This window comes from Gracilibacillus dipsosauri (assembly GCF_003176895.1).
In the GTDB taxonomy this organism is placed as follows: domain Bacteria; phylum Bacillota; class Bacilli; order Bacillales; family Amphibacillaceae; genus Gracilibacillus; species Gracilibacillus dipsosauri.
In genome coordinates, this window is the sequence record NZ_QGTD01000008.1 from 633410 (window position 1) to 691080 (window position 57671).

62 protein-coding genes and 1 pseudogene (2 of these 63 running past the window's edge) are annotated in these 57671 nt (G+C 35.8%); 8 read left to right on the forward strand and 55 right to left on the reverse strand.

Annotated elements, in window-relative coordinates; translation table 11 throughout:
- The 3 genes from tkt to DLJ74_RS10165 form a co-directional block, all read right to left on the reverse strand.
- Positions 1-781: the 5' end (the start) of a transketolase gene (gene tkt / locus DLJ74_RS10155; protein ID WP_109984372.1), read on the reverse strand. Its footprint begins 1220 nt before the window's first position; the window shows 781 of its 2001 coding nt (coding positions 1-781); it begins with the start codon at positions 779-781; the stop codon falls past the left edge of the window.
- Positions 782-931: 150 nt separating this feature from the next.
- Positions 932-1156 (reverse strand): DUF896 domain-containing protein, encoded by a 225-nt coding sequence (locus tag DLJ74_RS10160; RefSeq protein WP_054859451.1) that lies wholly within the window; start codon positions 1154-1156, stop codon positions 932-934.
- 82 nt (positions 1157-1238) lie between these two features.
- The gene (locus DLJ74_RS10165; RefSeq protein ID WP_109984373.1) at positions 1239-1904 is read right to left on the reverse strand and encodes a YneB family resolvase-like protein; all 666 of its coding nucleotides are present in this window, start codon (positions 1902-1904) and stop codon (positions 1239-1241) included.
- A gap of 257 nt (positions 1905-2161) precedes the next feature.
- On the opposite strand from DLJ74_RS10165, the gene lexA reads away from it, so the two are divergent.
- Positions 2162-2782 carry a transcriptional repressor LexA gene (lexA, locus tag DLJ74_RS10170; protein WP_054789277.1) on the forward strand — a complete coding sequence of 207 codons (621 nt, stop codon included), beginning with the start codon at positions 2162-2164 and terminating at the stop codon, positions 2780-2782.
- Positions 2783-2841: 59 nt separating this feature from the next.
- Here the strand turns inward: lexA and DLJ74_RS20920 are convergent, their stop codons facing one another.
- Complete coding sequence (locus tag DLJ74_RS20920) at positions 2842-2973, reverse strand: hypothetical protein (protein WP_277677881.1); 132 nt, start codon at positions 2971-2973, stop codon at positions 2842-2844.
- Between the two features lie 162 nt (positions 2974-3135).
- Here DLJ74_RS20920 and DLJ74_RS10175 point away from each other — a divergent pair, with 162 nt between their 5' ends.
- Positions 3136-3516, forward strand: coding sequence for a YhjD family protein (locus DLJ74_RS10175; RefSeq protein WP_054789303.1), 381 nt, complete (start codon positions 3136-3138; stop codon positions 3514-3516).
- 17 nt (positions 3517-3533) lie between these two features.
- Here DLJ74_RS10175 and DLJ74_RS10180 read toward each other — a convergent pair whose 3' ends face one another.
- The 5 genes from DLJ74_RS10180 to DLJ74_RS10200 form a co-directional block, all read right to left on the reverse strand.
- Positions 3534-3878: an ABC transporter gene (locus DLJ74_RS10180; protein WP_109984374.1), complete on the reverse strand. Its 345-nt coding sequence runs from the start codon at positions 3876-3878 to the stop codon at positions 3534-3536.
- Between the two features lie 120 nt (positions 3879-3998).
- A complete protein-coding gene (gene ilvD / locus DLJ74_RS10185) occupies positions 3999-5672 on the reverse strand; it encodes a dihydroxy-acid dehydratase (protein WP_109984375.1) in 1674 nt (557 codons plus the stop codon).
- A gap of 159 nt (positions 5673-5831) precedes the next feature.
- The gene (locus tag DLJ74_RS10190; RefSeq protein WP_054859456.1) at positions 5832-6506 is read right to left on the reverse strand and encodes a FadR/GntR family transcriptional regulator; all 675 of its coding nucleotides are present in this window, start codon (positions 6504-6506) and stop codon (positions 5832-5834) included.
- A 5-nt stretch (positions 6507-6511) separates the two neighbouring features.
- Positions 6512-6958, reverse strand: coding sequence for a hypothetical protein (locus tag DLJ74_RS10195; RefSeq protein WP_054789305.1), 447 nt, complete (start codon positions 6956-6958; stop codon positions 6512-6514).
- A gap of 189 nt (positions 6959-7147) precedes the next feature.
- Entirely contained in the window at positions 7148-7330 is a 183-nt protein-coding gene (locus tag DLJ74_RS10200; protein ID WP_054789306.1) for a YjzC family protein, read from the reverse strand.
- A 230-nt stretch (positions 7331-7560) separates the two neighbouring features.
- Here DLJ74_RS10200 and DLJ74_RS10205 point away from each other — a divergent pair, with 230 nt between their 5' ends.
- Positions 7561-7845 (forward strand): YrhK family protein, encoded by a 285-nt coding sequence (locus tag DLJ74_RS10205; protein ID WP_109984376.1) that lies wholly within the window; start codon positions 7561-7563, stop codon positions 7843-7845.
- Between the two features lie 168 nt (positions 7846-8013).
- The gene (locus tag DLJ74_RS10210) at positions 8014-8508 is read left to right on the forward strand and encodes a hypothetical protein (protein WP_109984377.1); all 495 of its coding nucleotides are present in this window, start codon (positions 8014-8016) and stop codon (positions 8506-8508) included.
- A 132-nt stretch (positions 8509-8640) separates the two neighbouring features.
- Here DLJ74_RS10210 and DLJ74_RS10215 read toward each other — a convergent pair whose 3' ends face one another.
- Positions 8641-9141 carry a DUF3231 family protein gene (locus DLJ74_RS10215; RefSeq protein WP_054789308.1) on the reverse strand — a complete coding sequence of 167 codons (501 nt, stop codon included), beginning with the start codon at positions 9139-9141 and terminating at the stop codon, positions 8641-8643.
- Between the two features lie 344 nt (positions 9142-9485).
- Here DLJ74_RS10215 and DLJ74_RS10220 point away from each other — a divergent pair, with 344 nt between their 5' ends.
- The 3 genes from DLJ74_RS10220 to DLJ74_RS10230 all read left to right on the forward strand — a co-directional run bounded on the left by DLJ74_RS10220 (position 9486) and on the right by DLJ74_RS10230 (position 11236).
- Positions 9486-10490 (forward strand): DUF3231 family protein, encoded by a 1005-nt coding sequence (locus DLJ74_RS10220; protein WP_109984378.1) that lies wholly within the window; start codon positions 9486-9488, stop codon positions 10488-10490.
- A gap of 34 nt (positions 10491-10524) precedes the next feature.
- On the forward strand, positions 10525-10995 hold the full coding sequence (locus DLJ74_RS10225; protein ID WP_109984379.1) for a hypothetical protein: 471 nt from the start codon (positions 10525-10527) through the stop codon (positions 10993-10995).
- 130 nt (positions 10996-11125) lie between these two features.
- Positions 11126-11236 (forward strand): YjcZ family sporulation protein, encoded by a 111-nt coding sequence (locus DLJ74_RS10230; RefSeq protein WP_109984380.1) that lies wholly within the window; start codon positions 11126-11128, stop codon positions 11234-11236.
- Positions 11237-11729: 493 nt separating this feature from the next.
- Here DLJ74_RS10230 and DLJ74_RS21025 read toward each other — a convergent pair.
- The 13 genes and pseudogenes from DLJ74_RS21025 to mutS all read right to left on the reverse strand — a co-directional run.
- Positions 11730-11972 (reverse strand): annotated as a pseudogene (locus DLJ74_RS21025) (terminase small subunit); the annotation flags it as partial.
- Between the two features lie 233 nt (positions 11973-12205).
- A complete protein-coding gene (locus DLJ74_RS10235; RefSeq protein WP_109984381.1) occupies positions 12206-12724 on the reverse strand; it encodes a hypothetical protein in 519 nt (172 codons plus the stop codon).
- A 17-nt stretch (positions 12725-12741) separates the two neighbouring features.
- Complete coding sequence (locus DLJ74_RS10240; RefSeq protein WP_109984382.1) at positions 12742-13431, reverse strand: hypothetical protein; 690 nt, start codon at positions 13429-13431, stop codon at positions 12742-12744.
- Positions 13432-13601: 170 nt separating this feature from the next.
- The gene (locus tag DLJ74_RS10245; RefSeq protein WP_109984383.1) at positions 13602-14039 is read right to left on the reverse strand and encodes a hypothetical protein; all 438 of its coding nucleotides are present in this window, start codon (positions 14037-14039) and stop codon (positions 13602-13604) included.
- A gap of 118 nt (positions 14040-14157) precedes the next feature.
- Positions 14158-14235 (reverse strand): hypothetical protein, encoded by a 78-nt coding sequence (locus DLJ74_RS21030; RefSeq protein WP_425454579.1) that lies wholly within the window; start codon positions 14233-14235, stop codon positions 14158-14160.
- A 146-nt stretch (positions 14236-14381) separates the two neighbouring features.
- Entirely contained in the window at positions 14382-15713 is a 1332-nt protein-coding gene (glnA, locus tag DLJ74_RS10250) for a type I glutamate--ammonia ligase (RefSeq protein WP_109984384.1), read from the reverse strand.
- A gap of 23 nt (positions 15714-15736) precedes the next feature.
- On the reverse strand, positions 15737-16126 hold the full coding sequence (locus tag DLJ74_RS10255; protein WP_109984385.1) for a MerR family transcriptional regulator: 390 nt from the start codon (positions 16124-16126) through the stop codon (positions 15737-15739).
- A gap of 80 nt (positions 16127-16206) precedes the next feature.
- Positions 16207-17448 (reverse strand): methionine gamma-lyase family protein, encoded by a 1242-nt coding sequence (locus DLJ74_RS10260; RefSeq protein WP_054788849.1) that lies wholly within the window; start codon positions 17446-17448, stop codon positions 16207-16209.
- Positions 17445-18698 (reverse strand): GTPase HflX, encoded by a 1254-nt coding sequence (gene hflX / locus DLJ74_RS10265; protein WP_342767738.1) that lies wholly within the window; start codon positions 18696-18698, stop codon positions 17445-17447. The genes DLJ74_RS10260 and hflX overlap by 4 nt, the downstream gene beginning before the upstream one ends.
- 52 nt (positions 18699-18750) lie before the next feature.
- Positions 18751-18975 carry an RNA chaperone Hfq gene (gene hfq, locus DLJ74_RS10270; protein ID WP_054788850.1) on the reverse strand — a complete coding sequence of 75 codons (225 nt, stop codon included), beginning with the start codon at positions 18973-18975 and terminating at the stop codon, positions 18751-18753.
- Positions 18976-19013: 38 nt separating this feature from the next.
- The gene (gene miaA, locus DLJ74_RS10275) at positions 19014-19946 is read right to left on the reverse strand and encodes a tRNA (adenosine(37)-N6)-dimethylallyltransferase MiaA (protein WP_109984386.1); all 933 of its coding nucleotides are present in this window, start codon (positions 19944-19946) and stop codon (positions 19014-19016) included.
- Positions 19947-20018: 72 nt separating this feature from the next.
- Positions 20019-21860 (reverse strand): DNA mismatch repair endonuclease MutL, encoded by a 1842-nt coding sequence (mutL, locus tag DLJ74_RS10280; RefSeq protein ID WP_109984612.1) that lies wholly within the window; start codon positions 21858-21860, stop codon positions 20019-20021.
- 7 nt (positions 21861-21867) lie between these two features.
- Complete coding sequence (mutS, locus tag DLJ74_RS10285) at positions 21868-24453, reverse strand: DNA mismatch repair protein MutS (RefSeq protein WP_109984387.1); 2586 nt, start codon at positions 24451-24453, stop codon at positions 21868-21870.
- A 148-nt stretch (positions 24454-24601) separates the two neighbouring features.
- Between mutS and DLJ74_RS10290 the strand changes: the two genes are divergently transcribed.
- On the forward strand, positions 24602-25075 hold the full coding sequence (locus tag DLJ74_RS10290) for a DinB family protein (protein ID WP_109984388.1): 474 nt from the start codon (positions 24602-24604) through the stop codon (positions 25073-25075).
- A gap of 214 nt (positions 25076-25289) precedes the next feature.
- Here DLJ74_RS10290 and DLJ74_RS10295 read toward each other — a convergent pair whose 3' ends face one another.
- From DLJ74_RS10295 to rbfA, 32 genes are all read right to left on the reverse strand, one after another.
- On the reverse strand, positions 25290-25853 hold the full coding sequence (locus DLJ74_RS10295) for an outer spore coat protein CotE (RefSeq protein WP_054788851.1): 564 nt from the start codon (positions 25851-25853) through the stop codon (positions 25290-25292).
- A 218-nt stretch (positions 25854-26071) separates the two neighbouring features.
- A complete protein-coding gene (locus DLJ74_RS10300) occupies positions 26072-26488 on the reverse strand; it encodes a YlbF/YmcA family competence regulator (protein ID WP_054859462.1) in 417 nt (138 codons plus the stop codon).
- 1 nt (position 26489) lies between these two features.
- On the reverse strand, positions 26490-28067 hold the full coding sequence (gene miaB, locus DLJ74_RS10305) for a tRNA (N6-isopentenyl adenosine(37)-C2)-methylthiotransferase MiaB (protein WP_109984389.1): 1578 nt from the start codon (positions 28065-28067) through the stop codon (positions 26490-26492).
- 85 nt (positions 28068-28152) lie between these two features.
- Positions 28153-29067 carry a dipeptidase gene (locus DLJ74_RS10310; RefSeq protein WP_109984390.1) on the reverse strand — a complete coding sequence of 305 codons (915 nt, stop codon included), beginning with the start codon at positions 29065-29067 and terminating at the stop codon, positions 28153-28155.
- A 69-nt stretch (positions 29068-29136) separates the two neighbouring features.
- The gene (locus DLJ74_RS10315) at positions 29137-29397 is read right to left on the reverse strand and encodes a stage V sporulation protein S (protein ID WP_003468886.1); all 261 of its coding nucleotides are present in this window, start codon (positions 29395-29397) and stop codon (positions 29137-29139) included.
- Between the two features lie 142 nt (positions 29398-29539).
- Positions 29540-30337 carry a TIGR00282 family metallophosphoesterase gene (locus tag DLJ74_RS10320; RefSeq protein WP_109984391.1) on the reverse strand — a complete coding sequence of 266 codons (798 nt, stop codon included), beginning with the start codon at positions 30335-30337 and terminating at the stop codon, positions 29540-29542.
- A 99-nt stretch (positions 30338-30436) separates the two neighbouring features.
- The gene (locus DLJ74_RS10325; RefSeq protein ID WP_109984392.1) at positions 30437-31255 is read right to left on the reverse strand and encodes an alpha/beta fold hydrolase; all 819 of its coding nucleotides are present in this window, start codon (positions 31253-31255) and stop codon (positions 30437-30439) included.
- Positions 31256-31434: 179 nt separating this feature from the next.
- A complete protein-coding gene (gene rny, locus DLJ74_RS10330) occupies positions 31435-32994 on the reverse strand; it encodes a ribonuclease Y (RefSeq protein ID WP_109984393.1) in 1560 nt (519 codons plus the stop codon).
- Between the two features lie 346 nt (positions 32995-33340).
- Positions 33341-34384 (reverse strand): recombinase RecA, encoded by a 1044-nt coding sequence (gene recA, locus DLJ74_RS10335; protein WP_109984394.1) that lies wholly within the window; start codon positions 34382-34384, stop codon positions 33341-33343.
- 203 nt (positions 34385-34587) lie between these two features.
- A complete protein-coding gene (locus DLJ74_RS10340) occupies positions 34588-35838 on the reverse strand; it encodes a competence/damage-inducible protein A (RefSeq protein WP_342767739.1) in 1251 nt (416 codons plus the stop codon).
- Positions 35835-36413, reverse strand: coding sequence for a CDP-diacylglycerol--glycerol-3-phosphate 3-phosphatidyltransferase (gene pgsA / locus DLJ74_RS10345; RefSeq protein WP_054788856.1), 579 nt, complete (start codon positions 36411-36413; stop codon positions 35835-35837). Before pgsA ends, DLJ74_RS10340 begins: the two co-directional genes overlap by 4 nt.
- An 84-nt stretch (positions 36414-36497) precedes the next feature.
- On the reverse strand, positions 36498-37418 hold the full coding sequence (locus DLJ74_RS10350; RefSeq protein ID WP_109984395.1) for a helix-turn-helix domain-containing protein: 921 nt from the start codon (positions 37416-37418) through the stop codon (positions 36498-36500).
- A gap of 315 nt (positions 37419-37733) precedes the next feature.
- The gene (locus DLJ74_RS10355) at positions 37734-37991 is read right to left on the reverse strand and encodes a DUF3243 domain-containing protein (protein ID WP_054859467.1); all 258 of its coding nucleotides are present in this window, start codon (positions 37989-37991) and stop codon (positions 37734-37736) included.
- An 87-nt stretch (positions 37992-38078) separates the two neighbouring features.
- On the reverse strand, positions 38079-38798 hold the full coding sequence (ymfI, locus tag DLJ74_RS10360; protein ID WP_109984396.1) for an elongation factor P 5-aminopentanone reductase: 720 nt from the start codon (positions 38796-38798) through the stop codon (positions 38079-38081).
- Between the two features lie 11 nt (positions 38799-38809).
- Entirely contained in the window at positions 38810-40093 is a 1284-nt protein-coding gene (gene yfmH, locus DLJ74_RS10365) for an EF-P 5-aminopentanol modification-associated protein YfmH (RefSeq protein WP_054859693.1), read from the reverse strand.
- The gene (gene yfmF, locus DLJ74_RS10370) at positions 40083-41357 is read right to left on the reverse strand and encodes an EF-P 5-aminopentanol modification-associated protein YfmF (protein ID WP_109984397.1); all 1275 of its coding nucleotides are present in this window, start codon (positions 41355-41357) and stop codon (positions 40083-40085) included. Before yfmF ends, yfmH begins: the two co-directional genes overlap by 11 nt.
- 261 nt (positions 41358-41618) lie before the next feature.
- Positions 41619-42341 (reverse strand): GntR family transcriptional regulator, encoded by a 723-nt coding sequence (locus DLJ74_RS10375; protein ID WP_109984398.1) that lies wholly within the window; start codon positions 42339-42341, stop codon positions 41619-41621.
- A gap of 89 nt (positions 42342-42430) precedes the next feature.
- Positions 42431-44719 (reverse strand): FtsK/SpoIIIE family DNA translocase, encoded by a 2289-nt coding sequence (locus DLJ74_RS10380; RefSeq protein ID WP_109984399.1) that lies wholly within the window; start codon positions 44717-44719, stop codon positions 42431-42433.
- Between the two features lie 155 nt (positions 44720-44874).
- Positions 44875-45096, reverse strand: a complete 222-nt coding sequence (locus DLJ74_RS10385; protein WP_245902311.1) for a YlzJ-like family protein — start codon at positions 45094-45096, stop codon at positions 44875-44877.
- A complete protein-coding gene (locus DLJ74_RS10390) occupies positions 45096-45815 on the reverse strand; it encodes a ClpP family protease (protein WP_054788859.1) in 720 nt (239 codons plus the stop codon). The genes DLJ74_RS10385 and DLJ74_RS10390 overlap by 1 nt, the downstream gene beginning before the upstream one ends.
- Before the next feature lie 111 nt (positions 45816-45926).
- Complete coding sequence (dapA, locus tag DLJ74_RS10395; RefSeq protein WP_109984400.1) at positions 45927-46799, reverse strand: 4-hydroxy-tetrahydrodipicolinate synthase; 873 nt, start codon at positions 46797-46799, stop codon at positions 45927-45929.
- A 102-nt stretch (positions 46800-46901) separates the two neighbouring features.
- A complete protein-coding gene (dapG, locus tag DLJ74_RS10400; protein WP_342767745.1) occupies positions 46902-48116 on the reverse strand; it encodes an aspartate kinase in 1215 nt (404 codons plus the stop codon).
- 27 nt (positions 48117-48143) lie between these two features.
- Positions 48144-49187, reverse strand: coding sequence for an aspartate-semialdehyde dehydrogenase (gene asd, locus DLJ74_RS10405; protein WP_181397498.1), 1044 nt, complete (start codon positions 49185-49187; stop codon positions 48144-48146).
- A 94-nt stretch (positions 49188-49281) separates the two neighbouring features.
- Positions 49282-49872 carry a dipicolinate synthase subunit B gene (locus tag DLJ74_RS10410; RefSeq protein WP_054859694.1) on the reverse strand — a complete coding sequence of 197 codons (591 nt, stop codon included), beginning with the start codon at positions 49870-49872 and terminating at the stop codon, positions 49282-49284.
- A 154-nt stretch (positions 49873-50026) separates the two neighbouring features.
- The gene (dpaA, locus tag DLJ74_RS10415) at positions 50027-50902 is read right to left on the reverse strand and encodes a dipicolinic acid synthetase subunit A (protein ID WP_109984403.1); all 876 of its coding nucleotides are present in this window, start codon (positions 50900-50902) and stop codon (positions 50027-50029) included.
- A 195-nt stretch (positions 50903-51097) separates the two neighbouring features.
- Positions 51098-51331, reverse strand: a complete 234-nt coding sequence (locus DLJ74_RS10420) for a YlmC/YmxH family sporulation protein (RefSeq protein ID WP_109984404.1) — start codon at positions 51329-51331, stop codon at positions 51098-51100.
- Between the two features lie 27 nt (positions 51332-51358).
- On the reverse strand, positions 51359-52573 hold the full coding sequence (locus DLJ74_RS10425; protein WP_109984405.1) for a M16 family metallopeptidase: 1215 nt from the start codon (positions 52571-52573) through the stop codon (positions 51359-51361).
- Positions 52574-52720: 147 nt separating this feature from the next.
- Complete coding sequence (pnp, locus tag DLJ74_RS10430; protein WP_109984406.1) at positions 52721-54829, reverse strand: polyribonucleotide nucleotidyltransferase; 2109 nt, start codon at positions 54827-54829, stop codon at positions 52721-52723.
- Positions 54830-55170: 341 nt separating this feature from the next.
- Complete coding sequence (rpsO, locus tag DLJ74_RS10435) at positions 55171-55440, reverse strand: 30S ribosomal protein S15 (protein WP_054788862.1); 270 nt, start codon at positions 55438-55440, stop codon at positions 55171-55173.
- Positions 55441-55563: 123 nt separating this feature from the next.
- Positions 55564-56508 carry a riboflavin biosynthesis protein RibF gene (ribF, locus tag DLJ74_RS10440; protein ID WP_109984407.1) on the reverse strand — a complete coding sequence of 315 codons (945 nt, stop codon included), beginning with the start codon at positions 56506-56508 and terminating at the stop codon, positions 55564-55566.
- Positions 56509-56636: 128 nt separating this feature from the next.
- The gene (gene truB, locus DLJ74_RS10445) at positions 56637-57530 is read right to left on the reverse strand and encodes a tRNA pseudouridine(55) synthase TruB (RefSeq protein ID WP_109984408.1); all 894 of its coding nucleotides are present in this window, start codon (positions 57528-57530) and stop codon (positions 56637-56639) included.
- A 132-nt stretch (positions 57531-57662) separates the two neighbouring features.
- A protein-coding gene (gene rbfA, locus DLJ74_RS10450; RefSeq protein WP_054788996.1) for a 30S ribosome-binding factor RbfA crosses the window boundary here: on the reverse strand, positions 57663-57671 show its 3' portion. Its footprint extends 345 nt past the window's final position; 9 of the gene's 354 nt are visible here — the last part of the coding sequence; its start codon lies off the right edge, out of view — the gene reads right to left on this strand; its stop codon occupies positions 57663-57665.

Genomic DNA, 57671 nt, shown 5'->3' on the forward strand with positions numbered 1-57671 from the left:
CAGAAGAGGCAGATTTGTTAGGTGAACCATAACCAATAACGGTTTTTACCTCAATTAACGTTGGTTGATCCGTATTTTCTTTGGCTTTCGCAATAGCTTCTGATATGGCCTTCGTATCATTACCATCTTCTACTAAGATTACTTGCCAGCCATATGCTTTAAAACGATCTGCTACATTTTCGGAGAAGGATTTATTTAATTCACCATCCAAAGAAATATCATTGGAATCATAAAGTGCAATTAATTTGCCTAGCTTTAAGTGAGCGGCTAATGATGCCGCTTCGTGAGAAATACCTTCCATTAAATCCCCATCACTTACAAGGGCATAAGTGTAATGATCTACTACATTATAATTGTCTTTGTTATATTTAGCTTCCAAGTGTTTCTCAGCCATTGCCATTCCAACACTCATAGCAATTCCTTGTCCAAGCGGACCAGTTGTCGCTTCAACCCCATCCGTATGATGCACTTCTGGATGTCCAGGAGTTTTGGAATCCCATTGACGGAAATTTTTTAAGTCCTCAATAGTAACTTGATAACCGGAAAGGTGTAACAGGCTGTATAAAAGCATGGAACCATGACCTGCTGACAATACAAAGCGATCACGATTAAACCATTTTGAGCTTTTCGGATTATGTGTCATATGTTCTGTCCATAGAGTGTAAGCCATTGGTGCTGCACCCATAGGTAAACCTGGATGACCAGAGTTAGCCTTTTCAATTGCGTCTATTGACAAAGTTCGAATCGTATTTATCGACATTTGTTCAACTTGATTTGACATGTAATTATCCCCTTTCAATAAGCAAAATATGTACGCACATCTATAATCCTATAACGAAATGCCAAATAAGACAAGTATATATACGAAAAAAGGTGTTTTTTTCTCGTAACTATTTGAAATGATGTACTTAAATCCGAGAAATAGTGTACACTATTTCTTGGATTTAAGTTTTTTAAGCTTCTCTGGTGTCACATCATTTCCATTTGGGTCAACGACTGTCATCCCTTTCATATGATTTTTAAATGATTTTCTCACATTTTGCAAATACTCTTGACGTAGCTGTTGTTGTTCCTCTTTTTCTTTATCAGATAAGCGGACTTTTTTTGCTTTATTGGCCAACTCATTAATTCGAGCAATTTTTTCCTTTGAAAGCATTTTTAAGCTCCTTTTTTTGATTACTAGGGTATAACCTTTTTCAAAATTAGAAAAAGAGCATACTCACAATTGTATACTCTCTTCATTGTAATTTATTTTTTTTATTTTTTTCAAGCATAATGTATTCTTGATAGCGTCTATGGATCGTGGCCTTAGAAACTTCATAGCCCATCCCTTTTAAGATCGAGGCAATCTCTTGAAAGGTTAGCTTATTTCCTTTTAACCGAACTACTTCATCGATTGGAAATTCCTTTCGTTCTCTTCCCTTAGCGAGATGTTGATTAGTTAGGTTGTCTGCTGGGTTATAACCATTTTGGACTGCCTTTTTCATCCCTCTTTTTATTTTAGCGTTATGTAGCTTTCGTTGGTATTCCTCTACAATAGATACTATTTGTAAGACCATGGAATCCCCTTCAGAAAGCTCTAACTTACCACCTTGCGATAATGAATAGATGTCTACCTCTAGCTTAGCTATTTGATGTAATAAGGCAATTTTTGCATTTCCCCTACCTAATCTTGTTTCGTCTTGGATAAGTAGAAGGTTTGCCTGCTTTCTTTGAAATGCTTCGAGCATATCAAAAATCCCTTCTCTTTCTACCTCATAGCCACTTTGCTTTTCTTTGATTATTTTTACTACATTTATATTGCTTTTTTTAGCAAACTCTATTAACTCCTCTGTTTGCCTTTTTAATGACGTTGACTGAGTATCCTTTTCTGTACTAACTCTACTGTATATAATGGCATGCACGGACTACGACTCCTTAAATACTAAAGATAATAGAACTATACAAGAAAATAAGCACTATAACAAAAGAAAATAAATAAAATAAGTCAATTTTCGATAACTTTTTTAACATTTTTACCCCTCCATAGAACTTTTGTTCGTACTTTTATTATATACGAACAGAAGTTCCTGTCAAGTGTTTTTTCGAACGAATGTTTGTGAATTTAGAAATGGTATGATATACTATTTTTAATAAATCATACGCAAAAGGAGTTTCATAAATGACAAATTTATCAAAACGACAAGAGCAAATCCTTGCCTATATCAAGGAACAGGTCGATTTAAAAGGTTATCCTCCTTCTGTTAGAGAAATTGGCCAAGCCGTTGGGTTAGCTTCTAGTTCTACTGTTCATGGCCACCTTGCTAGACTTGAGAAAAAAGGATATATTCGCCGAGATCCAACAAAGCCTCGTGCTATAGAAGTACTAACTCAAGAAGGGGAAGCAGATATTCCTCAAATGGAAGCAATGTTTGCTCCTGTCATTGGTAAAGTTACGGCAGGTCTTCCTATTACCGCTGTTGAAAATATTGAAGAATATATTCCGATTCCAAGCACTGACACACATGACAGTGACCAATTATTTGTATTAGTAATTGAAGGAAACAGTATGATCGAGGCTGGAATATTAGATGGTGATAAAGTGATTGTTAAACAACAAAACACTGCACAAAATGGGGAAATTGTGGTAGCTATGACTGAAGATAGTGAAGCAACTGTAAAAAGATTCTTCAAAGAAAAGGATCATATTAGATTACAGCCCGAAAATGCTACAATGGATGCACTTATTTACGATAATGTGAGCATCTTAGGTAAAGTGGTTGGGTTGTATCGTCATTTATAAAAAGGAAAAACGAAGATCATAGGTCTATGATCTTCGTTTTTTTATACAATATATACGTTTTAATCTCGTTCTAACTTATGTTCCGTTTCCTCAAATAATATGTCTAATTCCTCTATTTTTCGGTCTATATCTTCTTTTGTAATCACATGCGGGAGACCTTCTTGTTCATGCTTTCGAATACTTAAACTCATACATATTCCTCCTGATATGATTTCTAGATATTATATTATTCGCCATTTATTCTCAGAATCCTTGTTAAGATTTGTAAAATTAACTATTTATTTTACATTGCATAAAATATAGAGATTCGACTATAATAGGAACATATGTTTGTTACCTGAGGAGTGAGTGTAATGAGATACATTGGTGAACAAGAATTTAAAACAGCAACACGATTCTTATTTCTCACGATGACCATTCAAGTCATCCAATCTGACATTAAGCGATTGGAAAAATTATCCCCTTTTAAAATTAATGAGCCCTATTTGGCACTACTGCATCGATTAGAGATCAAAGCTACCGCCGAAAGACGATTGTTAAAACAAGAAATGTACAAGGAAAATATACAAGTTATCTTATCTGACAAAGATGGCACGTTTACCGAATATACATTTATTTGCAAAGGAAAGGAAGAGAAACGAAGATACTTCAACCCCGCTATTCGTAGTAAGGTGAGGAATATGATAGAGGAACTAATTAGTGGTGAGGAAAACAAAACAGAAACCTGTCAATAAATGGTAGGTTCTTTAGGTCATGCGTAAGTGCGTCGCTTTAATGCACCATATACCTCTTGGGCATGTTGATCACCATGTTTAGAAAGATGATGTTCTATATCCACCCTTTTTTCTTCAAAAAAGGGGTGAACTTGGGTGGTGTCTGCTATATGATAGATCCCTATTAAAATCTCCACGCCTTCACTTAATAAGAAGCAGTCTACTGTCTTCAGTAAAATATGGATAATAGCTGGAATCTGAAGAAATGCCTCTTCAGAAGTTAATCCCTCGACCAGATTCTCATAGGCATTTTGAAAATACCATTCATCATTTTCTAACTTTTTCTCCCAATCCTCAAAAATATTTAAGATAGCATTCTCCATCCTTTTTCTGTACTTTCTCCAATTAGACTTTTGTTATATTTCTGCTGTGTAAAAATTAACATATAAAATAAACGTTTGGAGAAATGTCCAAACGTTTATTCGTTAATTAAGATAATGATATTAGATGCTCATAACGCCACCTTTGGAAGCATTTGTTACGAGTTTAGAATATCTACCCAACCAGCCATTTTTAATTTTAGGCTCAAAAGGTTTTAGTGATTTTTTACGTTCTGCTAACTCTTCATCGGATAAGTCTACATTTAATGTACGGTTAGGTAAGTCGATCTTGATAATATCTCCATTTTCAATTAACGCAATTGGACCACCTTCTGCCGCCTCTGGAGATATATGACCAATTGAAATACCACGTGATGCTCCCGAAAAGCGTCCATCTGTTAGAAGTGCCACTGTTTTCCCTAAGCCACGCCCCATGATAGCCGATGTAGGTGCTAGCATTTCTGGCATTCCCGGCCCACCTTTTGGTCCTTCATAACGAATGATCACAACATGCCCTTCCTTCACAGTGCCATCATCAATTGCAGCCTGTGCTTCATCTTGAGAGTTAAATACAATAGCTTCACCTTCGAACACTTTGATAGAAGGATCTACAGCACCTACTTTAATTACAGCACCTTCTGGAGCGATATTTCCGAATAGGATCGATAAACCACCAACAGGGCTATATGGATTGTCAATTGGACGAATAACTTCTTTATTTGTAATTTCATAGTCGCTGACAAGATCACCCATTGTTTTGCCGGTAATCGTTAAGCGTTCTGGATGAATGGCACTAGGTATCTTTGTTAACTCGTTAATGATCGAGCTTACACCACCGGCCCTATTAATATCATCCATCGAAATGTCGGATGCTGGCATAATTTTTGCAAGATATGGTACACGTTCAGCGACTTTATTAATGTCTTCAAGATCATATTCAATACCTGCTTCACGAGCAATGGCTAGTGTGTGCAATACCGTGTTGGTGGAACCGCCCATTGCCATATCTAGTGCAAATGCATCGTCAATTGCTTCTTTTGTAATAATATCACGAGGCTTTACATCCTCTTCAATCATACGAACTAAATGTTTTGCTGCTTCGTAGATTAGTTCTTTACGTTTTTCACTAGTAGCGACAATCGAACCATTTCCTGGAAGGGCTAAGCCTAGCATTTCCATTAAACAGTTCATGGAGTTTGCTGTAAACATACCAGAGCAAGATCCACAAGTCGGACAAGCATTCGCTTCAATATCGTTAAATTCTTCTTCCGTCATTTTACCAGCTTTATATGCACCGACACCTTCAAAAACAGATGTCAAGGAGAGTTGTTTTCCACTTGAACTCATACCAGCTTCCATCGGCCCACCTGAGACGAAAACAGAAGGTACATTTGTACGAGCAGCTGCCATTAACATACCTGGTGTAATTTTGTCACAGTTCGGAATGTAAAATACACCATCAAACCAGTGAGCATTAATTACTGTCTCTGCACTATCTGCAATTAATTCACGACTTGGCAAGGAATAACGCATACCAATATGCCCCATCGCAATACCATCATCTACACCAATTGTGTTGAATTCAAATGGAATACCACCTGCTTCAATAATGGCTTCTTTTACTACTTTCGCAAATTCTTGTAAATGAACATGACCAGGTATAATATCAATATAAGAGTTACAAACACCAATAAATGGTTTCCCCAAATCCTTTGCTTTTACTTTTCCTGTAGCATACAAAAGACTACGATGAGGGGCACGATCTACCCCAATCTTAATCGTATCACTTCTTCTCATCTGCACACACCCCTGTATTTTTTATATGTAATATGTATTTTATATCGACAGTTGTCTGCTGTCAATAGTGTTGTATGAGGTCTTAAAAAATTTCTATCATTATAGGCTTTACTTTTGCCACAAAAAAACATCCTGTGCTTAACAAGATGCCATATATCCTTATTCAATTCCTAATTCCTTCATAGCGTGTAGAATATGTATTTTCATGGCGCTTTTTGCACCTTCTGGATTACGATTTTTCATGAATTCCATAATCATTTTATGATCATTAATTGTCTCTTTAATCGCTAGCTCTTTTTTCTTAGAAAGAATAACTCCTTTGTCAATCGCTTGATAAATAACAGGCATAAGCTTTTCCATAAATTCATTATGGGTAGCTTTAACAATTGATTTATGGAAATTTTGTTCAACTGCTGTCCTATCCTCATTCCGGTTAATTCTCTCTTCAATTTGGAGTCCATATTCTAGAATTCGCTTTAACTCAACATCCGTCGCTCGAATCGTAGCATAATAAGCAGCTTCTGGCTCAAATATTAGGCGCATTTCATATAAATCCTTCGCGTTAATTTTAGCATCTGTCAAAAAACTTAAGGATTCTATGTTATTTACATCAATATCTTCTTTGATATAAGTACCTTTCCCTCTTTTAATCTCTACAATACCATTTGTCACTAAGATTCTAATCGCTTCGCGAAGGGTTGTCCTGCTAATATTAAGCTCCTCGGAAAATTCATTCTCGTTTGGAAGCTTATCGCCCGGGTGAAATCTTTTTTCAATTGCAATCATGGACATAATATCATCCGCTACGCTATCTGATAATCTTTTTTGCTCCATATAATTTATTCCACCTTATTGTCTTTTAGAAAAGACATTTCCAAATCTGTTATCCATTTCAAAAGTTCTTGCTGTGTTGTTAACAATTTAATGGCTGGTCCGCTGTCGGTTCCTATTTGATGATTTATTTGACCACTATCTAAAGTGATAAACAAGATTAATTCATTGTTTGCCAAATCGTTGGATCGAATATAGATGAAGCTTAAGTCAGGCTCTAAACCATTCAAATAATCTACCGAATCACCGATTAAAGGAATGGATTGGATTTGCTCCTTTAATAGTTGAATATCCTGCTCCGTCCAAATGATATTCGTTTCAATTGTAGAAAATCCGAAAGATAAATACGTGTCTAAACTTAATCGAATAGTGGCACCTACTTTTACTTTTTCCTTTAATTCCATTTTAAGCTCTACCCTACTATAATCATAGTGTAAATCTTTTAAAGAAACCAATATTAGCGCTCCTATTCTATTTTGAATTTATTCGTTTTCTATAGCCTTTTTTAGGTATAGTTGTATTATATACCCAAGCAATAGTTTCTGTACATACTATATTTAAATAAGCAGATACTTCTATTTTTCATAAATAAAATGATCTAAAATCAAGAAAGAGCCGCACCACGGCTCTTTCTGTTCATCTCATTATGCTTTTACCCAATTCACAGCTTTATTACTTGATGGAGAAGGAGGAAACTGTTCGCCTTCTTCCAATCTAATTTCTGTATCACCCTCGTTAGTGGATCCTTCGTTAACTAAACTGTCAATCTTGAATAAACCACTTTCCGGGGCCTTTTCTCCTGTTTTGTAAGTTTGCTTGTTTGCCATGATTCTCCACCTCCTAATAAATTCAAAAGCTAATTATTAGCTTTTCTATAAAAATGTATACCACTGATTTACGTATATAAACATTAAAAGGCTTTAAAATAGAAATGTAATATTTATGTAATATTTATGTAATTTTAATTGAACCTACGCTTATCTTTAATGTGTAGCTTTTTCTAAACATGGGTAATGTAGAGTGAAAATTCAATTTATGGAAGGAGCGGACTTAGTATATGCGAATACCAAAAATTAAAAATTATACAAATGGGGATACAAAGGACATAAGCATAGCGGGTCAGTCATTAGAAATTTATTTTAAAGAAAAATATGCTTCCTTACAATTACTTGGGGATATATTAGTTGGTATATTTTTTGTAAGCGGTAGTATATTAAATTTCTTCCAAAGTGTAAGCTTATACGGGAATATCCTTTACTTATTAGGAAGTATTTCTTTGACTATCCGCCCTTTATTAAAAATAACCAAAAGAATTTGGATTTACAAACAGAATCCTAATTAATTCTAGTTCACGATCTAATTGTGATTTGAGCATTAAGATTATACTGTATAATTACTTATACAAAGGTTAGCGGCACCTACCTTTTAAGTGGGTGCTTTAGTACTTTATTCTGGTAGTAAAAAAATCGAGTACTAATAATGACTTAAAAAGAATAGGAGCTTAAGCAAATTGGTTAAATTAAAGGATAGTAATATTGATTTCGATTGTAATAAAGAAACCCCCTATTTTCAAGTTACGTCAAAGCAAAGAATTAGATTGGCTATAGAAGATTTAAATATTAGCTTAATCCAAACAATTATTGGGGATATATTTAAAGAGGAGGATAAAATAAGTCTTATATTTTTATCCGAATACTATTTAAATAACATTCGTCGTTCTACAAGGTCCAGAATCGGGAAAATAATTAACATTACCAACTGGCATGAGACTGTAGTTAGAGAGGAAGCTAGTGGTAATGGGGAAGTATACGTTACGATAAAGAATTTAAATCGTGAGGATATATCGAAATATTGCTCAGCATTTTATAAAGGTCATACGGAAGCTTATATTTCTTTTTTTAACGATGAATTTCTGTTATATGTTAGCAGTGATGTTAGAAAAATAGAAAACTTAAAGCAAAATTATTCTGGTTTATTTAATAAATATCATGAAAACGGTTATTAAAATAACTAATTCCAAAATTTTGGATATGTAAGGTATAGTCCCTATCCACTGGCACTACAAGGAGCTGTGGCTAAGGATAAGGACTGAACATAAAGGGGACGACTTAAAATACTGAAACACTGTTAGTTTATTTTAGATTTTCTTGTGCAACGGTGGAACGATTAACCATCCTTTTTCTTTATTTAGTCGAAGGGCTTTTGCTCCAACTTGGACTTTGCTCATATGGAACTGTCCAAATAACATGGCAATGTCTTCACGTATAGATTGTCCAATGGCTTGACTACATGCAACAAGACCTTGAGAAATGTTCAAAGAGATGGCTGAACTGATTTCTGGATCGTTCAATCTTGCACCAACCGGAATATCTTCTAAATCGGCAACAGATTTATCTGGTGGAGCAGGTGGAAGAGCAACCCCATTGACCTTAAGTATTTCCTCTATTTCTTGAGTCTCCTGTTTACTTCCTTGTACAAGTTCTTCTAACAAACGTTTTAAGTCTTTATCTCCAGCATGGTTATACATGGTCTGATAACTGGAAGAATTTCCTTTAGCTACTGCTAGGAAACTCCAAAGACTAAAAACTTCACCATAGTGTAGAGGTTCTTTTTGTTGATATCCACTTAAAATACCCAAATAACTCACTCCTTCGTTTAATTACATATGTATTTTGAGTAGTTTTGAGCCAGTATATTCATAAAAATACAAAATCCCACCACTTTTTTGGTGATTGGCGTTGAAAAATAGCAGTATTCATCATCGCATTGCTTTTATAGTTTGGATAAAATTATAAAAGATATATATTTCGAATTATATATTAAATGATGATTAATTTTTGTGGGTGTTGTTGTGAGCGCCTTAAATCCCAGGAGTGTTTGTATGAATTTAGACAACTCAATAAATTTGTCCAACATAAATATTTCTTATTTGTCAATAATATAACTAAATAATTCGTTTAACATAGTATAAGAGGTGATCATTTGGATAAAGAGGATTTAAGGCTCACATCAGCTGAAATTGGAACATTGTGGGGAGAATATGTAAATGGAACAGTCGTTGATATTGTAAACAAATATATGTTATCTATCATAGAAGACGAACAAATAAAAACTCTTTTTGAAGATGCTATAGAAACTTTTGGTAGCCAAAAGAAACAGATTTCAACCTTTATCGAAAATGAAGGATTCCCTGTACCGATTGGATTTACAGAAGCAGATCTTAATAAAGAGGCAAAAAGGTTATTCTCGGACATTTTCTGTCTACATTATTTGCACATTATGACATTGCATGGGTTAATAGGGCATACGACTTCATTCAGTACTTCAGTGAGAAAAGATTTAAGAGATTTTTATGATTTATGCATCGATAGTGGTAAAAAAATGTACCATCAAACAATTGAATTACTATTAGAAAAGGGACATTTCCAAAGAGATCCGTATTTTTATCCTGAAATAAACCCAGATTTTATTTCGGGACAACAATTTTTGGATGGGTATTTTGGGGATCAACGTCCTTTGGCTGCAACAGAAATAATTAGCATCTCTTTTAACATTAAGAAAAAGATAATGGAAAAATCCCTTTCCATTGGATTCAGTCAAGTAGCACAATCAAAAGAAGTTAGAAAATTTTTAAAGTTAGCACAGAAAACATCTGATAAGCAAATTCAGTCATTTGGGGAAATATTGCATCAAGATAATTTACCTGTACCAATGTCATGGGAATCAGAGATCACAACCTCCCAAGATTCACCTTTCTCAGATAAATTGATGGTATATCATATAGGTTTTCTATTACAAACCGCACAAGCCTTCCATGGGGCTGGACTTGCAACAGCAATGCGAACAGACCTAGTTCTGAATTATGAACAAACCATCTTAAAAAGTTTAATGGTTACGAAAGAATGGTTTAATATTATGACGAAAAATAAATGGTTAGAACAACCACCACTCGCTCCAAATAGAAAAGAGATTGCAAAAGATAAATAAAATAATAAGAACATTTTTAAGAAGGTCTGTACCAATGAATAAGAGTGTTGTTGAAAAACTAATGTGGAGTATCGCTTTTCCGGGGTTTGGACAGTATTTAAACGGTAAGTTATTTAAAGGAACATTTCTTTTGATAATTGAAATTCTGATTAATGTACAAGCTAATTTTAATCAAATCATACTTTTTAGTTTCCATGGCGAGATCGGGAATGCCATAAACCATGCAAACTATCAGTGGTTGATGTTTTACCCATGTCTATATTTTTTTTCTATGTGGGATGCAGTGAAAGATGCAGGTGGGGGAAAAAGTCATTATTCTTTTCTCCCATATGTGTTTTCTGCATTTTTTGTAACAGTTGGGTTGATTCTTTCTTCAAACTTAACTATATTCGGGGTGTTATTGGGGCCAGTATGGCTTCCGATATTGTTTGTTTTGCCTGGATTAATAACAGGTATAATTATTAAAAAAATCATAACAATACTCAATAAACCTTCCAGATCATAATCATCCATCTTTTTCAATTCTCTTTTCACCAAGCTCCATTTATTTTAGAGTTTAGGTGACACCTGCCCGTTACAACTTTTAAAAATAAACATACAATACACTATCTGAGCTCAAGGAGGTGTTTCTTACTATGAGCGGTGGTACTGGTTATGGCTACGGTGGTGGCTTTGCATTGATTGTCGTATTGTTTATTCTACTAATTATTATTGGCGCATCCTTCTATGGTGGTTATGGTTATTAATATAATAATGATCTCGCACCCATAAAACCTCTTATTATGGGGAATACAGATAGGAAGTAACCTCCTTTCTGTATCTCCATTACATAGTCCATCACTCTTTTTCATCACTTACGACAAAAGAGACAATATTAGTTAGTTTCGGTATGAATGATTGTATAAAAAGCAAAATATACAACAGGATTTCCAAAATACAAAAAGGATGCCTTGGAAGAATCACGAAAACACAAAGCATCAATAAATTTTATGAGGCGAATTTGGGGTAAAGCATATGGGGACATAATATCCAAATATGTCCATAACCAAACAAAAACCCCTCAACACCAGAAGTGTCAAGGAGTTTCCTTCCTTAAAATGCGGAAATGTATTGTTCTCTTTCCCAAGGGTGAACTTGTTCTATTCACTACCATAAGAAAGTAGATATACTTTTTTACCATAACAAAAGGAAAAACTCTATAGAAGGATATGTGGTTAAGATATTACCCGATCAGATCAATTAGATACAGCTGAGCTTATCGGTCCACATGACATAACGCATTCCAAGCAATTCAATGCTTTTACTCTGTCCTTTAAGTAAGGATCCTTATCCTCTAATTGCTGGGCACCTTCCGCCAATACCCACTGTAATCTATTCCGTATGTTCTCCACGCATCACAGAAGTGAGAAATTGCAGGTTATCATCTTGTTCGGAAATAGATTCTTTTTTCAATTCTTCCAAACGCTTGTCAATATAGGTTTTTTACGTTAGCATTTGTTAGCAATCTACTTCCACAAGATCTTGTTGCTGAATCCTTCTTTACATTTGGATAAGCGACCTTATAAGATGCTGCCACATTTCCTGTTCTGATATACTTGTCTGCAACCGTCTTTGTTTCTCTGTTAAATTAGTCATTTTACATAGCTCCTCACTCCTTTTTAGTTCATAAATAAAAACACTCGTTTCGGAGTGCTTAAATCTTTTTTCAATTCTATTTATTTAACGAGTCTCTTCTTTATATTCTCTATTTGAGCAAGTTCATGTTGGTAGTTTTTTAATTTTAATTGATTTGCCAAAATACCAAAAAAATTTTGTGAGTTATTAATGAAGGATTCTAAAAATATTTGTTCGTTAACTACCAAAGAATCTTCATCTATGTTTATCTTTGCTTTTCTAGCATTTTGTTTTTCTATTCTTACTTCAATCGGTTGACTAGGATAGTAAAAATTGGCTACTCCATGTTCCATATATTCTTCAATTGCATTCAAGTAGTAGGAATAAATGGTAGGTAAGTCATCAAAAAGAGGAATTTGACCAATTTCTTTATTATTAGATGAAAATATAACACTTCCTTCTAATAGCAAAATTCCATTTTCTACGTATTTATTTCTATTCTTCTCAATAAATTCAACCAAAAAGTTATTATTAAAACCACCAATATATTCTTCTGGTTCTCTTTTCAAAGCCTCTAAATCATAGATTTCTTTTACAAGATAGAAATTTTTTATGTCCATTTAAACAACCTCGCTTTTTACTTTGGATATAGTTGTTTTATATGTCCTCTAGTTATTCCTAAAACATACTTAACACCATTTACTTTTCCTTGTACTTGGAACGTTGAATTTGTCCCTTTTGATCTTAATGTTTTGCTGTTTTGCTTCGCAATGCTTAAAGCAATATTTTTCACTTGATTAACTGATAAATTTGGATTATAAAAAGTTTGGTTTTTCTTTACCGTACCATTCCAATACTTTGGATGGTGTCTTTCTAACATATGTTTCATATCTGTTTTGGTTAGTTTAAATGTATAACTTCCTGTTTTATAAGTTGCTGTTTTAAAGGATTTTAAAGCGTTTGTGACTTTTGATTTAGGTGCTTTTTTAAATACTTTAGAACCCCATTTGATTACATATTTTCCACCACTAATAACTAGTCGTGCTACCAAACCCCAAAAAAATGGTCGTACAATAGATCCAGATTCAATCTCTTCATCAATATTTTCAAGTGATTGCTCATCATCACTCTTAATATTCTTCCAATCTAGCTCTTGTAGACTATCGAATAGCTCAGGATTTTCTTCGTATGTAATAGAATTGTCTTCTTCTACAATATCAACCCAATTCTTAACTTCTTCCTTAGCTAATAAAACTGTAGGCAATAAAAACGAAAGCAGTAACATAAATGAAGTTAAAGCACTTAAATAAACAAAACTCTTTTTCAAAATTTTACATTTAATAGAAATATTATAATCTACACCTAATATTTTGTAAATATTTCTATATATTGTTTTTTAAGTTGAGAATGAGTTATTACCATATAACACGTTTATTTAATATCCATTAACATCCCCTTTCACTAAGTAAGCCCTTCACGACTTTAAAATTCGTAAATTCATTTAATTTTCATTCCTCGTACTTTCTCTTCTTTAACTTGTTGCAGTATACTTTTCAGGTAGATCGCTGAGGCTCTTCTATCTACTCCTTTTTTTATACTTTTTATAAAAAGTAAAAAAAAGATACCGAATCCAATTAAATTAATCAAAGGCATTAATAAATTAATTTCAAACTCAATACTGTTAAATATCCCAATATAAATTGCTAATAAAGCTATTAAAAATGGCATATATTTTGAATAATCCAGCTCTTGTTCAATCTTTTCCATTCTAGCAATCCCTAATGTAATAGTAGATAAACTCAATTTTCGTATTTCATTTAAATGTATAATTGAATTTGAACTTCCATTCTTCAATCCAAAAATTGTTTGAAAGTTAGTTACTATGTCTTTCTCACTACTATTTAATAAAATATCTCTAATATCTTCTGAATTCATAGAAACACCTCCTATTTTACTTATCGGTAAAATTTAGCTTTATATAAAAAGTAATAGATCAAGAGATTAGCAAGTTTTTTGAATTGATATTTAATTTATTCTTAACTCTTTCAATATATTATTGTACAGTACTTTTACCAATTTCTAATTCTTCAGCAATCTCTGCATAACTCATTAAATAAGCTTTATGCAGTATAAAACACTATGAAGCTCATTTTAATCAAATTACATTATCAAATGATGATTAATTTTTGAGGGTGTTTCGTGGGTGCTTAAAATAAGACAATTTTAAACACAAAACAAAAACCCCTCAACACCAGAAGTGTCAAGGAGTTTCCTTCCTTAAAATGCGGAAATGTATTGTTCTCTTTCCCAAGGGTGAACCTGTGTACGGAACATGTCCCACTCAATTTCTTTTGATTCGATAAAGTGTTCAAATAGGTGTTCACCTAATGCTTCAATGATTACTTCGTCTTTTTTCAATTCTTCTAAAGCATCAGCTAATGTTGCAGGTAAATCTTGAATACCATTAGCTTCTCTTTCTTCTTTGTCCATAATATAAATATTGCGATCAATTGCTTTTGGTGCTTCTAGATTATTTTTAATACCATCTAAACCAGAAGCTAATAGCACAGATAAAGCTAAGTAAGGGTTCGCCGCAGGGTCTACACTACGAACTTCCACTCTTGTACTTGCACCACGGGAAGAAGGAACACGAATTAATGGACTACGATTTGATCCAGACCATGCCACATAACAAGGTGCTTCATAGCCCGGTACTAAACGTTTATAAGAGTTTACTGTTGGGTTTGTAACCGCAGTAAAGGAAAGGGCATGCTTAATCGTACCAGCAATAAATTGATAAGCCGTTTCACTTAATTGTAATGGACCATTCTCATCTAAGAATGTATTCGTTTTTCCTTTAAACAAAGACATATTACAGTGCATACCAGATCCATTGACACCGAATAATGGTTTTGGCATAAATGTTGCATGCAAACCGTGCTTACGTGCAATGGTTTTTACTACTAACTTGAATGTTTGAATATCATCGGCATGTTTAAGAGCATCGGAATATTTAAAGTCAATTTCATGTTGACCTGGAGCTACTTCGTGGTGAGAAGCCTCTATTTCAAATCCCATTTCTTCTAATTCTAATACAATATCACGTCGGCAATTTTCACCTAAATCTGTTGGAGCAAGGTCAAAATAGCCACCTTTATCATTTAATTCAAGAGTAGGATCCCCTTTTTCGTCAAGCTTAAATAAGAAAAATTCAGGCTCCGTACCAATATTAAATGCGGTAAAACCTAAGTCTTCTGCAATTTTTAAATTGCGTTTCAAGTTATAACGCGGGCAGCCAGAGAAAGGAGTACCATCAGTATTGTAAATATCACAAATAAAACGTGCTACTTTACCTTTTTCTGATGTCCAAGGGAATACAACAAATGTGTCTAAATCTGGATATAGCTTCATATCAGATTCTTCAATTCGAACAAATCCTTCAATAGAAGATCCGTCAAAGACCATTTGATTATCCAAAGCTTTGTCTAATTGGCTTAGAGGAATTTCTACATTCTTAATTGTTCCAAGTAAATCTGTAAACTGTAAACGAATAAACTTGACATTTTCTTCTGCAATTTTGCGTTTGATCTCTTCTTTAGTTAATCCCATTCATTTATTCTCTCCTTTATTGTTTAATGGAAGAACCTAGATAGTTCTCCCTGTCTTAACGAAGTTTTGCCCAATCTGCCCGCATCCATTAATTCTTTTTGCAGGATTTTGCGAAGTTCTTTTTCCGATAATTCTTCTTCGCTTACTTTCTTTTCTTCCGTTTTTGGCATTTCCTTGATCAACAATACTTGTTTAATGCCAGCCAAATTAATTCCTTTTTCAATCAACTCTTTAATCTCCAATAGACGATCTACATCATTAAACGAAAAAAGACGTTGATTACCTTCTGTGCGAGAAGGATGAATTAATTGGTGTTGCTCATAATAACGGATTTGTCTTGCTGTTAGCCCTGTCAAGGACTTTACAATTCCGATAGAAAATAAGGGCATAGAACGTCGATCGATTTCGCTCATTACATAAACCCCTTTCTATAAAATTATGATATACTTATTATACATTATGCAGGTTATCTGTCAAGGGATGTTAGAAAACCTTACATATAAAATGGTGAATCATTCTTGATGCTATAAATTGCACTTGTGACGGCTAATTTAACATGAGCATAAGTTAAGCCACCCTGAACAAAAGCAATATAAGGTGGACGAATCGGACCATCGGCAGTTAATTCCAAGCTTGCACCTTGCATAAATGTACCTGCCGCCATAATTACCTCATCTTCGTATCCAGGCATTGGTGCAGGATATGGTACTACATGTGAATTAATCGGAGACTGAGTTTGAATGGTCTGACAAAATTGAATCATCTGTTCTGCTGTATCAAACTCTACCGATTGAATGAGATCTGTTCTTTTCTCATGATAACTAGGAGAAGTACGAAAACCGTGTGAATTCAATACATAAGAAGAAAAGACAGCACCGCGAAGTGCCTCACTCACGGTATGTGGTGCTAAGAATAATCCTTGATACATTTCTTGAAGCATGCCAAGGCTTGCACCAATTTCTTTCCCGATTCCAGGTGCAGTTAAACGAAATGCAGCCATTTCCACTAATTCTTTTTTTCCTGCTACATAGCCTCCCGTTCTCGCGATCCCTCCACCTGGGTTTTTGATTAAAGAACCTGCGATGATATCTGCACCAACTTCTAGGGGTTCCTTCGTCTCTACAAATTCGCCATAGCAATTATCTACGAAAATGATCAGATCTTTTTTTATTCTCCTAAGCTCTTCGATTGCTTTTTCTATTTTTTCAATAGAAAGTGATGGTCTACTATCATATCCTTTAGAGCGTTGAATGGCGACAACCTTTGTATTTGACTGGATAGATTTTTCTACTTCCTTCATATTAATGTCCCCATCAAGCAGTGGAACATAATCATACTCAATGCCAAAGTCTTCTAACGCCCCTCCCTTTCTATCATCTGATTTAATTACTTGTTCTAACGTATCATAGGGCTTACCTGTTATGTAAAGCAGTTGATCATTTGGGCGAAGCACACCAAATAGCGCTAATGTTATGGCATGGGTACCGGAGGAGATTTGTGGGCGAACAAGGGCATCCTCGGCTTTGAACACCGAGGAATATACCGCTTCTAGCTTATCTCTTCCATAGTCGTCATAACCGTAGCCAGTAGTTGGATTAAAATCACTGTCACTTACCGCTAGCTTTTGGAACGCTTCTAACACCTTCTTCTGGTTATATAATTCGTTTGCTTGTATTCTTTGCAAATATGGCTCAATTTGTTTCTCTATTTTTTTAATTTCTTCTGAAATCGTCATTGTTGCTGGAACTCCTTTATTTCACGCATAATGGGATGGCTTTGGTCGACAAAGCCTTTCACTAAATAGCCCTCTGTTACTTCCTGATAAACCAATTCATCTATAATAGAATGCTTTTTTAAACGATTAAGTGTTCGACTTTCACTTTCAGGAATAAGACATTGATATGGCTGCATTTGTTCGGAAAGAAATGCTTCGATTTTTTCCTTTAATTGTAATAAATCTGCCTCATTCCTCGCACTCATTAAATAATATGGATGGCTATGTGGGATAAAATCATCCGAATCGATCAAATCTTTTTTATTATAGATGGTCAATACCGGTATTTCACTAGCTTCTAGTTCCTTTAATTGCTGTAATACCGTTTCTTCATGATCCTCTTTATCTGGTGCTGCTACATCGATAACATGTAAGATTACATCAGCTTCTTTTACCTCTTCTAAAGTCGACCGAAATGCTGCGATTAGTGATGTTGGTAAATCCTGAATAAAACCAACTGTATCTGTTAAGATTAGTTCCAATCCTTTTGGAAGTCGTAGCTTTCTTGTCAACGGATCAAGTGTTGCAAATAACTTATCTTCCTGTAATGACTCACTTCGAGTCAAGGCATTAAAAATGGTTGATTTCCCTGCGTTCGTATAACCGACAATAGCAATTTGCAACAAGTGATTTTTCCTTCTTTTACTACGATACTGTTCCCTTTGATTGACAACTGACTTTAATTGATACTTAAGCTCATCCATTCTCCTTTGGATATGTCTGCGATCTGTTTCTAACTTTGTTTCACCTGGACCTCTTGTTCCAATTCCAGCCCCTAGTCTCGAGAGATCGGTACCCTGACCACGTAATCTTGGAAGCATGTACGCATATTGCGCTAATTCAACTTGCAATTTTCCTTCCCTTGTTTGCGCTCTTGCGGCGAATATATCTAGAATAAGCTGACTTCTGTCAATAATTCGAACTTCAAGGTAATCCTGAAGATTCCGAATTTGCCCCCCAGATAACTCATGATTGGCAATCACCACATCGATTTCTTCTTCTACACATATAGCTTTAATTTCTTCAAGCTTTCCTTCGCCGACATATGTAGCAGGATGTGGATTGATTCGTTTTTGTGTAAGGGTATGGACAACCATACCATCAGCTGTTTTTGCTAAAGCCTTTAATTCCTCTAGTGAATAGATAAATCGGTCATTCTCGTCTTTCTCTGTCATAATTGCGATTAACAAAACTCGTTCTATTCTGATCACCTACTTTTTATCACTCAAATCAAATGGCGCTATTCATCATAGCGCCACTTTTTTATTCCTTATCTAGTGTTACATTTTTAGCTGGAGAAAATGTAGAAATAGCATGCTTAAAAATTAACTGCTGCTTACCTTCTGTTTCAAGCAGAACAGTAAAGTTATCAAAAGCTTTTACTACTCCTCTTAATTGGAAACCATTTGTTAAGAAGACCGTAACGGGAATGCGTTCTTTTCGTAATTGATTTAAGTATTGGTCTTGAATATTGACTGATTGAGACATTGCAAATCCTCCTCATTTTTCTCTATACTTTACTAATTCTATTTTTTTATTAGGAATCCTTCTAAATCACTTAAAATAATTCGAAAAACTTTCTCCTTCGTCTCAGGAAGTATGGAATACCATTGTACCGGCATTTTATTTTTGAACCAAGTATATTGTCTTTTGGCAAACCTTCTAGAATTTCTTTTCAAAAGATCCAAGGCACCTTCTAGTGATATCTCGCCTTTATAATATGGTATCAATTCCTTATATCCGATCCCACGCATAGACTGTGTGTGTTCATATCCATTATCAAGCAATTTCTTCACTTCTTCTAAAAGGCCATCTTCTACCATCTGATCCACTCTTGCATTAATTCGATCATACAATACAGCTCGGTCCATATCTAATCCAACAATATAAGCATCATAGAGCATCTCATTCTGATCCTGTTGGTATTCTGTCATCGTCTTGCCTGTCCGATCATATACTTCTAATGCTCTTATTAATCTTCGCTTATTATTGGGATGTATTTTCTCTGCTTGTTCAGGATCGATTTGCTTTAATCTCTCATAAACTGCTTCTATACCTTTTGTTTCGATTTCTGATTCAATTCTTTGCTGATAAATAGCATTACGTTCTTCCTCTGCGAACTGATAGTCATAAAGTACGGATTGGATATATAAACCCGTGCCACCGGCAATAATCACGGTTTTATTACGCGCAGCAATTTCTCGAATGGATTCTCTAACTCTTTTTTGAAAATCAGCAACTGAAAAAGAGTCTGCTGGATCTAAAATGTCAATAAGATGGTGAGGAATACCAGCCATTTCCTGTTCCGTTACTTTTGCCGTACCAATATCCATTTCACGGTATACCTGCATGGAATCTCCGCTAATTATTTCTCCATTAAATTCTTTGGCAACTTTAATACTTAAAGCTGTCTTACCAACAGCAGTTGGTCCTACTACTACGATTATTTTCTGCTTCATACTTGCTCCCTTTCATGGGTGAACACTTCTATCATCACTAGTATACACGATAACGATCATTTCTTCATCTTTTTACATAACTCGTTTAAACATTTTCTCCATTTCATATTTTGTAAATTGAATAATAATCGGTCGTCCATGAGGACAAGTAAAAGGCTCCTCGCAAGCTCTTAAATCATCTAGTAATCTTCGCATATCTTCCAAGTTTAAATAATGATTCGCCTTTATCGATCTTTTACACGACATGAGGATCGCTGCTTCTTCTCTTAACTTAGGAATATTTACTCTCTGATCTCGTATTAATTGATCGATAATCTCACGAATAATTTCCTCTTCTTCCCCTTTCGGAAACCAGCTAGGATAAGAACGGATAAGATACGAATGGTGGCCAAATGATTCAAAGAATAAACCTATTCTCTTTAACTCTTCCGAATATTGTTCAATAAACAGTGCTTCTTGCTGTGTAAATTCAAATGTGATTGGAACAAGTAAATCCTGCAGTTCTCGTTCTACCTCCCCAATTTTTTCACGGAAAAACTCATACTTTATCCGCTCTTGGGCTGCATGCTGATCAATGATATATAACCCTTCATCATTTTGAGCTAGAATATAGGTTCCATGATGCTGTCCGATTGGATAGAGTGTCGGTACTCGTTCCTCTATAGATTCGTTTTCTATCTCTTGTTTTTCGTCCTGTTCCAGCCAATTTTCATGAAGCAATATCTCCTCGGAAGATGTTGCGATATTGTCATCATGTTGTTGCTCGATGTTTGGCTCTACTAAAGGACCTTCATTAATCTGAAAATTAGATGCACTATCCTCCTGAAGAGTTGGCTGTTCCTCTGTTGGCTGAGAGGATTCTTCGAAATAAAACTGTGGCTGGACCGTTTTTTCTTTTTCTACAGACTTAGGTGCACCACTTGGTATTAAGGTTTCTTGATGAAAAGCATCCTTAATCATTTGTTCAACAGCTGCAAATAGCTCTTTTTCTTTACTAAAACGCACCTCTAGTTTGGTTGGATGGACATTTACATCAATTAAGATTGGATCCATTTCGATTTGTAATACAACGATAGGCTGACGACCAATCGGAAGAAAGGTATGATATCCATTGGCAATCGCTTTTGCTAAACCAATACTACGAACATATCTCCCATTAATTACCGTTGTAATATAATTCCTCGACGCTCGTGTTATCTCTGGTTTTGCAATATACCCTTTCACTTCATAATCCATTGTCCGCGCTCTAACTGGAATCATTTTTTTCGCTACTGAAAAACCATAAATGGCTGCAATAATTTGTAATGTGTCCCCTTTTCCGGAAGTTTGAAAAATTCTTTTACCATTGTGTGTTAGTTCAAAACGAATATCCGGGTGGGAAAGTGCCATCCGATTAATAATATCAGTAATGTGCCCTAATTCAGTATGGACGGTTTTTAAATATTTTAACCGTGCAGGAGTATTAAAAAACAAGTCTTTTACCGTAATCTCTGTTCCTCTTCTCGCATCACTATGTCCTTCTGATTGTAGCTCTCCACCTTCCAGCTCCAGCACGGTTCCTGCCTCTTCACCTGTCGAAGTCTGAATTCGCAATCTACTAACAGCGGCAATACTTGCTAATGCTTCACCTCTAAAGCCTAATGTCTTCACATGAAAAAGGTCATTTTCATTCGTAATCTTACTTGTTGCATGTCGTAGAAAAGCATTCTTACATTGATCAGCCGGGATTCCCACTCCATCATCTGTTACTTTAATGGTTTGAAGTCCTGCTTCTTCTATATCTACTTTTATCCAGTTACTTTTGGCATCTACACTGTTCTCTACCAGTTCCTTTACGACAGAAGCTGGGCGTTCTACTACTTCTCCTGCCGCAATTTTATTGGCTAGAAAATCTGGTAGTTCCATAATTTTCATCATAGAATCAACCCTTTTTTACCTGTTTTTGCAATTGATATAATTGATTCATTGCTTCCATTGGTGTCATTTCTAAAATGTTTAACTTTTTTAACTTATTGACAAGTTCTGACTCTGCTTGTTTTTCTTTTTGCTTCATTGGTTTCTCTTCCACAAAGAAGCTCATCTGCTCTATATCAGATGCTTCAGAGTCTATGGAACGATGAGTCATACTGCTGTCGTTATGTTCCAATTGCTCTAAAATGACGTTGGCTCGATTGATCAAAGAATCGGGTAAACCAGCAAGCTTAGCGACATGGATTCCATAGCTCTCATCCGCAGCACCTTGATGAATTTGATGTAGAAATACGACTTCCTCGTTAATTTCTTCTGCACGAACGTGAATATTTCTTAACCCATTGAGCTTTTCTTCTAAACTAGTTAACTCATGATAGTGTGTAGAAAATAGGGTCTTGGCATGGATATACTCATGAATATGCTCAATAATCGCTTGAGCAATGGCCATTCCATCATACGTGCTCGTGCCTCGACCAATTTCATCCAGTAGAATAAGACTATTGTTCGTTGCGTGTTGAACAGCATGCTTTGCCTCTAGCATCTCCACCATAAATGTACTTTGTCCAGATACAAGATCATCTGCAGCACCAATTCTAGTGAAGATCTGATCAAATATAGTAAGCTGTGCTGATTTTGCTGGAACAAAACAGCCAACCTGTGCCATGATGATAGTGAGCGCTAATTGTCTCATATACGTACTTTTACCAGACATATTTGGCCCAGTAATTAGTAACATAAACTTATCTTCATCTAATTGAATATCATTTGGGACAAATGCCTCTTCTTTCATGACTTTTTCTACTACAGGATGACGGCTTTCCACAAGCTTAACACTATTAGTATTTGTGAAGGTTGGGCGAACATAATTATTCTCTTCACTAACCGTTGCAAAGCATTGTAGAACATCGATTTCACTAATTCGTTCCGCTAGCTTTTGTAAGGCAGGGATATACTGTTTTACCTTCTCGCGAATTTCCAAAAATAGTTGATATTCTAGCTCAACGCTTTTTTCTTCTGCTTCTAGTATCAGTTTTTCCTTCTCTTTTAAATCATTCGTAATAAATCTTTCTGCATTTGTTAAAGTTTGTTTTCTTTCATATCTACCTTCTGGAATAAGGTGAAGATTGGCCTTTGTTACTTCGATATAGTACCCAAATACTTTATTAAAGCCAACCTTTAATGACTTTATATTCGTTGCTAGCTTCTCTTTTCTTTCTAGCTCTGCTATCCAGTCCTTTCCATTACGAGAGGCATCTCTATACTGATCTAGTGTAGCATGAAATCCGTCCTTTAGGATATTGCCATCTGTAATCGATAATGGTGGCTCCTCGATAATACTTTCTTCTAATAAGTTGGTTAGTTGTGGTAAGGAATCTAACTCTTCTGCTAATTGATTTAGTGCTTTATTATCAAAATGATGTAGTAATTGTTGTATCAACGGAACATTTTTTAATGATTTTTTTAATTGAATGAGATCACGTGCATTAACATTTCCAAAGGAAACCCTCCCTGATAGGCGCTCTAAATCATAAATAGATCTTAATGCTTCCCGTAAACCTTCTCGTTCCATAAATTGATCATAAATACCTTCTACCATATCTAAACGGGCTTCAATCAACGTGCTTGTGAGCAATGGCCTTTCTAGCCATTTTTTTAATTTTCTTGCCCCCATTGCCGTTACTGTGCGATCAATGACCCATAACAAACTCCCGAATTTTTCTTTTCTCATCATAGAAGCGGTAATTTCCAAATTGCGTTTGGAATACATATCCAAGGTCATGTATGCTTCTAATTCAATTTCTTGTGCCTTCTTCAAATGTTCAAACGAACGTTTTTGAGTTTGAAAGAGATAATTGTATAGTGTCATACAAATATCGTGTAGCTCTCTATTCCTTACATCCTCAATTAATATCTGCATATTATCAGGAAATTTCTCGTGACGAGGGGTAGAAAGCGTCAATTGCATTTTTTCGATTAATTCGCGTTGATAATCCTCCTCTAGCTCCTTCTCTACAATAACCTCCTTTATCGGGCGATTAAATAATTCACTTAATACTGCTTGCCAGCCTCTGGTTATTTTCATTACGAAGGTTTCCCCTGTTGTCATGTCAGAATAAGCAAAAGCAAACGTAGATGGACCTATTTTTTCTATAGCTGCTAAATAATTATTCTCTCGGTCATTTAGCATTTTTCCTTCCATCACCGTACCAGGTGTGATCAATTGGACCACTTCCCGTTTTACTACACCTTTTGCCACTTTTGGATCCTCCACTTGCTCACAAATGGCTACCTTATAACCTTTTTCTATTAATGTTTTTATGTAATTTTCGGCAGAGTGGTACGGTACCCCACACATCGGAATTCTGTCTGCTGTTCCTCCATCTCTACTTGTTAACGTAATTTCTAGTTCTTGTGCAGCTTTCTTAGCATCTTCAAAAAACATTTCATAAAAATCGCCTAAACGAAAAAATAGAAAACTATCTTTATAGTCAGATTTTATTTTTAAATATTGCTGTATCATCGGCGTATAACCCATTATTTTTCCTCCAACATTGCTATCATTCATTCCACATTATAACACAGAATAAGAAGAGTTGAGAAAGGTTGAAGTCAAAAGCTATTACATGAAAGAAAAAGGAAGATTTGATATAGTTAAACTAGATGTTATAAAAGGAGTTGATAGAATGTATCGCAAGGTAGAAGATTTTTTAGTAGATTGGAAAAATGAAGCTGATGGAACAAGTAGGGTTCTTGCAGCGATGACAGATGATAAGCTCGAACAAGCTATTGTACAGGGGCATAACACATTAGGATGGCTAGGCTGGCATTTAGCAACATCTCCTGCTTTATTTGCAGGGTTAGTAGGACTTGATGTGAAAGCCAATTCTCAACAGGAAATACCAGATAAAGTACAAACAATTTTAGATGCCTATAAGAAAATAGTAAACGATATACAGGAAGCCGTCGAACAACAGTTAACAAATGAGTTACTAAATGAAGAAGTAGAAAGCTTTGGTTTGATGGTTCCACGTGGTGCCTTACTCAAGAAATTAGTGGATCATCAAACACATCATCGCGGACAAATGACCGTTCTCCTTCGTCAAGCTGGACTAACTGTTCCAGGTGTTTTGGGGCCTACTAAAGAAGAAAGTAATTAAGAGAATCCCATGTAGCAAACATCCATCGTATGGTTTGAGACATTGCTTAGCTTCTGGTGGTTCAAGTTACATATGCCAATTTGTATAGGAAGCCAAGCACTTAAACGTTCTGTATAAGTGCTTGTTTCTTATACATGAGTCTTCCATTAGTAGGAGCTTACGGACGATTTTGCAAAAAAAAAAATACAGTGTGGAAATTGCCACACTGTAAGTATTACTCTTCCTCATCATTTGCAAGAAAATCTGGATCGATCGAGTCTAGTTCATCATCTGAGATGGCTAAATCCCATTCTTCATCATCGTAAACTTTTCCTTCTGGATCAACTTTTACGCAAACTTTCGTTTCTCCAACCACTTCCACAAGAAACTCACGTTCTACATCAACTTTGATCTTATTTCCTTTTGTTTCAATCGTACATTCTAAACAATTAGGCTGCTGAATGACCTTTGCAATTACTTCACATTCATCCCCTAGATGATGTTTGTCACGAATGGATAAAGGTATTTTATCGCAATATTCAACTCGTTCAGAAACTACCTCAGTCTTCGTATTATCATTGAAAGCATACCATACATTAGCATCATAGCTTCCTTTAATTTCAACTGTTTCGTCGTTGATAAGTTTTGCATGATAGTGATGATTTATAATCCAACAGCCAAGTATACTTGAAGGTCGATGAGTTGGTGTAATATAATTCGTATCTTGTTTGAACTTTCTACCTTTGCCAATTACCGCTTTCGTAATAATTTCTCGGTATTGTTGGTCAAGAAAAGACATGTAATGTTAACCTCCCTCTTAATTCATTTCCATCATATGCGAGATATTCACCTATAGTGCCTAAATCTTTTTAAGGAGTGTAGGCCATAGATTCTACTCCATCCTATGCAAATGCCTAGAAATGTGTACATAAAAGAGAGGATTTTTTCATTGAAAGCAATATCTAGAAGCTAATAAAAGCATCACTATAGAAATTCTATAATGATGCTCCATTTTTACTAACAATGTTCATTTTTACTGGAACCAGTAGTACCTGCAAGTACGTCCCCACCAGTTGAACGAATGACTTCATTGGTAATTTCACGAGCAATGGTGTTGGTTACTAATTGTAAAATATCATTAATAACAACCTGTGTATCCTTAAATTCTTGTACGATAGGAATTTCGTCAATTTCTGCTTGTAATCGGTCGATTTCTTTTTCTACCTTTTTCAAGGCTTCTTCCTTACCATATGCTTGAAAGTTAACTGCTTGCTTTTGCAATGCTTTGATTTTTTTAATCGTACTTTGAATTTTAGTACTTTCATTAAGTTTTGCTTCTAACTGCTTGAATCGCTCAATTTCTTCCATACTGGCCATCTTCCTAGCCAAATCATGCGCTTCTTCTAATACCTCTTTTTTTGTATATTTTGCCATATTAATTCACCTCAACTGCTGACTCAACTAATTCTCCATCTAATGTCCACGTTTTGGTATTCGTGATTTTCACTTCGACGATTTCCCCAATAATAGATTTTGGTCCTTTGAAATTAACTAATTTATTACGTTCTGTATATCCTGAAAGAACGTCTGGATCCTTTTTACTTTCGCCTTCCACAAGAACCTTGACCGTTTTACCTTCATAATGTTTCATAGCCTCTGCAGATTGTTTATTTACTAATGCATTCAGACGTTGCAATCTTTCTTTTTTCACTTCCATTGGAATATTATCTTCCCATTTAGCTGCTGGTGTACCTTCTCTCGGTGAATAGATAAAGGTATAAGCACTCTCAAAGCCTACCTCTTCGACTAATGACATCGTTTGCTCAAATTGTTCATCTGTTTCGTTAGGGAATCCTACAATAATATCTGTTGTTAATGTAGCATTCGGCATAGCTTCTCGAATCTTGCGGACAAGCTCTAAGTAATCCTCTCTTGTATAGCGTCGTGCCATAACTCGTAAAACCTCTGAACTACCTGATTGTACTGGAAGATGAATATGATCTAATAAGTTTCCACCTTTTGCGAGTACTTCAATTAAATGATCATCAAAGTCTCTAGGATGGGATGTCGTGAAACGAACTCTAGGAATATCAATCTTTCGGATTTCATCCATTAAGTCCCCTAAACCATAGTCTATGTCCAAATCCTTGCCATAAGCATTGACGTTTTGTCCAAGTAAAGTAATTTCTTTATAACCTTGGGCAGCTAAATGGCGAACTTCCTGAATAATATCCTCTGGACGACGACTTCTTTCCTTACCTCTTGTATATGGAACGATGCAATATGTACAGAACTTATCACACCCATACATAATATTCACCCATGCTTTAATCTTACCATTACGAACCTTAGGTAAATTTTCAATAATATCTCCTTCTTTTGACCACACTTCTACCACCATTTCTTTACCGAACATTGCCTCATTGATTAGTTTCGGTAATCGATGAATATTGTGTGTACCGAAGATAAGATCGACAAATGGATGCTTTTTCAAAATACGGTTTACTACTGATTCCTCTTGAGACATACAGCCACAAACACCAATAATTAAATCAGGATTTTCTGTTTTTAATGGCTTTAAGTGCCCAATTTCTCCAAACACTTTATTTTCCGCATTCTCACGAATTGCGCAAGTATTTAATAAAATGATATCTGCATCATCCGTACTATCTGTTGATTGATATCCCATATTCGTCAAAATACCTGCCATTACCTCTGTATCATGTTCATTCATTTGACAGCCATAAGTACGAATTAAAAATTTCTTCCCTTTTCCAACAGCTCGCATCTCTAAAGGAATATCAAAATCATAATGAATATCTACGTCTTTTTTTCGTCGACTTCTGGCTTTCTTTAAGTTTGGTGGCTCATAGGTAGTTTGAAAATATTTTGATATTAATTCATCACTTGAAAGCTTTTTTAAGCGGTCTAAATTGCGATTCGGTTCGGATTTTACGTCCGTTGAATCACTTTGCTTAATTTGTTGACTTTCTAATCGTTGTTTCTCGTTCATTCTTTAAAAACTCCTTTCACAAGATCAAGAAAAACTACTTCATCTATTATATGGGATATAGAGACGAATTACAAAATCTAATTACCTAGAATGGTAAATTTTCAACGAAATTGTTGGACGTAATTCGATTTAGCGTATAATCTGATAATAAAGTTTTTAAATAGGAAATAAAGGCTGGATATTGATCAATGTTCTTTAATTGATCTGCTAAGTCATCACTACCATCAAAATCTGATCCAAAAATGATATTCTTTTCTGCGCCTTTATGTAGTAAATAATCAATATGCTGGTAGATATCATCATACGTGGCGTATTGCTTAGTAGTAAGGAACTCGCGAACAAAGTTAATACCAATTAAACCTCCTTTTTCTATCAATACCTGGATTTGCTTGTCATCTAAATTACGTGGATGTGGATGAACAGCTTGCACGTTTGCATGGGAGACCATTGGAAAATCAGCTAACTGAACGGCCTCAAAAAAACCACTATAAGATATATGGGCTAAATCTGTCCATATGTTGTATTGATTCAATAACTGGATTACTTCCTTCCCAAACTCTGTTAATCCAGCACCTCTTTGCTCCATCACTCCATCTGTCACAAGGTTTGGATTATTCCAGGAGAGTCCGACCATTTTTACACCTAGATGTAGTAGTATCCTTAACTTATAAAGATCACTGCCAATTAAATCCAACCCTTCCAATGTAAGTATAGCCCCACGTTCCGTATTTTTTAGCGAGAGAATATCTTGCTTATTCGTAATAAATTTTATCTCGGGATATGGTTGAATGATTTTGTCGAAAAAGAGGTCAATCATCTGTAGTCCTGTCGTGAATTTCGCTTCCATTGGTACTTCAGGTGGTACAAAAATGGCAAAGCATTGAACTTGGACATTACTGTTCAGCCATTTCTCTCTATTTACAGATAAACGGGAGTCATTTGCAAATTCATAGGCTTTTGACCACATTTTCCAAAGTGCGTCACAATGACAATCAATCATTTCCCCTTCTCCTCCTATCTAAAAAACCTGTTTGTCCGGAAACAAACAGGTTAATCCATTATATCGATCTTATCTTGGTTCTACAATAAGTTTAATGGCCGTACGTTCTTCATTATCAATCATGATATCAGTAAAAGCCGGAATACAAATGAGATCTACTCCACTTGGGGCTACAAAACCACGAGCAATAGCAACTGCTTTCACTGCTTGATTTAATGCACCAGCACCAATTGCTTGAATTTCTGCGGAACCACGTTCACGTAAGACATTTGCAAGTGCGCCTGCTACAGAATTCGGATTTGATTTTGCTGAAACTTTTAATATGTCCATTCCCTAGTACCTCCTTCAATTCCTATTGTTATCCCACTTTTACTATATTCAGCTACATGAAAGATATTCCTTTTTATTATGAAGGATAAGATAAGAAAATTCAAATCTTTTGTCAGGTTTTCTCAGTACTGTCAAGGCTTGTTTAAGAGAAGAATGGATGATCATCATTGATTTGTACTCTATCAATCTGCTTGGATTTTCCAGTCACTGGATCTATATCAATAACCACTGCACTTAATTGTGTCGGACCGGATTTGGGAACTTCAAATCGAACAGGTAAACCAGTTAAAAATTTTTTTATAACGGCCTCTCTATCCATTCCCAATATCCCATCATACGGTCCAGTCATACCGACATCACTGATATAGGCTGTTCCATTAGGCAACACACGATTATCTGCTGTTTGTACATGTGTATGTGTCCCCACAACAGCACTTACTTTACCATCCAAATACCAGGCAAATGCTTGTTTTTCACTTGTCGCTTCTGCATGAAAATCTACAAATACGATATTGGTTCTTTTTTTCGCAAGTTTAAGCAGTTCATCTATTTTACGAAAAGGATCATCTGCTGGCTGCATAAAAGTGCGGCCAAGTATATTAATTACTGCAATTTCTTTCCCATTAGATTTTACAAAAACTACTTCCTTTCCTGGCGTACCAGGCGGTAGATTAGCAGGGCGGACCATGTAAGTTGCTTCATCAATAAACTGGAAAATGTCTTTCTTATCCCATGTATGATTTCCCATCGTAATCGCTTGAACGCCAGATTCCAACAAGTTTTTATAAATTTTTTCGGTTATTCCTTTACCTGCTGCTGCATTCTCACCATTTACAATCGTTACATGTGGTTGATATTTTGACTTTAATTTCGATAAATAGCTTTGCACCATTTCTCTGCCTGGAGATCCAACAATATCTCCGATAAATAATAATCTCATGTTTTGACTACCTTTCTCTGTTTATACCAACAGTTTTACATACTACGAGAAAAAAGTCCAATTCTTCTAATTTTAGAGGCAGAAATATAAAGAACCTAACTATTTAATTAAAAAAGCTAATATATGAGAAAATATTTGAGTTGGTTTTTCCTCTAATACTAAATGTCCAGAATCAGGAATAATATGGAGTATAGAATTTGGAATAGATTCATTAAGCTGGTGGGCTTTTTCAACTGGTATCCACTCATCTATTTCTCCCCATAATATGAGTGTAGGGACATTCATATCTTTATATTGGGCTTCTATTTCTTTCGTATATTTCATATCTGATTGAGCAATCTGGCGATAGAATGCCTTTTTCCCCTTTTCATTACACCAATAGCTAACTATACTTTTGATAATGTTTTCATCTAATGGATTATATAAAGCACTCTTAACATAAGTTGTCACTAAATTCTCATGTATATAGTCTGGTAACCCTTGAAAGGCTTCTTCGTAGTTAGCTATATGTCGAAAGAATGGTGAACCCCATTCTCCTATAGCCACAGGATCTATTAAAACAATCTTTTCAAAATCTATTTGATTTACAATATGGGTTCTTAGTGCTGTACCCCCACCAAAATCATGACCAATTATGATAGGTTTAGAAACATCCAAATGTCTTAATAATTCATTTAATACTTCATTTTGTATCCCTAATGATACGTCAGTCTCTATTTTCTCTGATTGCCCGTAACCAATTAGATCATAATAATATACCTTATACCAATCACTCAAAGCATCAATTAAATGTCTATAGTTATAAGCTGACCAAGGTGTACCGTGTACTAGAACCAAAGCTTTACCTTCCCCTTTGACGTCGTATTTTATTTTTCCATAGCTAGATTGAAAAGACTTGGTTAAACGAAAGTTACTCATTTCATCACTCCATAAAATTTAATTGAAAAATTCACCTTGGTTGATCACATGTATTTGCTAGTAAAAGGAGAAAAAATTTTATCTAATAAAATATCCGAACTCCATTTAGAATTTGATATTCTTAATGGATGTTCGGATATTTTGGTTAGCTTCATTCATTTGGCTCATGGCTCAAATAATTATTTCGCGTATTCTACGGATCTTGTCTCACGGATGACGGTTACCTTGATATGACCAGGATAATCTAATTCATCCTCGATTCGTTTACGAATATCTCTTGCAATCTTCGTTGCCTCTAAATCATCAATTTCATCTGGTTTAACAATAATGCGAATTTCTCTACCGGCTTGAATAGCAAATGATTTCTCCACTCCATCATATGATTCAGAGATTTCTTCTAATTTTTCTAAACGTTTAATATAATTCTCGAGAGTCTCACTTCTCGCTCCTGGTCGAGCAGCAGAAAGTGCGTCAGCGGCTGCAACAATAACAGAAATAGTAGATGTTGCTTCTTCATCACCATGATGGGAAGCAATGGCATTGATTACCACTTCATTTTCTTTATATTTACTTGCTAATTCCTTTCCAATTTCCACATGACTACCTTCCACCTCATGGTCGATTGCTTTACCGATGTCATGCAATAGTCCAGCACGCTTTGCTAAGGTTTGATCTTCACCTAGTTCCGCCGCTAACAATCCAGACAAGTAAGCTACTTCAGTAGAATGTTTTAATACATTTTGTCCATAGCTTGTACGATATTTTAGTCGACCAAGGATTTTCACAAGGTCTGGATGAAGTCCATGAACACCGACTTCAAAGGTTGTTTGTTCTCCGTAATCACGGATATATTCATCCACTTCACGGCGGGATTTATCTACCATTTCTTCAATTCTCGCAGGGTGTATACGTCCATCCTGAACCAATTTCTCTAATGCAATTCTAGCAATTTCACGACGTATAGGATCAAAACCTGATAAAATAACCGCTTCTGGAGTATCATCAATAATAAGATCTATCCCTGTTAGTGTTTCAAGTGTTCGAATATTTCGACCTTCACGACCTATAATTCGACCTTTCATCTCATCATTTGGAAGATTCACAACGGAAACAGTTGTCTCAGCAACATGATCTGCAGCACAGCGTTGAAGTGCGAGCGATAAAATATTTTTCGCTTTTTTATCCGCTTCTTCTTTTGCCTTATTTTCAGCTTCTTTAATAATTAAAGCTGATTCATGTGTTACTTCCTCTTCAACTCGCTGTAAAATAATTTGTTTCGCTTGATCAGTGGTATAGCCTGAAATTCGTTCCAATTCTGTTTGTTGCTCGCGTAACATTTCTCCAACTTTGCTTTCCATTTCTTCAATTTGTTGTTGTTTTTCTGTTAGCGAACCTTCTTTCTTCTCTAACAATAACTCACGCTTATCTAATGTTTGATCTTTTCGATTAAGATTCTCTTCCTTTTGCATGAGACGACTTTCAAGCTTCTGTATTTCCACGCGTCGTTCACGAAGCTCTTGTTCTGCTTGCTGGCGAAATTTGTGATTCTCATCTTTTGCCTCTAATAAAGCCTCTTTTTTCGCTACTTCAGCATTTTTATTGCCTTCTTCGACAATTTGTTTAGCTAATTGCTCTGCACTCGAAATCTTCTTCTCAGCAATTGTCTTTCGAATCAGATAACCAACAACAATACCGACAAATGTAAGCAAAATGGAGATGATAATGCTTAAGGGTTCCATACTTTCACCTCCTCTTGCTATAAACTTGTACAACTTTTTTAAGTCGGCATGTACAATGAATACTCATTTAAATTGTATAACAATTATAATTATACATTCTAATTTTAATCCTCTATATTATAGTTGTCAAGGATTGTAAAATTTTAGTGAGTAAAAATGGAACGCTTTCATCATTTGAATAATAGTCTTTTTCGATCCACCTTCTTCTAAAAGTAGTAGAATTAGAAAAAGAGTTGAAGACAAGTCATTTTATTAATTTCCCTAATAAAATGAAGCTTTTCCTCAACTCTATCACTTTTTATGAACGTAAGCTAACATGAAAACTCTCAATGATGGTAGGCTCGTATTATTCTTTTTCTAGCAGTTCTTGTTGTTCTTCTGACATATCACTCACTGGTACTTCTTCATCTAAATTATAATGTGTTCTAATTGCTAACTGAATTTCGTTGGCAATATCAGGATTTTCCTTTAGGAATTGCTTTGCGTTTTCCCTACCCTGTCCAAGTCGTTCTTCATTATAGGAGTACCATGCACCACTTTTCAATACAATATCTAAATCAGAGCCTATATCGAGAATTTCACCCTCTTTTGATATTCCTTCACCGTACATAATATCAACTTCAGCTTGTTTAAATGGAGGGGCTACTTTATTTTTCACTACTTTAATTCTAGTTTTATTCCCTACCATATCATTTCCTACTTTAAGCGTTTCTGCTCTTCGAACCTCTAGTCGAACAGAAGAGTAGAATTTAAGTGCTCTACCACCTGGGGTTGTTTCAGGGTTACCAAACATAACTCCTACTTTTTCACGGATTTGGTTAATAAAAATAGCCGTTGTTTTAGATTTATTAATAGCTCCAGACAATTTTCTTAGAGCCTGGGACATTAAACGAGCTTGAAGACCAACGTGAGAATCTCCCATTTCACCTTCAATTTCTGCTTTTGGAACTAATGCCGCAACAGAGTCAATGACGAGCATATCGATTGCACCACTGCGCACTAATGCCTCCGCAATCTCCAATGCTTGTTCTCCGGTATCTGGCTGAGATAGTAATAACTCATCTACATTAACTCCTAATTTTTTCGCATAGACAGGATCTAAAGCATGCTCAGCATCGATAAATGCTGCCTGTCCACCATTTCTTTGTGCCTCTGCAATAGCATGAAGGGAAACAGTCGTTTTACCTGACGATTCAGGACCGTAAATTTCTACTACTCTACCTCTAGGATAACCACCTACGCCTAAAGCCACATCTAATGCAATCGAACCACTAGAAACAGTTGCTACTCTTTGTTCAGCTCGTTCCCCTAATTTCATAATCGACCCTTTACCAAATTGTTTCTCTATTTGTTTCAAAGCCATATCTAAAGCTTGTTTTCTATCGCTCAACGTAATTCCTCCTTTAATCTACTAGTACTATCTTACACTGTTTTACTTTCGATTACAAGCAAAAAGACGAATAAATGTTCCCTTTTTTTCTACCCTTTATTTTGCTAATAAATCTTGTTTCTTCTTCAATAAAAGAGCATTTTTTCTAACAACAAGGTTGGAAAAAATGCTTTTTATATGAAAAAAATTTATGATAAGAGACTTTATTCCTTTAATAATCGAAATAATAATTCCAATCCTTTTTTTACTACTCGACGCTGAATGGTCTCTCGATCACCATTAAAATGGAATAAGTATGTATGACACTGATCGTTTGGATCACAAATGCTTATATAAACAGTACCTACTTTTTTTCCTTCAATTGAATCTGGTCCAGCAACACCGGTAAAGCTTATTCCTATATCTGATAAATAATGTTTTTTTACTTGTTGAGCCATGGCTTCTGCACATGCTTCACTAACCGTACCATGGTCCTCGATCAGATCCTGTGAAATGCCAAGTACCTTTTCCTTTATAACTGGTTGATAAACGGTTGCACTACCTTGAAAAACAGAAGAAGAGCCTTCCCGCTTTACTATTGCGGCAGAAAAAGCACCACCAGTCAAGCTTTCCGCACTTGCCAGGGTTAGTCCTTTCCCTTTTAGCAAACCGAATATTTTCTGATCCAACGTCACTTCATCATGACCATATAGAAAATCTCCAACAATACTAGCTATCTTTTGCTCTAATTCGTCTATCAATTTTTCCGCTAACTCTTTTGACTCGGCTTTTGCCGATAATCTTAATCCAACTTCTCCTTCTGTTGCTAATGGTGCAATCGTTGGATTGGTTTGATTCGAAATTAATAATTGCAACTCGTGCTCTAGCTGTGATTCACCGATTCCGATAAATCGAAGCATACGAGAATATATAATGGATTTAGTCGGATAAAGCTGTTCTATGTATGGGAGAATATGTTCGCTCATAATAGCTTTCATTTCTCGTGGAACACCTGGCATAAAGATCCAATAAGTATCCTGATATTCTTGAACGATCCCAGGTGCGATACCTACAGAATTATTAAAAACGGTTGAACCTTCGAACACACGTGCTTGCTTTCGGTTATTTGGAGACATAGACTTTTGACTATTTGAGAAAAACTGATGAATTTGATCCATCGTTTTTTTATCCTCGACAATTTTTAAGCCAGTCATTTTTTGAAAAGCTTCTCTCGTCAGATCATCCTCAGTTGGTCCTAGACCTCCTGTAATGAATACAATGTCCGATCGATTAGCAGCCGTTTGAAACACTGCTGCTAATCGATCAAGGTTGTCTCCAACTACACTATGGTAAAAAACAGATACACCTCTACTCGCCAGTTTTTCAGACATCCATGCAGCATTGGAGTTCACAATCTGACCAAGTAATAGCTCTGTACCAACAGAAATGATTTCAGCTTTTGGTTCCTTAATCACTTAGATTCCTCCATCACATGCCAATTTTTCACGAAGTATTCGATCCCTGAAATAACGGTAATGACAAGTGCTGCATATAACAAAATATCTCCAACTGAAAAGGCTAGTGCATTAAATGGAATATTATTTAACAATAAAACAATAATCGCTACCATTTGTAGTACTGTTTTAAGCTTTCCTAGTTTACCAGCAGCAAGTACTATTCCTTCACCAGCAGCGACTAATCGCAATCCTGTAACGGCAAATTCACGACTGATGATAATAATCACTACCCATGCAGGTGCGGAGCCTAAATCAATCAGTAAAATAAAAGCAGCTGATACTAACAATTTGTCTGCCAAAGGATCTAGAAATTTCCCTAAATTTGTTACTAATTGATACTTTCTCGCGTAATATCCATCAAGCCAATCAGTAGCCGCAGCCACTGCAAAGATAACTAATGCGACAAATTGTACAACGGAAAGCTCTGTATCATTTATCGTCCAACTTCCCCATTCAAAGGGGTAGGATAATAATAGAATAAAGATTGGGATAAGCATGATTCGTGAAATGGTTATTTTATTTGGGACATTCATCTATCGTTCCTCACTTTCCTTCTTTTCATGTGTAAAAATACCCTCCTTAAGCTGCAAAGAGGGTATAAATCATACCTGTTTGTATTAATTTTCATTATTTGATGAAACTGATTCCTTTTGAATATCAATCCACATTTTTTGAACTTGTGTAGTATTACCTAATTCTTCGGATAACTCCACAGGCTCTCCATTAATTTCGATTTGGATAGAGTTAGGTTCACCAAACCTTAAATACACTTGTGAGAAATCAGTAATATCAATACTTTCTGGGCTGTTTTCGGTGGTTAATGTGGAATAATAAAAGCTTTCTCCATCCTGGTTTTCCACTTCTAACCAGTTTTGTCCTTCTGTTGAGATTACTAATTCCAGCTCTTCTTCTGTTGTAACTAGCGTGTAATTGGATTCATTATTTGCAAAACTATCTAAAGTAATGTCCGTTGAAGGCTCTTGATCTGTAGACTGCTCTTCCTCGTCTACTTCTTCCTCACTCTTTTCCGTATCTTCCACCTTCTCTTCCCCTTCTGTAGGATTCTTTGGTGGTAATTGAACTTGATTGCCTGCTCCATTATCAGATTCCGTTTGTTCCATATTCGCCCCTTTATCATCTCCATCAAAATATCCTTGGCTAAATAACCATACAACAAAAGCAATACCGATCAAAAGAACTACAACAATTACGGTTGGCAAAAAAGAGAAAATAACTGGTGCTTTAGTTGACGAACTGTTCTTTTTACTACTATTCACCCGTGATAAAACGACCTTCTCCTCTTGATCAAATGGTAAATCATGATGATATTCTTCCATTAATTGTTCTGCATCTAAGCCTAAAGTCGTAGCATACTCCTTGATAAATGCCCGCACATAAAAAGAACCAGGCATCACATTAAATCGTTCCTGCTCGATTGCACTTAAGTAACGTGTTTGAATTTTCGTTTGCTTTTGAATGTCATTTAATGACAAATTTTTCATTTCCCGCTCTTGTTTTAGTCGTTCTCCAATTCCCATTTTAACACCATCCATCAATCATTTATCTAGTTAAAATCACATCGATTTTATGTATATATAGCAAATTTGCACGAATAATTTTCTATCTAATGAGTTTCCTATTCAAGAAAAAAATAACTTAATCATATCATATCTTAATTTTTGTCAGTTGAAAAGAGAAATCATATAGAATATTTCAAAAGATACATTTTGTGGATGATTGTTCTTTTTTGTTTAAATGTATCGAACAATGAACTTAGGTTTTTCTAAAACCAAATAATGAAAAAGCCTTATAAAACATTCTCGTTTTATAAGGCTTAAAGTCTTGATTTTTTTTTAATGTGACCCTTCGTTTTGAACGAGTTTTACCATGATATTAGCAATTGCGTGTTGTTCTTTTTCATCAGCAGCATTCCATAAATCACGCAAAATTCGTTCTTGGTCGTTTTTGGCTTGAACTTCTGTTGATAAGTAATTACCTATATCATACGCAATATCGTTGATGGCTTGATTACTTATACCTTTGCTTTGAGCATCATGTAATCGATCACCTAAGAAATCTTTCCATGAATCAAAATTATCCATCACAGACATGTCCATTCCTCCTTTTTTAGCATACACCTATATATTTCGATATTTTGAAAAAAATATGCATACAAAAAAGATTTTTCCGATACATGTCTACCAGCCACCATTTATGCGAATAATTTCACCAGTGATATAGCTTGCCTTATTACTAAGGATAAATTCGACTACCTTTGCAACCTCTTCTGGTTGACCAGGTCTCTGTAATGGGATCTCTTCAAATATTGCCTGTTGATCGCTCAGCTTAATCTCCTGATTCATTTTCGTGTCAATAAAACCAGGACTTACACCATTTACACGAATCCCACTTGGGCCAACTTCTTTCGCAAGTGCTTGGATAAAGGAGTTTTGACTACCTTTCACGGTAGAATAGACTACTTCACAGCTCGCTCCAACTTCTCCCCATATTGAAGTAATTAGCACAATTTGGCCATACTTCTTATGAAGCATAAATGGCAGTAAATGTTTTGAAATAGCTAAAGGAGCCTTAACATGTAAATGGATCATCTCATCCAACTCATCATCATGAACTTCTTGTAATAAACCGATATGTGCCCTACCGCTAGCTATCACAAGATGATCAATGTCATCAGGTAATCGAGATAAGAAATATGCCAAGCCGTCACTTTGAGATAAATCGGCTTGAATAACATCGAGCAGCTGAGAATCCTCTAACTTTTCGATTAGCTCATCCATCTTTTGTTGATTACGGTGATAATGTAGAACGAATTGAAAACCATCACTTGCTAACTGAAGAGTAATTGCACTGCCGATATCTCCGCTAGCACCGATTACCACACATTTTTTTTCAATCATCATCTCTCCTATTACTTAGCTCCCACAAAACAGATCGAAATCCGTTTTTCATCGATCCATTTTTGTATGAATTTATCTAAATCTTGATAAGTTAAAGCCTCTAACCATTCTATACTATCAAAAAAGTCAATTCCGAGCATCTGATAGTGTGTATATTGATTGGCAACAAATTCTAGTGAGTTTAAAGCTCGTAGCAATTGCCCATGTTTTTTTCTTTTTATTCTTTCGAAGGTGATATCATCCATTTTTTGATTTTTTATATTTAGTAATTCCTCTTTCACAACTTGTGCTAAGCGCTCTGGTTTATGAGAATTCCCACCAATAATGGAGAATCCAAAATTCCGTTCCAAATGGGATTCATAACTAAATGACTGATCAATTAATCCTTCTTCATACAACTTTTCATAGACTATACCACTTTTAGAAAATAAATAATCCATGATAATATCCATTAACCATTCTTTTTCCATAAAGATTTTTGGATCTGTTGGGATTTCTTTTTCTTTCAAACCGACTAATGCTTTTGGAACCTGAACAGGCATTGTAATTCTTAATTCCTGTTCTGCCACTTCCTCTTGCTCATCAGGAAACTTACGAGTGATTGGCTCAGGTTCTTTAAAGGATTTTTGCGTTTGATTGTCTTTAATCTGCTGCATTATTTCTTCTGGCTCAACATTTCCAGCGATGAACAATATCATATTATTCGGATGGTAAAACGTATGGTAGCAAGTATAAAGATCCTCTTTTGTAATCTTTTCAATCGAGTCTACCGTTCCCGCTATATCTATTTGGACCGGGTGTTCTTTATACATGCTTTTAATGGTACCGAAGAACGCTCGCCAATCTGGTTGGTCATCATACATCTTTATTTCTTGTGCAATAATCCCTTTTTCTTTTTCAACAGATTGCTCTGAAAAGTATGGATCCTGAACAAAATCAACAAGTATGCCAAGGTTTTCCTTGACACGGGAGGTTGCTGAGAATAAATAGGCAGTCTTTGTAAAGGAAGTAAACGCATTAGCAGATGCACCTAGCTTGGAAAAATCCTGAAAAACATCACGATCTTCTTTCTCAAAAAGCTTGTGTTCCAAAAAATGAGCAATACCATCTGGTACCGTAATTAAATCCTTTTGATCAATCGGTACAAATGATTGATCAATGGAGCCATAATTGGTAGTAAATATAGCGAACGTTTTAGCCATTTCTGTTTTTGGTAGGATACATACCTTTAAGCCGTTCTCTAAAACTTCTGTATAAATCGTCTCATCTATTTGATCATAATATTTATTTTTCATCTGGCTTTGCCCCCTCACTTGTTAGCAAATAGATCTTGTCTAATTGAACCTGATTAGCGACTTTGACAATTTGATCACGGGTTACGCTCTGAACTTGCTCAATAAGTTCAGTAATTGTTTTGTTTGATTGAGCCAACACCCTTTGATATGTTAGCTCAATCATTCCTTGAGGATTATCTAGGGTTTCTCTCAGTTGGTTAATAGTCATTTCCTTCGTCTCAGCTATCTGATCATCTGAAAAATCCCCCTTTCGCATCTGTTCCATTTGTTCGAGAATGATCTCACGAGCTTTTTCGTATTGATCTGGGGCAATTCCGCTAAAGACAAATAATAAGCCTTTGTGGCTTTCGATTCTTGAAGCAGCATAATAAGCCAAACTATGCTTTTCTCTTACATTCAGAAATAACTTTGAATTGGGAAAGCCCCCAAACAATCCATTAAACACATGAAGTGTAGCATAATCGTTGTCATCATAGGTTATATTGGTACGGTAGCCTAAATGTAATTTAGCTTGTTGAATTTGATCATATTCAATTAAAGTAGCTTCTTCTTTATTCACCACATTAATGGATGTCTTCTTCATTTCTACTTGCTGTTTTCTTTTAAGAAATTTCTCAAGAATTGGTTCCACATCAAGACCATCCATATCACCTACAACAAAGACATCTAAACGGTCTTCCTGAAGCATTTGTTGATAATAATCGTACAAAATCCTTGGTGTTATCCCATCTAAATCTTCTTCATAACCATGAACACGTAGTTGATAGGGTTCCTGTTCGCACATTTCCTCGATTAATCTTGTATTCGCAAAACTCATTTTATCTTCCGTTAGTGCGATCATTTTATTTTTTAATGTTTGCTTTTCACGTTCCACTAATTTCGGATCAAAAGCTTCATCAACTACCTTTGGCTGATAAACAATTTCTTCGAGAAGAGTGAGTGCTTCCTCAAGTAGATTCTCTTGATTTTTAATATAGCGTTGATTAGCTAATTCAAGCCGAACAGTTAAAATATTATGTTCCCCTTTTTTACTGCTATCAATATGTAAAACGGCACCATATAACTCATCTAGCTTCTGTCGCAATTGAATCGCTGTCGGGTAATTTTTCGTACCTTGTTGAAGTAAATAAGGTAATAATGCACGCTTCGTCACTTTATCTCTGGTTAGATTCGTGACAAATTTAAATGACAGATTGATGGTTTTAAATTTTTTTGTCGGTAATAAATGTAAATCATACCCTTGTTTCTTTATCCTTTTTTCCATCTCTTCTTACTCCTTTATTTTAGATTTCCTCCTTTTGAAATAGTATCTAAGGAGATTGAAAGCTTTAATTATCACAATGCTACCAGTTCATAAGACTCGAAAGAATAGTAGCATCCATATACAATTAGGTTTTTTTACAACAATGGAGTCCTGCTGTGGAAGTCTCCCTTTATTTTATCTATGTATACAAAATATTATGCTCTTAAAAGGAAGGAAAAGATCTGGTGACTTCCTACACCAGATCTCTATTCATTAAAGTTATTACATTCTTTTCCTTAACACGTAAAAGCTAAACACATCTGCACGGAAGAAATTTGCGGAAAAAAGCACTGGTTCATTTTCCTTCGTATAATGCATTTGTCGTAATAATAGGATTGCTTGGTCTGGCTCACAATTTAATAATGGTGAAATCTTCTCATGGTATCCTATTGGTTCAATATAGGCGACCGCAGAATCAATATCTTTCTTTGCATATGTCTTTAGTGAGGTAAAAATGGATTCTTGTGAATGAATTAATTCTAATGGTAATAATTTGTGATCCAGTTTATCAATACAGTATACAACCGGTTCTCCATCCGCTGTTCGAAGCCGCTCTAGCTTAGCAAACGTGTCAATATCTAAGGGGTCAAATCGTTTTCGATCCTCATCAGTTGGTTTAGTGAGCTCTGCAGAAATATATTGTACTCCGGGTTTTTTCCCAGATTGCATGATCATTTCCGTCACACTACCCAATTGTTCAATACCTGAGGAAAGAATTGGTTTACTATGAACAAAAACACCTACACCTGGCCTTCGAATAAGGATATTCTCTTGTTCCAATATAGTGATCGCTTCTTGTACATCTGTTCGCGTTACACCAAACTGTTGTGCTAGTTCGTATTCTGAAGGAAGTTTTTCTTTTTCTTTATAGTATCCTTCTTCTATAAGTGATTTAATCCTTTGTAGTACAGTACTAAATGATCCATTATTAGTATTAGATAGCATAGTTTCCCCCAACCATTCTATATCCAATTTAGAATTATTATTACTATCCAATATACCATTTTTAAATATATTAATAAAGATATTTTCGTTTAATCTTGTACTGTTGTTGAATTTTCACTAGCACTTTGCAGTACAGTTCTCGGCTTCGATCCTTCATACGGTCCGACAACCCCTCTTTGTTCCATAGCATCGATTAATCGTGCGGCTCTTGTATACCCGACTCGGAACCTTCTTTGTAGCATGGATACACTAGCACTTTGCATCTCAATTACTAGTGCAACAGCTTCTGGATATAAATCGTCATCTACTTCATCTACTACTTCATTTTCTTCTTCTGGGATCATTTCTTCCTGGTATTGTGCCTTTTGCTGCTCAATACAATGATCCACTACTCTTTCTACTTCATCATCTGATAGAAAAGCACCTTGAATACGTACTGGTTTCGACAGTCCTACAGGAATAAATAGCATATCACCACGACCTAATAGCTTTTCCGCTCCACCAGAATCTAATATCGTGCGTGAATCCGTTTGTGATGATACACTAAACGCTATTCTTGATGGAATATTTGCCTTAATCACACCCGTAATTACATCAACAGATGGTCTCTGGGTTGCAATGACTAAATGAATACCAGCAGCCCTCGCCATTTGCGCAAGTCGAGTAATCGCATCCTCTACATCATTGGAGGCAACCATCATTAAATCTGCTAGCTCATCTACAATCACAACAATATATGGCAATAGGGGTTGATCATCATCTGTATCTCGATTGTGTCTTATAATATAGTCATTATAGCCTTCCAGATTTCTCGTTCCTGTCTCAGAAAATAAATCATATCTCCTCTCCATTTCTGCGACTATCTTCTTCAAAGCTCTAGATGCTTTTTTTGGGTCTGTTACAACAGGTGATAGTAAATGTGGGATTCCATTATAAACATTTAGTTCTACTTTTTTAGGGTCGATCATCATCATTTTCACTTCATGTGGCTTAGCATACATGAGAATACTTGTGATCATGCCATTGATACAAACACTTTTACCACTACCGGTAGCTCCAGCTACTAAGAGGTGTGGCATTTTATTCAATTCAGCAACAACTGGTTCCCCTGATATATCCTTGCCTAACGCAAATGCAAGCTTATTTTGAGAAAGAGATTTCTTCGATTCTAATACTTCTCTTAAAGTAACCATTGCCGTTTCCTCATTAGGAACTTCGATACCAACAGCTGATTTTCCAGGGATAGGCGCTTCAATCCTAATATCCTTTGCAGCTAAAGCTAACGCTAGATCATCATGTAGTCCGACAATTTTACTAACCTTTACTCCTGCCTCTGGATATACCTCATATTTCGTTACAGATGGGCCGACATGCACCTTTGTAACTCTAGCCTTAACCCCGAAGCTTTGGAATGTTTTTTCCAGCTTTCGGACAACTCTTTGAATATGTGATTTTTCTTGTTGCTTCCCACCATGTTTAGGGGATTCTAGAATGTTGATTGGTGGTAATTGGTAATCCTCGTTTTCATAATTAGCCATTGGCAATGCATCTGTTGATATATCTATTTCCTCTTCATCTGTTTCTTGTTGAATTGCTTGTATAGGTGTTTCTTGAGTTGCTTCTACGATTTCCTCTTCCGCTGTTAATTCATTAGAGGAATAGGCAATGGATGGGAAATCCTCGATCACCTCTTGAGCTTCCTCTTCTTCCTTTTCTTGATTTTTTTGTCGCTTTCCATCTTTTTTCTTTTGGATCGTTTCCTTTATTCCATTCCATTTCTTTTGGCTAAATTGTTTCATACTATCTAATACTTTCCTGATTAAATCCCCCATGGAGAAATTAGCAAATAACATGATCCCAATAACCATCATAAAAATAGCAGAGATCTTTGCGCCAATATTTGAAAATAGAAAGTAGGTAATGGATAATAGAAAGGCACCTACCATTCCACCACCTAAATATTCAGCGGACCTTTCGTCTCTTATGTATTCGACAATAAAGCTAAAGCTTTGACGCAAAATCGATGGATATTGATTATTCGGATATATCGCTTCAAATGTCTGTATATGGCTAATAAGTAGGATGCCAGCAAGGACGATATAGGTACTTAGCCACTTTCTTGTTGTAAGAATTGGCATTTTTCGTTTTGCCATCAAATAAATACCGATAAAGAAAAATAAAATCGATACAACAAAATACCAATACCCAAAGAAAAAGCGGAAGATGTTTTCTAATAATGCAGACACGGCACCTTCACGGATCATGGCTGCACCACTTCCGAAAATGGCTAAAAAGATAAATAATAATCCATACAATTCGATTTTTATATTTACTTTTAAGGATTGTTTCTTCTTACGTCTTTTTTTCTTACGAGCCATTCTCTCCACTCCTAAATAGTACTAGCTTAATAGAATGTAAATGCTAGACAGTATAGTTCTTCCTTTAACTAGAAGCAACCCTTGCCATATTATTTGAGGCAAGGGCTTTGTTATACTCATTATAGCATAAACTTGTTTACAGAACGAACATTCTCTCAAGAAATTATAGAATTGCCTTTGATAATAGAACCAGGACTGAATTCAGCTAGTAAGAAATCATTTGGATCAGTTGACAACAACTGTACAAGTCTCATATCACCATTATCTAATTTTTCCATTAAACATTGTTTATTTTTATAAGTAATACATTGATATTTTTGATGTTCGCTTACTTCTACCGGATACATATCCTCATAACTAAGTGGCGTATAATGCATTATTGCACCAACTCCTTCGGTCCTTTGTTTTGGTCGATTAACTCATTTAATTTACTCATCGCGCCACTTATCCCACCAACTTCATTAATTAATCCATATTTCACGGCATCTTTTCCGACAACATTTGTTCCAATATCACGAGTTAAGTTCCCCTTATCAAACATTAACTCTTTAAATTTCTCTTCCTCAATATTGGAATGAGTGGTAACAAATTGAATGACTCTTTCTTGCATTTTGTCAATGTATTCAAAGGTTTGGGGTACACCAATGACAAGGCCTGTTAAACGGATAGGATGTATCGTCATCGTGGCAGATGGCGCAATAAAAGAATAATCCGTGGCAACAGCAATCGGAACCCCAATCGAATGTCCGCCACCTAATACTACGGAGACAGTTGGCTTTGACAAGGATGCAATCATTTCAGATAAAGCAAGTCCAGCCTCTACATCTCCCCCAACTGTATTAAGAACTACGACCAATCCTTCAATCTTTGGATTTTGTTCCACGGCTATAATCTGTGGAATAAGGTGTTCATATTTCGTTGTTTTATTTTGAGGGGGTAATTGGATATGTCCCTCAACTTGTCCAATAATAGAAAGGACATGAATATTCGAATCAGGTGCATTCGGTACACTGGCTTGACCTAATTGCTGTATTTTGTCAACTAAGGATGATGTCTGATTATCTTTTCCTTTTGTTTCTTCTTTCTCATTTTGCATCAAAAAAACCCCTTTCCTTATACTATTCATTAGTATAAACAAGGGGGTTATTTTCATACGAGTATCGAACAAAAGGATAAGAAGCTTCCCAACTAAGTGTCGTTCTGCCCTTTATTGAATGGATTCCAACACTCGAAACAAAGTTTGTTCCTCTAAGGCGGACAGTGGAACTAGAGGCAGTCTTACGGAGCCTACATCTATCCCATTCTTTGCAAGGGCAGCCTTAACAGGTGATGGAGAAGGCGCCATAAACAATGCTTTCATTACTGGCAATAACTCTCTGTGTAAATCAGCTGCTTTTTTGACCTTTCCTGATTCATATAAGGAAATCATTTGTTTCATTTGTGTACCGATGATGTGGGAGGATACAGAAACCACTCCTGCACCACCAATAGATAAAATTGGCAACGTCATACTGTCATCACCACTATAAACAGTAAAACCTTCACTTGCATGTTCGAGTACAGCAACAATCGCGTCCAAGTCTCCACTTGAATCTTTTACAGAAACAATATTATCAATTTGCGAAAGTGCTATTATCGTATCTGCATTTAAATTCACTACCGATCTTGATGGTATATTGTAGAGCATAATCGGGAGGGGGGTTTCCTTTGCAATAGCTGCAAAATGATGATATAAGCCCTCCTGACTAGGCTTATTATAGTATGGAGAAACTAACAAAAAAGCATCTACACCGATTTGTTCTACTTCTTTCGTTAACTCAATAGAAGCTTTTGTGTTATTGTTTCCTGTTCCAGCAATAATCGGGATTCGTCCATTTACTACTTTAACTACATGTTCAAATAATGTTAGCTTTTCCTTGTGTGAAAGGGTTGGAGATTCACCAGTAGTTCCACAAACGATTAAACCATCTGTTCCATTTTCGAGTAAATGCTCGATAATTTCCGTTGTTTTTTTGAGATCTAGTTGATTGTTTTGATCAAATGGTGTAACCATTGCGGTAAGTAATCTTCCAAAATCCATCTCATCCTACTCCCTTCCCATTCCTTCTAGTTCTTGCTTATACAAACAGTGGGATCTCCCTTATTCATAATTAGGTAAGATCTATCAAAATGCATCTTCAGATTATTTCTTAGTAGCATCTAATTGAAAAGCAACATGCAAGGCATTGATGGCTGTTTCCAGTTGTTCACTTTTCACTAATACCCAAATGGTTCGATGACTATCTGCCGATTGGAAAATGGGGATATGATGTTTTGTTAAAGTTTGGACGATTTTCGATGTGACTCCAGGTAAACCTGACATCCCTGCACCAACTAAAGAAATTTTAGCACAATTTTTGTTTAGTACAGGATCTAATCCAAGCTCTTCTAAAACTTGCATCGCTTTTTTCTCGTACTGATCAAGGATCGTGTAGGTAACTCCACTTGGTGAAATATTAATAAAATCAACAGAAATACCAGCATCAGCCATTGCCTTAAATACTTTTACATGCAACTGCTCTGGTTCATTTGGTGCTTCTACTTTTATTTGTGTTAAGTGATCCACATAAGCAATCCCTGTAACAAACTGGTCTCTTACTTCATTGTGCTCATTGCCCATTTCTGTTGTTGTAATGAGCGTACCTTCTTCTGTTGTTAATGTGGATCGAACACGAATTGGTATATTTGCTTGCATTGCTATTTCTACTGCTCGCGGATGAATAACTTTTGCTCCTTGATAGGCTAGATTACAAACTTCCGTATAACTTACTTTTTCCAGCTTGCGTGCAGTTGTTACCATTCTCGGATCTGCTGTCATAATACCATTAACATCAGAAAAAATATCGACATATTCTGCCTTTAAAGCAGCCGCTAGTGCTGTGGCAGAGGTGTCACTTCCCCCTCTGCCGATAGTGGTAGTTTCAAATTGGTCTGTTCTTCCTTGAAATCCTGCTACGACAACAACCTGATGTTGGTACAACAATGATTGAAGATTCTTCGTATTCACTTCCTTAATTTGTGCATTAGTAAATTCACTAGTTGTTACAATTCCAGCTTGAGCACCAGTAATAGCCATTGAATGAATGTCTTGCTGTAAAAGCTCATTGGAAAAAACAACTGCTGAAATGGTTTCACCACAAGACAGTAGCATATCTTTTTCCTTAGGAGACAGACTTGTAGACTGTTCTCCAATTAAATGTAGTAAAGAATCTGTTGCATATGGATCTGGATATCTTCCCATTGCTGATACTACTACTACTACTTTTTTTTCATCTTCTACAGCACGCTTAACATGCTGAATGGCTAAATTTCGAACATTTTTATCACGTACGGAAGTACCTCCGAACTTTTGAACCACAATTTCCAATAGCTACACCTCTAATTTTTAGAGCCAATTATTTTTAATTAATGATTCTGCGATTTGGACAGAATTCCATGCAGCTCCTTTTAGTAAATTATCTGAAACGATCCATAAGTGGAACCCATTGTCATGATCTAAGTCTTTACGGACACGCCCTACAAAGACTTCGGCCTTACCTGCTGCAGATAAAGGTGTTGGGTATACCTGATTTGCCGGGTCATCCTCTAGTACGATACCATCTGCTTCTTTGATCGCATTCTGGATATCTTTCACACTAATGTTCGCATCATCTACTTCAATATAAACACTTTCTGCATGTGCAGAGAAGAATGGTAATCTTACACAAGTTGCTGCAACACTAATACTATCATCATGCATGATTTTTTTCGTTTCATTGATCATTTTTACTTCTTCAAATGTATAACCATTGTCCTGAAAAACATCAATTTGTGGTAGGGCATTAAAAGCAATCGGATAATGATGCTTTTCTCCACCTACAGGGAGGATTTCAGGATTCAACTCTTCTCCATTTAAATATGCTTGCGATTGTGTTTGTAATTCATCGACTGCCTTTGCACCGGCACCTGATACAGCTTGATAGGTTGATACGATAATTCTTGAAAGTCCAAATCTATCTTGAATAGGTTTCAGAGCAGCAACCATTTGAATAGTAGAGCAATTAGGGTTAGCAATGATACCATTATGTTTCTCAATGTCATTCTCATTTACCTCTGGAACTACAAGTGGAACATCTGGGTCCATTCGGAAGGCACTAGTATTATCCACCACTACTGCGCCTCTTTTTACTGCTTCATGAGCAAGCTGCTTGGAAACAGATCCCCCTGCTGAAAACAAGGCAATTTGTATTCCTTCAAAGCTTTCTGGAGTAGCCTCTTTAACCATGTAGGTTTCTCCTTTAAATTCTACTTCCTTTCCAGCAGAACGTTTTGAAGAAAGCAAATGTAATTCATTTATTGGAAAGTTTTTCTTTTTAAGTGTTTCTAGCATTTTTTCTCCAACTGCACCAGTAGCACCTACTACTGCAACATTATACCCTTTTGTAGTCATTACGATATGTCCCCTTCCCTATATGTGCATGTTTTTTTGATATTCTTCCCTATTTTAACATAATCAGCGGCATACTTTAATTATTTCATCATATTTATTCATTTCTTGCAATAATAACTGGTTGTATTTGTTTAAATTCTAAAGCAGTTTCAATCGTTTCAGCTATTTGAGTCATATCTGCAACTAAGGAGTTTGGTTTTTTGATAGGATCATCCTGACCAAAGGGTACAAAATAAATAAGTTTTGTTGCCATTAATCGCATGAGATTAACGCCATTTAATCCTAATGCATCATTTGTAGACACTGCTAAAACGACAGGTTTTCCATTTCTAATAGTTGCTTTCGTTGCCATCAACACGGCTGAATCCGTAATCGCATTGGCAAGACGACTCATCGAGTTTCCTGTTAATGGAGCTAGAACCATGCAATCTAACGGCTCTTTTGGCCCTAATGGTTCTGCGTCTACTATACTTGCAACCGGCTCACGTCCTGTTATTTCCCTTAGTTTATTCATATGATCATCAGCTTTCCCAAATTTCGTATCTGTCTCTTTAAACGTATTGGAAACAACTGGTACAATCTCGGCACCTAATGCTATTAATTTTTCGATTTCAGGAAAGACTGCGGCATAGGTACAATGAGACCCAGTTAAGCCAAACCCAATTTTTTTACCTTTCAAATCCACCATTATGATTACCTCCTATAAGTCAATGTTACATGGTGACGAAGCTACAAAAAGTGCTTGCTCACGCTTTTATTAGTGCTAATGCCCATTATATGTTCCTTGTGTTCCATCGGTGACTTAAAGGTAGGCACTGGTTGTGTTTAAAAGATATGTTTCAACTTGTTTCTTCTAACAGTTTTTCAATCGTATTGGCTAATATTTCACCAGCAGTTTTAGGTGCCACTAATCCCGGCAGGCCGAGTGCGTGAATAGCTTGCATGCCTCTTTTTTTGGCGAAATTGAAATCAATTCCACCCGGCTTCGATGCAAGGTCAATAATTAAAGCATTACTGGACATTCTTTCTAGTATCGCTTCATCAACTACTAATGCTGGAATTGTATTGATTAATATTTCACATGAAGCAATTGCTTTTGCACTGTCTTTTATGGAGCAGGTTTCATATCCCTGTTCATATGCTCGAGAAAGTTCTGTTTCGCTTCTTGAAACAACGGTAACGTTAGCTCCAAGGCCTGAAAATGTTTTGGCTGTCGTTTTTCCTACTCTACCAAAACCATAAACAAAGACATTTGCATGATGTATGGTTATATCGGTATGTTTTATAGCTAGCATAATTGCTCCTTCAGCTGTTGGTATGGAATTATAAATCGCAATATCATCGCGTTCCATCAATTTAGTTAAATAAAGATTTTCACACCATGAATCTAATGTTTGGTTTGAAATTCCTGTAAAGACGATACAATGCTTCGGTAATTTCTGAAACCATTCCTTAGATAATTGTATTTTGCGATTAGAAAATACAGCTTCCACAAAGCCTTTATCATCAATCCCGGTTATTGGTAAAACAATCGCATCATATATAGAAGGGTTCAGCTCGTCGATCAAAGCTTGGCGTACCCCTGTATAACTTTGTTCCACTTTTTCAAAACCTACGATCTCTATATCTAACCATTCCCATTTATGGAGAGCATGTATCAATGGTAAGTATCTCGCATCACCACCAATAATGGCCATTTTCTTTTTCTTTTGCATTCTTTCACCTCACCAGTCAAAATTCGTCCATCTAACTTATTTTATGATTTTGATTTTTAGAAGTGCTTCTCACCTAGCCTATTAGGCCTGTTCCCTTAAGAATAAGCAAAAGCCCAATAAGATTCACTTATTGAGTGAATGACTTTATTGGGCGTGCTATCTTCCTATAAAGATCGTTATCTCCCAAGGATTGACTTAATCTGTTTCTACAATAATCATGTCATCTCCGATTTTCTTTATTTGTTTCCAATTAATTCTTGAGTACACTTCTGATTTCTTGAAACCAAACATGCGGTATTGAGGAACAGTGAAGCTTAATATTTGACCGGTTTTCTCATCAATTTCAAGATCTGTTTGACCTAGCACTCCCAATCTAGTTCCTGTTGACAGATCGATCAATTCCTTATTACTCAAATCATGAAATCGCATCAACTCACCTCATATTGTTGATTTTATTTATTTCGGTATTATAACAGCACTGCTCGGCCTTGATAATGATAGACGATCAATTAAGTCAACTATTTCCGTAATCTCGACTTGATCGATGTCTTGTATAACATCCTCCATCGTATCGTGATTTTTTAACAGAAGTTCATTTCTTGCATTTCGACTCATCTTACTATTGGTGCTCTCCAAGCTCATCAAATACATACCTTTTAATTGCTGCTTACTATTGGTGAATTCTTTATTCGTTATACCATTTGCCATAATATCTTCTAATATTCTATTGATCATTTCACGAACCATTTCTAATTGATTAGGGGAAGTCCCTGCATATATTGTTAGAAGACCTGAATCAATAAATGCGCTATGAAAGGAATAGATAGTATAGGCCATGCCATGCTCTTCCCTAATTTCCTGAAAAAGCCGTGAACTCATACTCCCACCCAAAATATTATTAAAGATTAACAGAGGATAAATCTGGTCACTTTTGGCATTAACTCCTTCAAAGCCTAAACATAAATGGCTCTGCTCCGTGTCTTTTCTTTTAGAAACCGTTTCTGGAAAAAAGATTGGCTTTGTAACATTCTGGCTAGTTGACTCTACTTCGTTAAAAGTGAATAATTTCTCGATTTCGTAAATGAAGTATGCCTCTATATTGCCAACAATGGAAATAACCATATTCTCTGGTTGATAATGCTGCTTGTAGAACGCAAATAAATCATTTTGAGAAAAATGTGTGATCGTGTCCTTTGTTCCTAGAATTGGATAGGATAATGGATGGTGCTGATAAGTGGATGTCGCTAAGTAATCATGTATAATATCGTCCGGAGTGTCTTCTGTCATACTGATTTCTTCTAAAATCACTTTCTTTTCGCGCATAATTTCGTTTTCATCAAACACGGAATGCATCACCATATCAGCTAAAATATCCATAGCAACATCGATATGCTCATCGAGAACTTTTGCATATAGACAGGTATATTCTTTGGAGGTAAATGCATTAATTTCGCCTCCAATTGCATCAAAGGCTTCTGCAATATATTTTGCATGATATTTTTTTGTACCTTTAAATAACATATGCTCAATAAAGTGTGATATACCATTCATTTGTTTACTTTCATTTCTTGATCCCGTTTTAATCCATATTCCAATCGTGATGGACCTTACTGTATTCATTGGCTCTAACACAATTCTTAAGCCATTATTACATGTATGTCGATATAACAATCCCTAATCCCCCTGACTACTTCACCTCTTGGTTGGCAACTGCTCGGACATATTTAAAGCCATAGTAGTTTTTCTCATCGATATCTCATTTGCTAAAATATATCCTTCATAATGAAAAAAGAAACTGGTTTGCCAGCTTCTTCTTTCCTATTGATTCTTTTCTTTTTGTTCCATTAACACGGCTTTGCGAGATAAATTAATTCTTCCCTGACGATCAATTTCTTTCACTTTTACCATAATCTGATCACCAATAGCGACAACATCTTCCACTTTTCCAATTCTCTCCTCAGCAAGCTCTGAAATGTGAACAAGTCCTTCTTTGCCTTTAAATAGCTCAACAAATGCTCCGAACTTTTCAATACGTTTGACTGTTCCTAAGTACATTTGGCCAACTTCTACTTCTCTCACAATATCTTCGATAATTTTCTGTGCTTTTTTATTCATTTCCGTGTCAGCAGAAGAAATGAAAATGTGACCATCCTGCTCAATATCGATTTTAACGCCTGTTTCTTCAATGATTTGATTAATTTGTTTTCCACTTGGTCCTATGACATCTCGAATCTTGTCTGGATTAATATCCATCGTTAGGATTTTTGGAGCATAGTTAGATAGCTCATTCTTCGGTTCACTGATTGTATCTAGCATATGGGATAAAATATGCATGCGTCCTTTTTTCGCTTGAGTTAGGGCTTCCTCTAGAATTTCTTTCGATAACCCTTCAATTTTGATATCCATTTGTAAGGCTGTAACACCTTTTTCCGTACCAGCTACTTTAAAGTCCATATCGCCCAAAAAGTCTTCCATCCCTTGAATATCTGTTAAGATCGTATAATCATCTCCCGACTTTACAAGTCCCATTGCAATACCAGCAACAGGGGCTTTGATCGGTACTCCTGCATCCATCATTGCTAGTGTACTAGCACAAATACTTGCCTGAGAAGTGGAGCCATTGGATTCTAAGACCTCAGATACGAGACGAATCGTATATGGGAAATCTTTTTCATCTGGTACAACGACTTCCAGTGCCCTTTCTCCTAATGCACCATGTCCGATTTCACGACGCCCTGGTCCACGAATCGGTCCTGTTTCACCGACACTAAATGAAGGGAAATTATAATGATGCATAAACCGCTTGGACTCTTCTGCATCCAGTCCATCTAAGATTTGAACATCTCCAAGTGCCCCTAGTGTACAAATGCTGAGAGCTTGTGTTTGTCCTCTTGTAAATAATCCAGAACCATGCGTCCTTGGTAATACCCCAATGCGGGAGGATAATGGACGAATTTCGTCAATCTTACGACCATCTGGTCTCACTTTTTCTTTTGTAATGAGACGACGTACTTCTTCTTTTACAATTTTATCTAAAACATTGGATACTTGCTTTAATTTTTCATCATCTGCCTCTTCTTCTTGATAGGAAGCAGTGATTTTTTCCTTCACTTGATTAATGGCCTCTTCACGCGCATGTTTCTCCTGCACTTGAATAGCTTCAAGTAGAGGTTTTTTGGCTTTCTCTTCTACTTCAGACACCACCGCTTGGTCTAGCTCAAATAAAGTAACTTCCATTTTTTCTACAGCCATTGCTTGAATAATTTCTTCTTGAAAAGCTACTAGTCGTTTAATTTCTTCATGCCCAAACATAATTGCTTCTAACATAATTTCTTCTGGTACTTCATCAGCACCAGCTTCTACCATGTTAATCGCATCTTTTGTCCCAGCTACGGTTAAATCAATATCACTTTTTTCTCTTTCTTCTAATGTTGGATTGATGACGAATTCACCATCGACTCGACCAATTACTACTCCTGCAATTGGGCCTCCGAATGGAATATCAGAAATTCCAAGTGCTAAGGATGAACCAATCATTGCAGCCATCTCAGATGGTAAGTTTTGATCCACACTCATTACTGTACTAATTACTTGTACTTCATTTCGAAAACCATCTGGAAAAAGTGGTCGAATGGGACGGTCAATTAGCCTTGAAGCTAAAATAGCTTTTTCACTAGGTCTACCTTCTCTTTTAATAAATCCACCAGGAATCTTTCCAACTGCATATAATCGTTCTTCATAATTAACGGTTAAAGGAAAGAAAGGTAAATCCTTCGGTTCCTTCGAAGCGGTAGCTGTAGCTAATACAGCTGTATCACCATAGTGAACCATACAAGCACCATTAGCTTGTTTAGCGAGTTCACCAATTTCTACTCGAAAGCTTTGACCAGCAATCTCTGTAGTAAATACTCTTTTTTCATCTACCATTATGTATCGTACTCCTCTCAAAAAAGCATGAAGCTTTTTCAGACTATCAAAATTAGATAAGAACTATAATCAATATCCATTTTAACACTTCGTCCACCATCCGTGTAGTTTGATCTACGAATCCAGTAATATTTTAGACGATAAGGTGTGCTATTAATATAATCGACCAAAAATCGTTTTTTTATTAGTAAGTCGTCCAAATATACTCAATGAATGCAGTGCATGTAACCTAAAATAGATAACTAAAACCATAAAGGCGCTTTGGATGTTCTATTAGCATCTCTAATCAATTCTATTTTTACATACAGAAAAAGCGGGATAAATCCCGCTTCTTAACCGGCTTATCGACGTAAGCCTAACTTTTGAATTAAATCACGGTAACGAGAAACATCTTTGTTACGTAAGTAGTTTAATAAATTACGGCGTTTCCCTACCATTTTCAATAGACCACGACGAGAGTGGTGATCTTTCTTATGAATTCGTAAATGATTATTCAAATTATTAATTTCCTCTGTAAGGACAGCAATTTGAACTTCTGGAGAACCTGTGTCGCTCTCATGTGTTTTAAATTCATTAATTAGTTCATTTTTACGTTCTTGAGTGATAGCCATCCTATTCACCTCCTATAATGTAATGAAACCCCAATCCCCTAGCAATCGTCGGAGAATTCGAGTTGCCAAGTGGATGGTTCCGTAATTAAGAGTACAACTTTTTAAGCTCAAATGCAAGTATTTTCAGTCATTTAATGAAAAAAAATGACGAACGTTTTTTTCATCTTGACGTATTTGTTCGACAAGCTCTTCTACAGATGAGAACTTAACCTCATCACGAATATAGCTTTTCCAATTCACCTGCAAAATTTCACCATACAAATTCTGATTTAGATCAAATATATTAACTTCTAGTTTTGGAACAACGATCTGATCCGTAAAGGTAGGATTGTAACCTAAATTTGCCATACCGTAAAAAACGTTGTTCTCCATTATCACTTCTACTGCATACACACCAACGCGAGGTAAAAAGTAGGGTTCAGTGATTTTGAAATTAGCAGTTGGAAAACCAATCGTTCGCCCTCTTTGTTCTCCCCTTACTACTTCACCCACTACAGAGTATGGTCTTCCAAGTAATTTTTCTGTTAATTCAAGATTTCCTTCTTTTAGAAGGGAACGAATTCTTGTCGAGCTTACCTTTTGATCATGATAGCTTATTTTCTCCACCTTTGTAATTGCTAGAGGCTTGTCTATAAAAGTTTGAATATTAGACATGTTTCCTGCCCCTTTAAAACCAAAAGAGAAGTCGTATCCAGCAACAAGATGATCGATATTTAGCCCCACTATAAAATGCTCTAAAAATTCCTTTGGTGATAGTTGAGATAAGGTTTTATCAAACCTAATAATATAAAGATAATCAACATCTAGTTGTTCCATCAAGCTCTTTTTTACCGTTAATGGTGTCAAATATTGTACATCTGTCTTTTCTTTTTTTAAGACAACAGATGGATGTGGATCAAAGGTAATAACGGCCGATTTCATGTCTTGTTCCTTTGCTAGTAATTTAGCTTGATCGATTACCTTTTGATGGCCAATATGAATCCCATCAAAAAAACCAATCGCAGCAACGGTATTCGGAATCGATTCTTTTTTTAACTTATGTGGATAGGTTAAAGATATGAGTTCCATATCAATCACCTGCTTTCTAATTTTATTTCACCATTATATTACAGGTTTAGGAGATTGAAAAACCATATGAACTTGGAAAAACTTTTTTATGTACATAGAGTAGCTTTTCTGCAAACAACAATCCGAATTTATTTATTCGAAAATACTCGAGCAGGTTTTATCTCTTTTTGATTCTCATGGATATGATAAATAGCAAGAAGCATCCCTTTGTGTTCGATCCGGAAATACTTAGTTTTTGGTGTAGTGGATGGTAACGATAGCTTTTGTCCATTTTTCACCTTTTTCATTGTCTGCTCATCAACCTCTATAGCATCTAAATGAGCCAACCCGTGTTTTAAAGGAAGTAGCACCGTTTCATTCGTGTCATTTTCTAATTCCTCGAAAGTCCATGTATCTCCACTAGTAAAATGCCCGCTTCTTGATCGAATTAGGTTGGACATATGTGCAGGGAATTGTAGTTTTTTTCCTAAATCTAGGCAAAGGGTACGGATATAGGTCCCTTTTGAACAGGTAACCTCGAATTGTATCGACTGGAACTGTCCTTTTTCATCATAGGAAGTAGTTATCAATCTTATATCCTCAATACAGACAGAACGCATAGGCCTTTCCACTCGTTCATTGTTTCTGGCATATTCATAAAGTTTTTTGCCATTTACTTTAACAGCTGAGTAATAAGGTACTTGTTGCTGAATTTTCCCTTGAAAAGAGTCGAGTGTCTCTTCTATCATCGTTGAGGAAAGCTTACTACTAACAGGCTTTCGTTCGATTATTTCTCCCGTATGGTCCTCCGTTGTTGTGGAGGTTCCTATCGTTGCCGTTGCGATGTATGTTTTAACGGTATCTGTTAAAAATGGAACAATCTTCGTGGCCTCTCCGACACAAATCGGTAAAACACCTTCTACCTCTGGGTCTAGTGTCCCGGTATGACCTACCTTTTTCGTTTTAAAAAGCTTTCTAATTTTTATAACACAGTCATGGGAAGTCATTCCCTTGGGTTTCCATAATGGTAATATCCCGTTCATTCATACACCTCCGTCTTTTATAAATTAGAGAAAACCCTTGTTGATCGACAAGGGTTTTCTAAAATTGAAAGAACGGTAAAAAGTAAAAAGTGGAGTGTTTCGTTTTCTATGCACTCTCTATTTTTTAGATAATTATTGTTC

What these genes read in the sequence shown, in the direction of transcription:
- DLJ74_RS10230 (WP_109984380.1), top strand. Translation starts at nt 11,126, where the DNA reads ATGAGCGGTGGTACTGGTTATGGCTACGGTGGTGGCTTTGCATTGATT.
- DLJ74_RS20920 (WP_277677881.1), bottom strand. Translation starts at nt 2,973, where the DNA reads ATGAGTTTAAGTATTCGAAAGCATGAACAAGAAGGTCTCCCGCATGTG.
- DLJ74_RS10325 (WP_109984392.1), bottom strand. Translation starts at nt 31,255, where the DNA reads ATGAGTAACTTTCGTTTAACCAAGTCTTTTCAATCTAGCTATGGAAAA.
- DLJ74_RS10190 (WP_054859456.1), bottom strand. Translation starts at nt 6,506, where the DNA reads ATGGAGCAAAAAAGATTATCAGATAGCGTAGCGGATGATATTATGTCC.
- ribF (WP_109984407.1), bottom strand. Translation starts at nt 56,508, where the DNA reads ATGGAACTCATATCTTTAACCTATCCACATAAGTTAAAAAAAGAATCG.
- DLJ74_RS10180 (WP_109984374.1), bottom strand. Translation starts at nt 3,878, where the DNA reads ATGGAGAATGCTATCTTAAATATTTTTGAGGATTGGGAGAAAAAGTTA.
- DLJ74_RS10160 (WP_054859451.1), bottom strand. Translation starts at nt 1,156, where the DNA reads ATGCTTTCAAAGGAAAAAATTGCTCGAATTAATGAGTTGGCCAATAAA.
- DLJ74_RS10420 (WP_109984404.1), bottom strand. Translation starts at nt 51,331, where the DNA reads ATGCGATTTCATGATTTGAGTAATAAGGAATTGATCGATCTGTCAACA.
- dapA (WP_109984400.1), bottom strand. Translation starts at nt 46,799, where the DNA reads ATGGATTTTGGAAGATTACTTACCGCAATGGTTACACCATTTGATCAA.
- miaA (WP_109984386.1), bottom strand. Translation starts at nt 19,946, where the DNA reads ATGAAGCAGAAAATAATCGTAGTAGTAGGACCAACTGCTGTTGGTAAG.
- DLJ74_RS10380 (WP_109984399.1), bottom strand. Translation starts at nt 44,719, where the DNA reads ATGGCTCGTAAGAAAAAAAGACGTAAGAAGAAACAATCCTTAAAAGTA.
- DLJ74_RS10235 (WP_109984381.1), bottom strand. Translation starts at nt 12,724, where the DNA reads ATGGACATAAAAAATTTCTATCTTGTAAAAGAAATCTATGATTTAGAG.
- ilvD (WP_109984375.1), bottom strand. Translation starts at nt 5,672, where the DNA reads ATGAGAAGAAGTGATACGATTAAGATTGGGGTAGATCGTGCCCCTCAT.
- miaB (WP_109984389.1), bottom strand. Translation starts at nt 28,067, where the DNA reads ATGAACGAGAAACAACGATTAGAAAGTCAACAAATTAAGCAAAGTGAT.
- DLJ74_RS10385 (WP_245902311.1), bottom strand. Translation starts at nt 45,096, where the DNA reads ATGCATTATACGCCACTTAGTTATGAGGATATGTATCCGGTAGAAGTA.
- rny (WP_109984393.1), bottom strand. Translation starts at nt 32,994, where the DNA reads ATGGAACCCTTAAGCATTATCATCTCCATTTTGCTTACATTTGTCGGT.
- DLJ74_RS10260 (WP_054788849.1), bottom strand. Translation starts at nt 17,448, where the DNA reads ATGACGATTTCAGAAGAAATTAAAAAAATAGAGAAACAAATTGAGCCA.
- DLJ74_RS10320 (WP_109984391.1), bottom strand. Translation starts at nt 30,337, where the DNA reads ATGAGATTATTATTTATCGGAGATATTGTTGGATCTCCAGGCAGAGAA.
- DLJ74_RS10225 (WP_109984379.1), top strand. Translation starts at nt 10,525, where the DNA reads ATGAATAAGAGTGTTGTTGAAAAACTAATGTGGAGTATCGCTTTTCCG.
- DLJ74_RS10310 (WP_109984390.1), bottom strand. Translation starts at nt 29,067, where the DNA reads ATGATTGATTGTCATTGTGACGCACTTTGGAAAATGTGGTCAAAAGCC.
- pgsA (WP_054788856.1), bottom strand. Translation starts at nt 36,413, where the DNA reads ATGAATGTCCCAAATAAAATAACCATTTCACGAATCATGCTTATCCCA.
- DLJ74_RS10300 (WP_054859462.1), bottom strand. Translation starts at nt 26,488, where the DNA reads ATGGCAAAATATACAAAAAAAGAGGTATTAGAAGAAGCGCATGATTTG.
- pnp (WP_109984406.1), bottom strand. Translation starts at nt 54,829, where the DNA reads ATGGTAGATGAAAAAAGAGTATTTACTACAGAGATTGCTGGTCAAAGC.
- rpsO (WP_054788862.1), bottom strand. Translation starts at nt 55,440, where the DNA reads ATGGCTATCACTCAAGAACGTAAAAATGAACTAATTAATGAATTTAAA.
- DLJ74_RS10245 (WP_109984383.1), bottom strand. Translation starts at nt 14,039, where the DNA reads ATGAATTCAGAAGATATTAGAGATATTTTATTAAATAGTAGTGAGAAA.
- lexA (WP_054789277.1), top strand. Translation starts at nt 2,162, where the DNA reads ATGACAAATTTATCAAAACGACAAGAGCAAATCCTTGCCTATATCAAG.
- truB (WP_109984408.1), bottom strand. Translation starts at nt 57,530, where the DNA reads ATGAACGGGATATTACCATTATGGAAACCCAAGGGAATGACTTCCCAT.
- DLJ74_RS10390 (WP_054788859.1), bottom strand. Translation starts at nt 45,815, where the DNA reads ATGCAAAATGAGAAAGAAGAAACAAAAGGAAAAGATAATCAGACATCA.
- mutL (WP_109984612.1), bottom strand. Translation starts at nt 21,860, where the DNA reads ATGAAAATTATGGAACTACCAGATTTTCTAGCCAATAAAATTGCGGCA.
- DLJ74_RS10315 (WP_003468886.1), bottom strand. Translation starts at nt 29,397, where the DNA reads ATGGACATATTAAAAGTTTCAGCAAAATCAAATCCGAATTCTGTAGCA.
- DLJ74_RS10255 (WP_109984385.1), bottom strand. Translation starts at nt 16,126, where the DNA reads ATGAGCGAAATCGATCGACGTTCTATGCCCTTATTTTCTATCGGAATT.
- DLJ74_RS10200 (WP_054789306.1), bottom strand. Translation starts at nt 7,330, where the DNA reads ATGGCAAACAAGCAAACTTACAAAACAGGAGAAAAGGCCCCGGAAAGT.
- glnA (WP_109984384.1), bottom strand. Translation starts at nt 15,713, where the DNA reads ATGGGATTAACTAAAGAAGAGATCAAACGCAAAATTGCAGAAGAAAAT.
- DLJ74_RS10355 (WP_054859467.1), bottom strand. Translation starts at nt 37,991, where the DNA reads ATGTCTGTGATGGATAATTTTGATTCATGGAAAGATTTCTTAGGTGAT.
- DLJ74_RS10205 (WP_109984376.1), top strand. Translation starts at nt 7,561, where the DNA reads ATGCGAATACCAAAAATTAAAAATTATACAAATGGGGATACAAAGGAC.
- yfmH (WP_054859693.1), bottom strand. Translation starts at nt 40,093, where the DNA reads ATGAAAAATAAATATTATGATCAAATAGATGAGACGATTTATACAGAA.
- asd (WP_181397498.1), bottom strand. Translation starts at nt 49,187, where the DNA reads ATGACTACAAAAGGGTATAATGTTGCAGTAGTAGGTGCTACTGGTGCA.
- DLJ74_RS10295 (WP_054788851.1), bottom strand. Translation starts at nt 25,853, where the DNA reads ATGTCTTTTCTTGACCAACAATACCGAGAAATTATTACGAAAGCGGTA.
- ymfI (WP_109984396.1), bottom strand. Translation starts at nt 38,798, where the DNA reads ATGATTGAAAAAAAATGTGTGGTAATCGGTGCTAGCGGAGATATCGGC.
- mutS (WP_109984387.1), bottom strand. Translation starts at nt 24,453, where the DNA reads ATGGGTTATACGCCGATGATACAGCAATATTTAAAAATAAAATCTGAC.
- dpaA (WP_109984403.1), bottom strand. Translation starts at nt 50,902, where the DNA reads ATGCAAAAGAAAAAGAAAATGGCCATTATTGGTGGTGATGCGAGATAC.
- DLJ74_RS10290 (WP_109984388.1), top strand. Translation starts at nt 24,602, where the DNA reads ATGTATCGCAAGGTAGAAGATTTTTTAGTAGATTGGAAAAATGAAGCT.
- DLJ74_RS10375 (WP_109984398.1), bottom strand. Translation starts at nt 42,341, where the DNA reads ATGCTATCTAATACTAATAATGGATCATTTAGTACTGTACTACAAAGG.
- hfq (WP_054788850.1), bottom strand. Translation starts at nt 18,975, where the DNA reads ATGTCTCAATCAGTCAATATTCAAGACCAATACTTAAATCAATTACGA.
- DLJ74_RS10175 (WP_054789303.1), top strand. Translation starts at nt 3,136, where the DNA reads ATGAGATACATTGGTGAACAAGAATTTAAAACAGCAACACGATTCTTA.
- DLJ74_RS10350 (WP_109984395.1), bottom strand. Translation starts at nt 37,418, where the DNA reads ATGGGAATTGGAGAACGACTAAAACAAGAGCGGGAAATGAAAAATTTG.
- yfmF (WP_109984397.1), bottom strand. Translation starts at nt 41,357, where the DNA reads ATGGAAAAAAGGATAAAGAAACAAGGGTATGATTTACATTTATTACCG.